We start from the raw sequence: 57,671 nt of genomic DNA, 5'->3' as shown, positions 1-57,671 counted from the left end.
ATCAGCTATATTATTGTAATTATGAAACTAATTGCTCTCTCATTCTGTCTTTCTTAATAATAATTTTTAGTGTAATGGAGGTATGACGATGTGGTTCATATTCGGGCTTATCGCAATAACAGCAACTTGTATAAATCTTTTTATGTATGCCACAGGCAAAGATTATAAATTGGCGATGGCAATAGGCTTATCATTTACAGCTTTAACAATTGTCGCAGATTACAGTATGGTGGCCAATTGGGTAGAAGTGGAAGATTGGTCTGCTTTAATGGATGTAGTTCCTACCATGGCAGCAGCATTATGGGTTTTAACGATCCTATCGATTTTATTGAATATCACTCCTATACTTTTAGAGCTCAAAAACAAAAACTAATTACTGATTGTCGCTTCATTTATTAATGTCCACTAGGTGCTTTCGGCTCTGCCGTTCATTTATTTTTAAAATCAAGCGATATATTTATAAAAAGAAACCAAAAATTTGGCTGATAATGTCATGCTGTAATGGCTTATTGGTTTAAATAATCATTTGATTAGGAAGACTAATCTTTAATAACCGGATCAAATTGTGTAAGAACTGATTGTAGACAAGCAAAAATCAGTAAGAATGGAGAACCTTATGACATAAGAAAAATGGATACTCATCGTTTTGAGAATCATGGACTTAATCCTTGTCATCATGCATTATACAGATTTTGTACTGCTCTTTTTTTAACCAACAGGATACATCATGCCTTTGGTTTTAAACATTGTTATTAGTAGTTTGATCATTTTTAGATCAAAAATTTCTAATGTCTGGACAATCACCATCCTTTTCATTGGAATACCTAAGCTTTTGTTCCATGGTTTAATCGTTTTGTGGCTGGATAATGATTACTCTGAAATCGTTAATCCCGATACCCAGCAATCAATAGTAATCGAATACTGACACGCAACATTAGGAGAAACAACTTATTTCTTTAATTTTTACAAGACTAAATTCGATTTTGTTGGCAAGCACCTTGATGATCAATCAATTTCCATGATGGTTCGGAATTATTCTCCTGGTAACGATCCTGAAGGTATTTTAGGTTTAGGTAAAGAAGAATGGATAACTGCAAATACCGTTCGTTTCCCCACTTGGGAAGGCATGAAGGATGTGTATTTAAACTCATCCACCATCCATTAGAAATCGAATAGAATCTCAACTCCACTGCACTCTAGGTATGTGATAAAAAAGGACAGCGAAAGCTTCTCTTTTTTGTTTGTGCTTTTTGCTTCGATTTGAATTTAAGGAGAAGACAGGTTTCATTGTGCAAATAAAGCACGAGAAAGTGAAAAAGAGCGAATCATCGTCATGTGCGAGAAAGAAATTACAAATAGAGCTTTTGATGTGAAGCTATATTGCCATGTCAGGGTAAAAAATTATGTAATAAAGAATGGTAAATCTTTAAGAAACCGTTCACTTTGTGAAATATCTAAAAAACTTTTAAGCATTAATAAAAGACCAAGTTTAATACATGTTACAATTGGCAAAAAACTAGCTTTATTTTGGAGGCTAATTATGAGCAAAAATGATAATCAAAAAAATTGGCCCATCTGGGCAACAGAATCAATTGAGATAGCTAATCCAGACCCCAGATGGTTAGAAATGGGTAAACAAGAGGAACAACAGCTTTATGATCTTCTTACTGTATTTGGAGTAGGACAAGTAATGCACATAGGCAGTACGTCTGTCCCTACGCTTCCTGCAAAACCAATCATTGATTTAATGGCTAATGTTAATTCGTTTGAACGGGTCACTGATATTTCAGTGTTATTGTCTAGCTACGATTGGCATTATGTACCTCCCCATTTAGATAACAAAGACTGGAGAAGGTTTTTTGTGAAGGTAAAAAACGATAAACGTGTAGCCCATCTTCACGTAATGCTAAAGGGAGAGCAACGATGGGAACAGCAATTACTTTTTCGTGATAAATTAAGGGATGACCCACAACTAGTTTTTGAATATGCTCGTCTCAAAAAGAATCTGGCACAAGAATTTAATCTTGATCGGGAAGCCTATACGGAAGCAAAAACAAAATTTGTTAATCTTGTGCTTGGGTTATGATACACCACAGAATTGTATATTTCTCAGAATTAATGAAGGGCAAAGAAGTTTGTTATTTTATGGCTTACTGGCCTGGTAGTTTAATTATGTAATTAAGAATAGGTTAATCTTCAACAATCGGACTAGATTATTAAACAAAAAAATGTAAATAAAGGAATGAGCCTATGGAAGTGCCTCTAAATTTAGAACAAGCAACTTTTCATGTAGAAAAAACGAAACCACTGAAACTTAAAGAAGTAAATTTTAAGATTAAACCTAGCCTTAAAGAACAAAAAAGATTGTTTAGAACTTCATTATATAAATTGACAATTATCGCAGAAGTAAATAATCAAGTGTATGAATTTGTAGACTATAATCTCAGCCATCAGTTGATTTCACAGCTAGAAAAAGACCCTACAAGATTTTTAGTTGGAGCAGAACCGCCATTTTTATGTGGAACTAACTGGCCGGCTAGTGGAATAGCAGAAGTTGTAGAAGCAAACAATATCCCTTTGGATTCCTTAATCATAATAGATGGAAATAATGCCGTTGCTACAATCTATAATAACGAAATACCTATATTGACTAACTGGCTTAAAAATTTTATCAAGTAAAATGCTCTTACTAATTTTGGATTCATCCAATTTTAATTGCGAAACATGTAATTCTTGCAACGCTGCCTTTCCTTCAATTTCAAAAAACCTTATACCAATACAAAGTTATATCGATATGTGGATTTGCAAGCTGTTTGATCGTATCTGCACCGCCCAGCACAAAACCTTCCTTCTCATAAAAGCGGCAGGCAATGACATTGTCGTTCTGCGCTTCAAGGGATAGGCCGATCAAAGACTTTTCCTGCGCCCAGGTTTCTGCAGCGTCAAGCAGCATACGCCCAATTCCGCTTTTCCGAAAACTTTTGCGGACGGCGATGTTTTCAATATAGGCAAAGTGGTTCCAGTCTTTCACTAACCGAATCTGGCCAACGCATGCCTCTGCGCAAAACGCCAAAAACACCACTTTCTGTTCGCTGTCGATATACGTTTCCCATTCCAGGTGATCATCCGGAAAACAAATTTCTGATTGATGTTCAGTTAATTGTTCTTCGTATGACCATGAACCGCCAGTAAAACGGGGGAGAATTTTTCCGATGACCGGAAAAGGCTCGTTTGCGTTATTCACCATGCCTATGAATTTTTCTTCCAATGGTTTGATGCTTATTTCTTCGCTGTGTTTCATCGATTTCACCCTCCACAATAGAGTTAAAACGCCCGTATTTTTCTGCGAACCAGATTCCAGCCCACTCAAATCCACGATTCTTCACACTTTATTATTTTACCCGATTCGTTTCAAACTTTCAGGTACCTAACCGAGTAACTCCAAAGCCTCGACTTTTCCCGACAGCACAAAAAAGCCGCAATTCCTAAGGGGGATAGGAATTGCGGACAAAGGGCGCCGACAGCGGGTACCAAGCGCTTCGGCTTTATAAATTTGGACTTGTTACCCGATGAGTTGCTTGGCAAGTCCCAATTGGTAATGTACTTGGTCAAATCCTGTGCCGCCGAGCGAATTTCTGCGGGCTACCGCTGTTTTCGGCAAGAGCACACCGTAAATGTCGTCTTCGATCAACGGGCTCGCTTCCTGAAGCTCCGCCAGAGGCAAATCTTTCAGGTAATAGCCGCGCTGGATGCACGTGAAGACCAGTTTGCCGGTCACTTCATGCGCTTCGCGGAACGGCAAGCCTTTGGCGGCTAGGTAATCCGCCAACTCCGTGGCATTCGAGAAATCAGAATGGACGGCTTTTTCCATGGAATCGGTGCGGACCGTCATCGTGCGGACCATGCCTTCGAAAATCGGCAAGGAGCCCATCAGCGTATGCACGGTGTCGAACATGCCTTCTTTGTCTTCCTGCAAATCTTTATTGTAAGCAAGCGGCAAGCCTTTCAGCGTCGTCAGCAATCCAAAAAGATTGCCATAGACGCGACCCGTCTTGCCGCGGATCAATTCAGCCATGTCTGGATTTTTCTTCTGCGGCATGATGCTTGAGCCGGTCGAGAACGTGTCGTCGAGTTCGATAAAACGAAACTCTTCGCTTGACCACAGGATGATTTCCTCGGCGAAACGCGACATATGCATCATCAGCATCGATGCATTGCTAAGGAATTCCAAGATGAAATCACGGTCGCTGACAGCGTCCAGGCTATTTTGGTAAACACCTGAAAAGCCGAGGAGGTCCGCAGACATTTCACGGTCGATCGGGAACGTCGTGCCAGACATCGCCCCTGCGCCCAGCGGCGACAAATCGATGCGTTTCACCGATTCTGAGAGCCGCTCTTTGTCACGCTGAAGCATCCAGAAATACGTCATCAAATGGTGCCCGAACGAAATCGGCTGTGCACGCTGCAGATGAGTATAGCCCGGAACCACCGTCTCAACATGCGCTTCCGCCTGCTCGACGATCGCGCTTTGGAACGCTTGGATTGCTTCGATAATTTCCTTTACCCGGTTTTTCAAATATAAATGCATGTCCGTTGCAACTTGATCGTTTCGGCTTCTGGCGGTATGGAGCTTTCCTCCGACGGGCCCGATCTCGTCAATCAGGAATTTCTCTAAGTTTAGATGAATGTCTTCGTTTGCAGTGCTGAACTCCAGTTCGCCTGCCTGTGCTTTCACTTTCAGCTTTTCCAGGCCGGACAAAATCTGGTCGCCTTCTTCTTGCGATAGGATGTTGCACGCCGCCAGCATTTTGACATGCGCCGTGCTCCCTTCCAAATCTTCCATCACAAGCTTCTGGTCAAATGAAATCGAAGCGCCGAACTCGTCGACCCACTGTTCAGCGGATTTCTGGAAACGTCCGCCCCACAGTTTGGTCATAATTTCACCTTCTCTTTCACCTGTTCTGTAACTGCCACTTCTTTTTTATTGACCATGGCGTTGACAACTGTTGGAAGGCCCCATAATTCGATAAAGCCGACTGCAGAAGCGTGGTTGAACGTGTCGTCTGTTGAATAAGTCGCCAATTGCTCGTTGTACAATGAATTCGGAGACTTACGCCCTTCCGTGATTGCATGGCCTTTGAATAATTTCACACGCACCGTGCCGTTGACGAATTCCTGTGTTTCTTTCAGGAATGCTTCAAGTGCGATACGAAGTGGCGAGAACCATAAGCCTTCATAAATCAATTCCGTCATTTTTTTCTCAATCACTGGTTTGAAATGAGCCATTTCTTTTACCAATGTAATGTCTTCCAATTCTTTATGCGCCGCAATCAACGTCATCGCAGCAGGCGCTTCGTAGATTTCACGTGATTTGATGCCGACCAGTCTGTTTTCAACATGGTCGATTCTGCCGACGCCGTGTTTGCCGGCGATGTGGTTTAATTCCAAAATCAGGTCCGTAAATTTATACGAGACACCGTTCAATTGAGTCGGAACGCCTTTGACGAACTCGATTTCCACGATGTCCGGAACATCCGGCGTGTCTTCAAGCGCGGATGTGATATCATATGCATCCGCTGGCGGCGTAGCCCAAGGGTCTTCAAGGATGCCGCATTCGTTGGCACGTCCCCAAAGGTTCATATCAATCGAGAACGGGCTGTCTAAATTTACTGGAATCGGCACATTGTGCTGTTTCGCATAAGCGATTTCCTCATCACGCGACCAGCCCCATTGGCGAACCGGCGCTACCACTTCAAGTGCCGGATTCAATGATTTGATGGATACTTCAAAACGCACCTGGTCATTGCCTTTTCCTGTACAGCCATGCGCAACTGCAGTAGAGCCGGTTTCTGCGGCAATTTCAACCAGTTTCTTCGAAATCAGCGGACGCGATAACGCGGACACCAACGGGTATTTTCCTTCGTATAATGTATGGGCTTGTAATGAGATAAGTGCATATTCATCCGCAAATTCATCTCTCGCATCGATCATGTAACTTTCAACTGCTCCGACTTGAAGCGCTTTTTGTTTGATGAATTCCAAGTCCTTGCCTTCTCCGATGTCGAGGCACACTGCAACAACGTCGTAGCCTTCCGCTTTCAGCCACGGAATGGCCACCGATGTATCTAATCCCCCTGAATACGCTAAAACGATCTTTTTATTCAATATGAAAACCTCCAATGTATTTTTATACAGTTATGTGTTGTTAATATACATATAGTATCACGGAATATTTATAAGTGCAAGTGTATAACTCTACAAATTTACATAAAAAAAAGCAGCCGCAGCTGCTCTTATTCTCCACCTATTGTATATTCATGTGAATCCAGGTCGATTTTCACTTCAGACATCTTGCCGTTCTCCATATTGGTAAACAGGAAACCGATTTGGTTGTCGCGCACAAGCGGCTGCCCCAGCATCAGCAAACGAGACAATTGCTCGCCTTCGATGAACGCCAGCAAGGCTTCCGATTCTTTTTTCGATTCCGCATCGTTCAAGATCGACACGGTGTCAGCCTGTGCTTCCAACGGAAAGCCGTCAGCTAGTGGTCCAGTATACTCAATGTTGACTTTCATGCCAGTGCGGATATCGCTGATGACGCCGTCTGTCGACTCTTCCCCGTTTTTAAGGTTAATCGCTACGTCTTCAGGAATATCAAAATAAATATTGTTGACGAGAATCTTGTCTGTTGTCACTTGCGTGATAAAGCCTTCTTCCGTCATGTCCTGCTGCTCTGCTGCAACTTCCTGCTCTGCCGGCGGCGCAGTTTCTTCTGCGGCCGGTTCTGCGTTCTTATCATCTGAACATGCTGCCAAAAATAGCATGCTTGCTATCAATAAACCAAATTTCTTCAAAATTATTCATTCCTTTGCTAGTTGATCGTCGTTGTGTCGGCATTATTAGAAAAGTCCAACAGGTTTATTTTAACCGCTTCAGTTGCCTGTTGCAATAGGAAGCAGCTATTCTCTTAAGCCTTACTATAGTAGAGAATGCCATTTTCGCCGAGACGTTCCACAATCTGTCCTTCCTCAAGCAGGTAATCGATTTGGCCGATGGTTTCCGACAGCGTCAGGCCCAATTCCTTTTCGTAAGCATATGGGAAAAGTTTTTGCGTCAGGCTGTAAACTGTATTTTCTTCCTGTTCAATCATCGCCAGCACTTTCATCGCCCGTTGGTGCTGCTTCTCAAGGCGCTGCGTAACCAGTTCATGGACATTGCGCACTTCTTCGCCGTGGCCGCTGTAGATGACGTCAATCGGCATTTTGAGCAGCCTCGCCAATGATGCATTATATTGAAGCAATGATTTCGGACGGCCTTCGTCTGGGTTCAAGGGTGGTTCGATGAGCGGATTGGAACTCACTTTTGCGATCACGTGGTCGCCGCCGATCATTTCGCCCGTTTCTTTATTCCAGAACGACAAATGGCTTTGCGCGTGGCCAAGCGTCTCCATGACGTCCCAGTCCGGATGGCCGGGCAGCGTATCGCCTTCATTAATTGCCATATCAAGCGGCCGGCTGCCGAGCAGATTCAGCGGGCGCTTCATTTTCTTGACCCAGAACATCAAATCATCCGGCACGCCTTCCTCTTTCAAACGCTCCAAATAAAAGGCATCGTGGTAATCAAAAAAAGCCTGGTCCCGTCGCAGCCACAAATCATTATACGGATGCCCATATAATGTAGCGTTTTTGAAGCCATCCACCCAGCCCGCATGGTCAGGATGGTGATGCGTCAACACGACTTGTTCAATGTCGTCGGGTTCAACATTCGCTTGTTTCAGCCCGAATTTCAGGGCTTCCCATGCTTCCGGCGTTTTCGGGCCCGCATCGATCAAGGTCAGCATATCGCCTTTCATTAAATAAGAATTAACGTCCCCGACCGCAAAAGGCGTCGGAATAATAATTTTATGTAAAGCCATATTTCCATCTCCTCTAAACTGAATGACTATTCACCTATCATACCGCGAAACGGCCGCTCCGTCACGTGCCGGGGGCATTTGACAAAACGCGCCAAAACACCCTATAATGCATGTACATATAGAAGCGAAGAAAAAGGCCAGTACGGAAGATGATGGTGCCCAGAGAGTGTGCTCCCGCTGAAACGCACACCCCCGCTCCCTTCCCGAACCTGCTTTTGAGCTGCCGTGCAAAACACGGCCGTACGTCCGCGTTAAGGATCTCGAGAAGTGCCATAATGGCAAACTTAGGTGGTACCGCGGAAACCAAACGTTTTCGTCCTTGCAAAAAGCAGGGATGGATTCGTTTTTTTTATGGAAAAACGGAAAAGCGCAAATGTTGATATTGATTTTATTTATATACTATAGAAGAAAAGGAAGTGCTGAAGATGAATATTGTATGCGTAGGAGCAGGTTCCATGGCGGAATCGATGATCCATGGCTGGATCAATAAACGGATTTTAAAGGCGGAGGATATCGCCGTGATGAACAAGTCCGACCGTGACCGGCTGGAATTGTTGAGCGATGAATACGGCGTGAAAATCGTCCAGAAAGAGCGGCAGGAATTGCGCAACGCTGATTTCATCCTGCTGGCGATGAAACCGAAAGATGTCGAAGCTGCGTTAACGGATATCAAAGACAATTTGACCGGCAACACTGTCATCATCTCTGTGGTTGCCGGCGTCTCCATTGAAACGATCCAGAAACACGTCGGCAACTTCCCTGTCGCCCGCGCTATGCCGAACACTTCGGCGAAAGTCGGCAAGTCCGCAACCGGGGTTGCCTGGAGCAAATATGTCACGCTCGACCAGCAGCACGATTTGCGTGATTTGCTGTCGTCGATCGGCAGTGTCACAGTAGTCGATGAAAAGCAGATCGATGCGGTAACTGCCGTTGCAGGCAGCGGGCCGGCGTATATCTATTATTTCGCGGAAGCGATGACAGAAGCGGCGATTGCCAACGGCTTGTCGCCTGCCGACGCGAAACGGCTCGTCCGGCAGACTTTCTCAGGAGCGGCCGATATGCTGCAGCATGAAGATTTCGCTGTGCTCCGCAAAAAAGTCACCAGCCCGAACGGCACGACAGCTGCTGGCCTCGCTGCACTTGAACGGAACAACTTTAAAGGGATTGTCGGCGAATGCGTGAAAGACGCAGCTGACCGTGCACAAGCCTTAGGACGGGAATTCGAATAATACCTTCTGGTATACTGAAAAACAGTTGGGTAGAATTTGAAGGAGGCGTTTTTATTGGCAAAGTTATTTGAAGCATATACGATCAAAGACACCACATTTAAAAACCGCATCGTCATGGCGCCGATGTGCATGTACCAAAGCGATAAAGAAGACGGCAAAGTTTCAGACTGGCACCGTGTGCATTATCCGACGCGCGCAGTCGGCCAGGTCGGCTTGATCATCGTCGAAGCGACAGCGGTCCAGCCGCAAGGGCGCATCTCTTCCCGCGACCTTGGCATTTGGGACGACAGCCACATCGACGGCTTGGCGGAAATTGTTCGCCTGATGCAGCAAAACGGTGCGAAAACCGGCATTCAACTGGCACACGCTGGCAGAAAGGCGACCGTTGGTGGTGCGATTCAAGCACCAAGCGCCATCGCTTTCAACGATAAATACAAGACGCCGGTCGAAATGACCGTCGAAGACATCCAAGAAACCGTGCAAGCGTTCAAGGACGGAGCAATCCGCGCTAAAAAAGCGGGCTTCGACGTCATCGAATTGCACGGTGCGCACGGTTATTTGATCAATGAATTCCTGTCGCCGCTGTCCAATAAACGGAGCGACGAATACGGCGGCACTGCGGAAAACCGCTACCGCATCCTGCGTGAAACGATTGATGCGGTCAATGAAGTATGGGATGGCCCGTTATTCGTCCGCATCTCCGCACACGATTACACTGAAGGCGGCATGACGCCTGAGCAATACGTGGAAATGACGAAATGGATGAAACAGCAAGGCGTCGATTTGGTCGATGTCAGTTCTGGCGCCTTGGTGCCTGCACAGATACCGGTGTTCCCCGGCTATCAAGTTAAGTTCTCCGAGACCATCAAACACGAGACGCCAATCGATACAGGCGCTGTCGGACTCATCACGAGCGCTCTTCATGCAGAAGAAATTCTGCAAAACGGACGCGCGGATATGATCTTCCTGGCACGTGAGCTGCTTCGCGAACCATACTGGGCTTATGCGGCGGCAAAAGAATTGAAAGCCGACATAGACGTCCCTGTGCCGTATGAGCGCGGCTGGCTATAAGGCAGTTGCAAAAAACGGCTAATTTAGTATACTTAATGTAACGCAAAAAACCGAATGCCTAGGCATTCGGCCAGCTGCATGCCGCGCAAGAGCGGTTGGCTGGAAATCTTGGTTTCAGAAAATAACCGTCTTTCCTCTACCACAAGGGACGGTTATTTTTTTTTGTTAATGACTAAAATCATGGAAACGACCAAAGTCACTGCACTGATCGTCAAACCGATGCTCGTGAAAACGAGACCGAATGATTCTGTAATTGTCATATCACCACCCCCTTTCCGGGAATGGCCAAACCGTCCTCATGCAGCTGTACGTTTATTTTAACATAAAGAGAACACTTGTTCTATTATTTCCAAAAATTTTTTAATATTTTCCCAAATAAAGCCATCGGCATCCGATGGCTTTCCAATTTATTCTTATTTTTTCTTGATTTTCCTTGTTTGCTGCTGCCAATCGAATTCCAATAAATCGCGGGCGATGTGGAAATCAGCATGCACATCCTTCACTTGTCCGATGAGCCGTTTGTCATCTTCCGGCAAAAAACGTGCGCTGATGTGGTTGGCGATAACGGTTTTCGCCCCTGCGAGGCTCCCGGTGCGGGCAGCGTCCAAAAATGTCGAATGGCCGTAATCCGCCGCGAGCTTTTGGGTGTCGCTGTCAAACGTCGCTTCATGGACCAGAACATCGGCGCCTTTGCCAAGCGCAACGGCATTTTCGCAAAAGCGGGTGTCCCCGAGAATCGCAACGACGAACCCGGGCTGCTGCGCATCCGTGACGTCTTCACTGCGAACGGTCCGGCCGTCTTCAAGCAATACGTCTTCGCCGTTTTTCAGCTTCGCCAGCAGCGGCCCTTTTGGGACACCGAGCGCCGCCGCTTTTTCGATCTGCAATTTCGGCGGCAGCGGTTTTTGCGTGATGCGGTAACCCCAAGACGGAATGGCATGGTCAAGCTCTGCCGCTTCCACCACCATCGTCTCGTCTTCGAAAACAGTTTTTCCATCCAGTTCATGGTATGAAATGTCATAGGTCAAATGGGTGCGGCTCAAGCGCAATACTGTTTCCACGAACTCCCGGATGCCGGGCGGGCCATAAATGCCGAGCGGTTCGTCCCCGCCTTGGAACGAACGCGAGCCCAAAAGCCCCGGCAGCCCGAAAATATGGTCGCCATGCATATGGGTGATGAAAATCTTTTCGATTTTCCGCAATTTCACTGTTGTGTGCAAGATCTGATGCTGTGCTGCCTCACCGCAGTCGAAAAGCCAGACTGTGCCGCGCTCTTCCAGCAATTTCAGGGCCAGCGAACTTGTATTGCGCATTTTTGAAGGCATGCCTGCCCCTGTCCCCAGAAATAATAACTGCATAAAGTCCCTACTTTCTATCGTGGTCGTGGTCATCCAAAAAATCCTTGCTGAAACTGGTTTTGGAATCATACGAAGTTTTTTTGTATTTTGCCCCTTTAATAAGAACGCTTTTGCCGAATTTCGCTTCCAATTTCGACATCAGCTCCAAGAGCGGCTCTTCTTTTGCGTGTTCTTGAAAATTAAAGATGGACAATTGTTCCGTCATGTCCCCTTTGTCTGCAACGTTCGACACCGTGACGCCGACCAGCCGCAGCGGCTCGCCGTTCCAATGCTTCGTGAAAAGCTGCCATGCGTTGCGGAAAATGTCATCCGCTTTCCACACGGTATTGTTCAACGTGATGCTGCGTGTGCGGTTTTTCCAATCGGCGCTGCGCGTCTGGATGCTGACAGTCGGTCCGGAAAGCTCTTTGGACTCCAGCCGGTTCGCTACTTTTTGGGAGAGCCGCTTGAATACCGCTTTTAATTCCGCTTCATCGGTTTCATCGATTGGCAGCGTCGTCGAGGTGCCGACACTTTTGGTGTCGTAAATCGAATCAGGGTCGACAATGCGGTCATCGATGCCGTTTGCCCGATTCTGCAGCCGCAATGCATTCTTGCCCATTTTTTCTTTCAATAAGCCATTATTGGCCACAGCCAATTCGCCGATCGTTTCAATCCCAAGCCCCTTGAATTTAGCGGCTGTGCTTTCGCCAACGCCGTGCATGTCGATGACCGGCAACGGCCATAATATTTGCTGGATGTCCCGTTTCCGCAAAATCGTGATGCCCAGCGGCTTTTTCATATCGGAAGCGGTTTTCGCCAGAAACTTATTCGGTGCAATGCCGATGGAACATGGCAAGTCCAATTCAGACAGCATGCGCTGCTGGATTTCCTTTGCAAGCTCAACTGGATGGTGCAACTCTGCCAATTCCGTTACATCAACATAGCCTTCATCGATCGACACCGGCTCGACGCTGTCGGTATATGAGCGCAGAATGTCAAACATCGCTTTTGATGCGGTCCGGTAGCGTTCAAAATTCGGCGCCATCAAAATCAAATCCGGGAATTTGCGCTTCGCTTCATGGACTTGCATCGTCGTGTAAATGCCGTGTGCCCGAGCTTCATAAGAACACGTCACAATGATGCCGCGCCGCTCTTTCGGGTTTCCCGCAATCGCCAGCGCTTTGCCTTTCAGGCTAGGATCGTGGGATTGCTCCACCGATGCGTAAAAACTATTCATATCGATATGAAATATCACTCGACCCGCCATGTTAATCGCTCCACTTTTCATTGACTTCTATTGCTTTATTTTACCACAGCGGCCGGGCGAATGTCCGTACCGCTCCTGCTTTCGATTGAAGGCAAGCAAAAGAGAGGGCAGGACCGCCCTCTCTTTTTGCCGTGCTATTTTTAACGTATTTAAACTTTCGCGGACTCTTTGACGATTTCCACTAAAAGCTCAGCCAGCTTCTCGAGTTCTTCGATCGGCATGCGCTCTTTTTTTGTATGGATTTCTTCGTAGCCCACGCAAAGATTAACAGTCGGAATGCCGAAACCGTTAAAGATATTGGCGTCGCTTCCGCCGCCGCTTGTCAGCACCGGTGAAGGCCGGCCAATGTTCGCCGCCGCTTTTTTCGCGATTTCCACAACCGGCTCCGTTTCTGCGAAATGGAAGCCCGGATACATCAGCTTCACTTCAGTTTCCGAGCTTCCCCCCATGCTTTTCGCCATGTCTTCAAAAACCGATTCCATATGGGCTGTTTGCGCAGCCAATTTGTCTTCTTTGATCGAACGGGCTTCTGACAGGATATGGACTTCATCACAGACGATGTTCGTCGCTTTGCCGCCTTCGAAACGGCCGATGTTCGCCGTCGTTTCCGAGTCGATGCGGCCCAAGGTCATTTTTGAAATTGCTTTAGCTGCAATCGTAATCGCAGAGATGCCTTTTTCAGGCGCAACGCCCGCATGAGCTGTCTTGCCATGGATGGTCGTCCATAATTTCGCTTGGTACGGCGCAGAGGTGACAATGCCGCCGACTTGTCCATCGCTGTCGACTGCGTAGCCGTATTTCGCAAACAACAGCGAGGCATCCATTTCTTTTGCTCCGACAAGACCGCTTTCCTCGCCAGCCGTGATCACCAATTGAATATCGCCATGCTCAATCTCGTCTTCCTGGATCGAGCGGATCATTTCCAAAAGCGCGGCAATGCCGGCTTTGTCATCCGCGCCGAGAATCGTCGTGCCATCGGAATGCACGTACCCATCGCGCACCACCGGCTTGACGCCCTTGCCCGGCACAACCGTGTCCATATGCGCCGTAAAATAGATGGCTGGAACGTCTTGTGCTGCGCCGCGCAATGTGGCAATCAAATTATTGGCGCCGTGGCCATTGTGGAAAGATGAATTATCTTCCGCTACATGAAAGCCGATCGCTTCCAATTTGTGTTTTAAAACATTAGCAATTTCGCCTTCGTTTTTCGTTTCCGAGTCGATCTGCACCAACTCAAGAAATTCTTTCAGCAATCTGTCTTTTTTCAAGATTGGTACCCCTTCTCTTATAACGGCATATTGCCATGTTTTTTCGCTGGCCGTGAATCTTTCTTGTGGCGCATCATTTCAAGCGCCTGTATCAATTTGATGCGCGTTTCACGCGGATCGATGACGTCATCGACCATGCCTGCAGCTGCTGCAACATAAGGATTCGCGAATTTCTCACGGTATTCCTCGATTTTAGCTGCACGTGTTTCTTCCGGATTATCACTCGCTGCGATTTCGCGCGCGAAGATGATGTTCGCTGCGCCATTCGGTCCCATAACCGCGATTTCCGCATTCGGCCATGAATACACCAAATCCGCACCAATCGATTTCGAGTTCAATGCAACATACGCGCCGCCGTAAGCTTTGCGCAAAATGACCGTCATTTTCGGCACAGTTGCCTCTGAATAAGCATACAGGATTTTCGCTCCGTGGCGAATGATGCCCCCGTGTTCTTGCTTGATGCCTGGGAAGAAGCCCGTAACATCTTCGAACGTGATCAACGGAATGTTGAACGAGTCGCAGAAACGGATAAAGCGTGCCGCTTTATCGGAAGAATCGATATCAAGCCCGCCCGCCATGACCTTCGGCTGGTTGCACACAAGGCCGACTGTTTCGCCTTTAATGCGGGCTAGGCCGATGACGATATTGCGCGCGAATTCAGGCTGCACTTCCATGAAGCTGTCGGTATCGACAACGTCTTCAACTACGCGGCGAACATCATACGGGCGAATAGCTTCATACGGGACGATGTCTGCCAGGTTCGGACGGTAATCGTCCTTGTCGTCGACAGCAAGCCGCGGCGGCATTTCCTGGTTGTTCTGCGGCAAATAGCCGATCAAACGGCGCACCATTTGCAGTACGCTTTGTTCAGTATCCGAACGGAAATGCGCATTTCCGCTGATTGCGGTATGTACTTTCGATCCGCCAAGGTCTTCAGACGAAATCTTCTCGCCTGTTACGGTTTCGATGACTTTCGGGCCTGTGATGAACATTTGGCTCGTCTTGTCGACCATGAAGACAAAATCCGTGATGGCTGGCGAATACACCGCGCCGCCGGCAGATGGCCCCATGATGACGGAAATCTGTGGAATCACGCCAGAATAAATCGAGTTGCGGTAGAAAATATGTCCGTAGCCATCAAGCGACAATACGCCTTCCTGGATGCGTGCGCCGCCTGAATCGTTCAAGCCGATAAACGGCGCGCCATTTTTTGCGGCCAAATCCATGACGTTGGCGATTTTCTTCGCGTGCATTTCACCTAACGCGCCGCCGAAAACCGTGAAATCCTGTGAAAACAAATAAATCGGCCGGCCGTTCACTTTGCCGTAGCCGGTGACAACCCCTTCACCTGGCCCTTTCGCCATCCCAAAATCCGTCGTGCGGTGTTCCATGAACGGGCTCAATTCAACGAACGACCCTTCATCCACAAGCAAGTCGATGCGCTCGCGCGCTGTCAGCTTGCCTTTTTCATGCTGCTTGTCGATGCGGTCTTCGCCGCCGCCAAGCTCGATTTCGCGTTTCCGGTCATACAATTCATTGATTCTTTCGTAAATGTCCATTCTCCCACTCCTCAATCATTGCTTTTCACAAAGTTCGTATAATACCCCATTCGATGATTTTGGATGCAAGAAAGCCACTAACGCACCGCCAGCTCCTGGCTTCGGCGATTCGCTCAGCAATTGCACCCCGTCTGCGCGAAGCTCTTCCATGCGCTGTTCAATGTTTTCAACACCGAACGCGATATGGTGAATGCCTTCGCCTCTTTTTTCCATAAATTTAAAAATCGGGCTAGTGTCGTCCATCGGCTCCAATAGCTCCAACTTGATGTTGCCGGCATCGATGAATGCCACACGCACTTTCTGTGATTCCACTTCTTCGATTTTCAATAAAGGGCAGCCGAGAACGTCCGTGTAATAAGGCAGGACTTGTTCCAGATTCCGCACCGCTATTCCAATATGGTCGACTTTCTTCATCTTTTTCATCCCCTTTAGTATGTTCTATTTTATTGTACAGATTTGGCCGGCAAAACTCTAGCTGTTGCGCCACATTTCGCGCCTTAAAAGCTCTCCCTATAAATGTTTTTGGAAATATGCTATCATTTCTTTAAAGACTAAAACGGTATAAAGGAGCAATTTGTTAATGAGAAACCAAGCTTTCCGCAAAATTGTTGTCTACTCCATGATCGCCTTGATGCTTTTGTCATCATTGTTAATGGGCCTAAGCTTTATCGTATAAGCTAGTTCAAACCCCCTGCAGAAAATTCTGCAGGGGGGTTTTTCGAGAAAACTCTTCATTCCGCTTCAGTCGGACGCTTTCCGCGGGCCTGGCTTCAGTCTCCTCGTCGCTATCGCTCCTGCGGGGGCTTCAGCTCAGGCTTTGCCCGCTGGAGTCGCCGCCTTCCGCTTCATTCAGAGGTGTTTCTTAATAACTAGTTATTTCTTTGATCGAAGAACTCTAAAGTTACATAAGTCGCTTCGCTAGCTTTCGGCACTTCAATACTCGTCTCCTGATATGGAGCAAAACAGCGGAGAAAACCCTACTGCTCCTGCAGTGCTACGCACTTCGTCGCAAAGACATGGCCTCGCTAGCTTCGGCCAATGTCTTGCCCGCGGCAAGCGGAGCTGTTTTGTGGAATATCGGATTTATAATTTCCAAAAATTTTTCTGCCAACAATAAAACCAGCGGAAGCTATGCTTCTGCTGGTTTTTTGTTGGTAAACCCTTGATAAGATGACTTGATCTCCAGGTAGCTTTCCATTTCCTCGATAACTTGGTACAGCGCAGCCATTGCCAGAAACTTTTCATGGTTGTCCGGCAGCGGCATTTTGGCGAAGTCTGCTTTCACTGCGTCAAGCTTGCCGAGGTATTGGTCAGCGGTATTGCCTGAATGGACGTGCGCGGCTAAATCCTCCAGAAACTCCGCCACCAAATGGGATTGCCCGACTTCGGCAGGCAGTTCGGTGATTTTCGGCAGGATGAGCTCGATGATGTCGAGCTGCTGCTCACGCATGTCGAAATAACGATAGTATTTGTTCTCGAGCCGGGTGACGTGATTTTCAACATCCTGGTAGGCGAGCGCTTTTGCTTTTTTCACCAGCTTTTCGCTTTCCATCAGCTCAGCGCCGGTCCAGGTGGATTCTCCCTGGCGCAGATAATTGGCGATTTCGTAAAAAATCGTCGAGTACAGCTGCTCGATTTGGCTGCGGTAATCATCCAGTTTTTTCTCGATGCTCGGCATGTAAACGTTGACTGCCAGCGCAGTGCCGAAGCCGACAGCCATCAATACCACTTCGTTCAGCAGAAGGCCGCCGGTCAAATTTCCCGCGTCGTAGATATGCAGCAAGATGACGGCGCTTGAAACAAAGCCGTCCGAAAATCTCAGCGACACCAGAACTGGGATGAACAGCAGAATCATGATACCGAACACGATTGGATGGTACGCGATGCCTTCAAAAAAGACGAATGCGTAGGCAATTCCGATGAGGCTTGCGACAAAACGCGAAAAAGCTGCACGGATGGATTTTTTCTTGGTCGGCTGAATGCACAGAATCGCGAGGATACCGGCCGATACGTAATAATCCAATTGCAAAAGCTGCGCCAGGTATATCGCAATCGCGGCTCCGGCTGCTGTCTTCATTGTACGGTAGCCAATTGAAAAACGCTTCAGTTTCATGTTCCACCCCTCTTTTCAGCCAGATTCTCTTTGTATTCACGAACGCAGAAAACGCTTTCTACAAAAAAATGCCCCTAGAAAAGGGGCATTTTAGCATTAGATTTCGTTGCAATGTTTCTCGAACAATTCCTGGATGTGTGTAATTACAGACATCGGGTCATGCCCTTCGATTTCATGGCGTCCGATTTCGTCCACCATTTTTCCGTCTTTCAGCAAGACGAATGATGGGGATGACGGCAAGTGGTCATCGCCGAAAATGTGGCGCGCTTGCGCAGTCGCTTCTTTGTCTTGGCCAGCGAAAACCGTCAACAGGCGGTCCGGGCGCTTATCATAATGTACGGAATGCAAAGCTGAAGGGCGTGCAATGCCGCCTGCGCAGCCGCATACCGAGTTGATCATAACAAGGCTCGTGCCGGGTTGTGCAAAGGCTTCATTGACCTCTTCTGCTGTTTCCAATTGTGTATAGCCGCCGTCTACCAATTCCTGGCGCGCTTGTTTAACGATATCGTTCATCATGAAGTTAAAATCCATAGCCATTCGTTAACCACTCCTTCTAATTTCCTCTTTCAATCATAGCAGGACTTGAAAAGACTTGCAAAAAAGCTTACTCGAATAAATCCGCAATGGCTTGCGATACGGTGAGCTCTTCGTTAAGGACCTGCTGCTCCAGTTTTTTCACTTTGCCGCTGCGCTCCCGGTCGCCATAGAACCGGCTCAGCAATTCATCGGTGATCATCGACCGGAACCAGTCTTTCGTCTGGTTCTGCCGGCGCACGGTGAAATAGCCGCTCACTTTGACCGTATCTTCGAATTGCTTAACCATATCCCAAATCTCACGTATACCTGTTTGTTCGAGTGAAGACGCAGGCAATGCCTGGGTCTTCCAGCCTTCTGTCGCGCGCTGCAGAAAATGCAGGATTTGCTTGTATTCACGTACCGTCTTTTCGACAAGCTTCATGTTGTCGCTGTCCGCTTTATGGACGATGATGGCGTCAGCGAGTTCCAGAATGCCTTTTTTCATGCCTTGGAGTTCATCGCCTGCACCGGTCAGCACGAGCAGCAAGAACATGTCGACCATGCCGCGCACCAAGGTTTCGCTTTGGCCGACGCCGACGGTTTCCACCAAAATGACATCGTAGCCCGCCGCTTCGCACAACAGCATCGTTTCACGGGTCTTTTTGTGGACCCCGCCCAGCGTACCGGCAGTAGGTGACGGCCGGATAAATGCTTTCGGGTTTCGAGCCAGGTTTTCCATGCGGGTCTTGTCGCCTAGGATCGAACCGCCGGTCACTGAGGAACTTGGGTCGATGGCGAGCACCGCCACTTTATGGCCTAGCCCTGTCAGCATTTCACCGAAGGTTTCGATAAACGTGCTTTTTCCCGCTCCGGGTACACCGGTGATGCCGATGCGGATGCTGTTGCCGGTATGCGGCAGCAGCCGGTTCAGCAAATCCTGCCCCGTCTGCTTGTCTTGCGGATTCGAACTTTCCAGCAGCGTGATCGCTTTGCCCAAGTGGATGCGCGATCCGCCCAATACCCCTTCAGCCAGTTCAGCGGTTTTGGAGCCTTGCGCCTGCGGTTTTTTGAATTTCTTGCGCGGCGCGGACTTCATGCCATCGTGGCTGGCTTTGACGCCTTCCATGACCCGCCGGGAACCTTTTTCGCGGTCCATCAGTCGGCCACTTCCTCATAGCCGAGGCGGCTGTAAATCTCTTCGATGACTTTTTGGGCCGCAACCGGGATGACCGTGCCGGGTCCGAAGATGGCGCTCGCTCCGTTATTGCGCAGGAATTCATAATCCTGCGCCGGGATGACACCGCCGACAACAATCAGGATGTCTTCACGGCCGATTTTCTTCAGTTCAGCCGCCAAATCCGGCACCAAAGTCATGTGTCCGGCTGCCAGCGAGCTTACGCCGATGACGTGGACGTCGTTTTCTGCTGCTTGTTGCGCGGTTTCGGCAGGCGTCTGGAACAACGGCCCGATATCCACATCAAATCCAAGGTCCGCGAATGCTGTCGCGATGACTTTCGCTCCGCGGTCATGGCCGTCCTGCCCCATTTTGGCAATCAGGATACGCGGACGGCGCCCTTCGTTTTCAATAAAGTCTTCCGTCATTTCCTTGACGGTTTCCATTTCCTGCTGGTTCGAGAAGTTTGAACTGTATACCCCGCTCACTGAACGGATCACCGCCTTATGCCGTCCAGATGCCTCTTCAATGGCATCCGAGATTTCACCCAAGGTCGCACGGTTGCGCGCTGCATCCACTGCGCATTCCAGGATGTTCTCTTCCCCAGTTTTAGCAGCAGCTGCAAGGCGGCGCAATGCCACGCCGACTTTTGCGCTGTCGCGCGTCGCTTTCATGTGTTCGATGCGCTCGATCTGCTTTTTGCGCACCATGGTGTTGTCGATGTTCAAAATATCAATCGGGTCTTCCTCATCCAAGCGGTAGCGGTTGACTCCGATGATGATTTCTTCGTTCGAATCGATTTGCGCTTGCTTTTTCGCAGCCGCTTCTTCGATGCGCATTTTTGGCAGGCCGGTTTCAATCGCTTTCGCCATGCCGCCAAGCTCTTCCACTTCTTCGATCAATTGCCACGCTTTCTCCATCAATTCATTGGTCAACGCTTCGACGTAATACGAACCGCCCCACGGATCGATGACTTTCGTCATCAAGGTTTCTTCCTGCAGGAACAATTGCGTATTGCGGGCAATGCGGGCAGAAAAGTCCGTTGGCAACGCAATCGCTTCATCAAGTGCGTTTGTGTGCAGCGACTGGGTATGGCCCATCGCCGCCGCATTTGCTTCGATCAGCGTGCGTGTGACGTTATTGAACGGATCCTGCTCGGTCAAGCTCCAGCCTGAAGTCTGCGAATGTGTCCGGAGCGCAAGTGATTTGTCGTTTTGCGGATCAAACGATTTCATCATTTTCGACCAGATGGCGCGGGCTGCACGCATTTTCGCGATTTCCATGAAATAGTTCATGCCGATGCCCCAGAAGAACGACAGGCGCGGCGCAAAAGCATCGATGCCGATGCCGGCTGCAAGGCCGGTGCGGACGTATTCCAATCCGTCGGCAAGCGTATACGCCAATTCAATATCGGCTGTCGCTCCCGCTTCCTGGATATGGTAGCCGGAAATCGAAATCGAGTTAAATTTCGGCATTTTTTCAGATGTGTATTTAAAGATATCCGCGATGATTTTCATCGACATGGCAGGTGGATAAATATACGTATTGCGCACCATGTATTCTTTTAAAATATCGTTCTGGATCGTCCCTGCCAATTGTTCCGGCGACACGCCTTGTTCTTCTGCCGCAACAATATAAAATGCCATGATCGGCACAACTGCGCCGTTCATTGTCATTGATACCGACATTTGGTCGAGCGGGATGCCGTCAAACAGGATTTTCATGTCTTCTACGCTGTCGATGGCAACGCCGGCTTTGCCGACATCTCCGACAACGCGCGGATGGTCGGAATCATAGCCGCGGTGGGTCGCCAAATCGAATGCAACCGACAGCCCTTTTTGGCCCATTGCCAAATTGCGGCGGTAAAACGCATTGCTTTCTTCAGCCGTTGAAAATCCGGCATATTGGCGTACTGTCCACGGACGCGATACGTACATCGTCGGGTAAGGGCCGCGCAAATTCGGTGCAAAACCAGGCAAACTGTTTTCAGTGCCATCCATGTCCTGCGCTGAATACACAGGTTTGACGGCGATGCCTTCATTCGTTTCAAAAGGTTCTTGCTGGATCGCTTCTTGCGGCTCCAGAGACAATTGCTGTAAATCGACTTTAGAAAAATCCGGTTTAGCCATGTCAGAAGGCCCCCTTTCCGAGACTTAAGATTGCTTCCAATTTCGAATTGATGTGCTTGCCGTTGTAAATCGAATCCGTAATTCCGTGTTCACTCCAGGATTCACTGCGCTCTTTCGGAATTCGCCCTGCCACGTCTACTGAAGCAGACGTTTGCAAGCCCGGCAGAATGCTGTCGATTGCCTCTGCCGGTCCGCATAGCACGGCATAGTCGATTTCATGTTCAGCGAGGAAGCTATTCACTTCTTCCGCCGCCTTCAATTCCGGGCTGATCAATGGTTCGAGCCCTGCGACTGCTAGGAAACCGACCACGAAATCCGACTGGGCTTTTACGGTTTTCAATGGCGCCAGGTGGACAATCGCCGTTTTTAAAATCAGCTCTTTGCTGAGTGCACGCATTTTTTCAAACGGCGCAGCTAAGCGCTTCGCTGTGATGTACTCCAGATGGCTTTCGTCGATCGCACCGTCTTTGACTGCTTCCTGCGGGTCAGCGTAGACATTCGTGCCGATCAGTGAAGCGTTGCGCAAAGCGATCTGCTTTTTGCGCTCCAGCCATTTCGCCTGCATATCGTTCGCCAACCAGCCAGACTGCATGACTTCCGCATAGCCGCCAGCTTCTTCGATTTCGAGGAAATACTGCCAAGCTGCTTCCACGTATTCCTGTGTCAGCGACTCGATGAAATAAGAGCCTGCTGAAACGTCAAGGACATGTGCCGCATGCGCTTCTTCTTTGATGACCAGCTGGACGTTGCGCGCAATCCGGCGGCTTTTGCTATTCGGCCCCGTCAAGAAATCATGCGGATGAACCGTATGCGCGTTTGTGCCGCCAAGGACTGCCGAAAAAGTCGAGTTGCCCGCTCTCAGCAAATTGACGTATGGATCCAGTTTCGAATAAGAACGAACCGATGTTTCGGTAAAGACCGGTACCGCTGGCGCTTTTTCGCCGTATGCTTCACAAAATGCGTTCCACAACACGCGGAATGCGCGGAGCTTCGCGATTTCCTGGAAAAATTGAGTATCGACTGCAAAACGGACCCAGATTTTTTCAGCTTGCGCGCTGAAATTGCCGGTTTCCATTGTTTCCGCCAAAATGCTGAGCGCCACGCCAAGTTCATGGATAATCGTGCCGCCTGCACCGTGCACAGGGATCGTATCGATCAAGACGGTGCGCACATTCGCCGGAGCCGTTACTGAGAACTCTGCTTGAATGGCTCCCTGCACATGCGAAAGCTGCTGCTCATCAATAAAATCAAAAACCCGCAAGATGCCGTTATCGTCGGATCCCAATTTGAAGTACAGCGGATGCGTCACGATGAGGCCAGCGAGCTCTTCTAATTCTGCATCTGCCCATTGCAAATTCTTTTGGCTCGTGTAAACGATCGTTTCATTTCCGCGCGCCAATTCTTCTTTTGCTGCTGCTAAAAAATCCGCAGCCGTTTCGTAAGCGGTTTCTTGAGCAACGAACCAGCCTGGAAGCCGTTTTCCATTTTGTACAGCCGCCGCTTGGCTCTCGGCAGCATGGCCGCGTTTTTCAAACATTTCTTTTGTATATAACGGTTCTAAGGTGATGCCTTCTATCGTCGGTGTTCTTAAAGTTTCATCCAGCGGTTTGCCTTTCAGCGCTTTTTCAGCCGCTTCCCGCCAGTCTTCATATGTACGTTCGGAAAATTGGGTCTTTTTCATCGATTCGATAGTCAAGCTGTTCCCTCCCTAAAGGTCTCTATATTCATTTTACCCGACTATCCGCAGACATAAAAGGAAAAAAAGCCTAAAGTCCGCAGACTTCAGGCTTTCCATCAATAAACGGAAGTGTTTTCCTTGTTCATGTTTTCCAGAATTTCTTTGACGCGTCCGAGGAATTGTCCACAGACAAGTCCGTCAAGCACGCGGTGGTCGAGCGATAAACACAAATTGACCATGTCGCGGGCTGCAATCATGCCGTTGCCCATGATCATAGGGCGTTTGACGATTGACTCGACTTGCAGAATTGCCGCTTGCGGATGGTTGATGATGCCCATTGACTGGATAGAACCGAACGATCCTGTGTTGTTGACAGTAAACGTTCCGCCCTGCATATCAGCAGAACCCAATTTGCCGTTGCGGGCTTTCAATGCCAAGTCGTTGATGTCGCGGCCGAGGCCTTTGACGGACTTTTCATCTGAGTTGCGGATGACAGGCACGAACAACGCGCTGTCTGATGCAACTGCGATCGAGATGTTGATGTCTTTTTTCTGGATGATCTTGTCGCCAGCCCACATCGAGTTCATCATCGGGAATTCTTTCAAAGCCTGTGATACAGCTTTGACGAAAAAGGCGAAATACGTAATGTTGAAGCCTTCTTTTTTCTTGAATTCGCCTTTGATGGAATCGCGGTAAGAGACCAGGTCAGTAACATCCACTTCGATCATCATCCATGCGTGCGGCGCTTCGTGCTTGCTCTTCAGCATATTGGCAGCGATTGCGCGGCGGACGCCTGTTACCGGGATTTCGATATCGCCAGGGGCGCTTTCGATCGGCGCTGACTTCGCTGCAGGAGCTGCAGCCGGTGCTTGCTGTGCAGCTGCTTGAGGCGCAGGAGCTTCCTCGCGAGCAGGAGCTGCAGGTGCATCGCCGGCTTTCGGGATGTTGCCGCTCTCGATCAGTTTCAACAAATCTTTGCGCGTGATGCGCCCTTCATTGCCTGATCCATCGACTTGTGCAAGATCGATGTCGTTGTCTTGCGCGAGGCGCAGGACTGCTGGCGAGTAGCGGGCTTTCGAGCCGGACGGGCGGACCGGTTGTGACTGGCCATTGGCGCCAGCCGGTTGTTTCGATACCGCTGTATCTGCTGCAGGCATCGTGTTTTCTTTGCCGGTGTCCGCTTGTTGAGGTGTCGCGTCTTCAGCTGGAGCCGAGTCGCCGCCTTCTGTTTCGATTGTGCAGACGATTTCGCCAACTGCGAGGGTTTCGCCTTCTGCAGCAATCAATTCCTTGATGATGCCGGTAAACGAAGAAGGGACTTCTGCCGTTACTTTATCTGTATTGACTTCCGCCAGCGAATCGTATTTATTGACGTGGTCGCCAGGAGCGACAAGCCATTTTTCAATGGTGCCTTCTGTGACACTTTCGCCAAGCTGGGGCATTTTGATGTTCTCAATAGCCAAAGGGATTCCTCCTTATTTGCATTTCTGATCGGGCTTCAGCAGCTATTCCTTCAGATCTTCAGCCTTTTAGGACATAACAGGCGCTTCCGCTTTTCTTTTGATCCAGCTGCAGCGCCCAGCTCCTCGAGTCGCTTCAGCCTGGCCAGCAATGGCAAAAGACGCCATTACATGCCAAGCTTCCAGCGCTTGTCGGAGCTAATCGGGCGCTTCCGCTTTTCTTGTTTAGAATTCCGCTAGTTCACGCATTGCTTTCTCAACTTTATCCGGGTTGATCATGAAGAATTTCTCCATAGTTGGCGCGTATGGCATTGCGGGAACGTCTGGGCCAGCCAGGCGCTTGATCGGAGCATCCAGGTCGAATAGGCAGTTTTCAGCGATGATCGCCGCTACTTCGCCGATTATGCTTCCTTCTTTATTGTCTTCTGTGACAAGAAGTACTTTGCCGGTCTTCTTAGCGGCTTCGATGATGCCTTCTTTGTCCAATGGGTAAATTGTGCGCAGGTCCAGGATGTGGGCGGAAATGCCGTCCTCAGCAAGGCGTTCTGCCGCTTGGAGCGCGAAATGCACAGCCAGTCCGTAAGTGATGACTGTGATGTCGTCGCCTTCGCGTTTCACATCGGCTTTGCCGATTTCAATCGTGTAATCTTCTTCAGGCACTTCGCCTTTGATCAGGCGGTAAGCACGTTTGTGTTCGAAAAACATAACCGGATCTTCGTCGCGGATGGCCGCTTTCAATAATCCTTTTGCATCGTATGGAGTCGACGGAATGACGATTTTCAAACCAGGCTGGTTTGCGAAAACGGCTTCCACCGATTGCGAATGGTACAACGCGCCGTGGACGCCGCCGCCGAATGGCGCACGGAACACGATCGGGCATGACCAGTCGTTGTTTGAGCGGTAACGGATGCGCGATGCTTCCGAAATGATTTGGTTGACAGCCGGCATGATAAAATCCGCAAACTGGAATTCCGCTATTGGGCGCATGCCGTACATCGCTGCTCCGATTGCAACTCCGGCAATCGCCGATTCTGCAAGTGGTGCATCGACAACGCGGTCTTCACCGAATTGATCGTAGAGGCCTTGCGTCGCTTTGAACACGCCGCCTTTTTTGCCGACGTCTTCGCCAATAACGAAAACATTTTCGTCACGTTCCATTTCTTCTTTCATGGCAAGCGTGATGGCGTCAATATAATTCATAACTGCCATTATTCGTTACCTCCTTGTTCCGCGTAGACGTATTTCAGCGCGTCTTCCGGTGCAGCGTACGGTGCGTTTTCAGCATAATCCGTCGCTTCGTTGACAAGAACCATGATGCGGGCGTTGATGTCCGCTTCCAGTTTGTCGTCCATGATGCCGTTTTCCTTCAAATAAGCGCCGAATAAGAGAATCGGGTCTTTTTCTTTTTGCGCTGCTAGTTCATCAGCTGAACGGTATTGGCGGTGGTCATCGTCTGATGAGTGGGCCGTCATCCGTTCTGAAACGGTTTCGATCAAGCTTGGGCCTTCGCCGCGGCGTGCGCGGTCTGCAGCTGCTTTGACGTGTTTGTATACTTCGATCGGGTCGTTGCCATCGATTGTGACGCCCGGCATGCCGTATCCAGCTGCTCGGTCCGACACGTTCTTGCTCGCCACTTGGCGGTCATAAGGAACGGAAATCGCGTATTTATTGTTTTCGACCATCGTAATGACCGGCAATTTATGGACGCCTGCAAAGTTCAAGCCTTCGTGGAAATCCCCTTGGTTTGAAGAGCCTTCGCCAAGCGTTGTAAATGTGATGAAATCTTTTTTCTTCATTTTCCCAGCCAATGCAACGCCGACTGCATGCGGCAATTGCGTCGTAACCGGTGAAGAACCTGTCAAGATGCGGTTTTTCTTCTGTCCGAAATGACCAGGCATTTGGCGTCCGCCTGAGTTCGGGTCTTCCGCTTTAGCGAAAGCTGAAAGCATCAAATCTTTCGGCGTCATGCCGAAATGCAAAACGACACCTAGGTCGCGGTAATAAGGTGCGATATAGTCTTTGGTGTTGTCCAGTGCAAATGCTGCACCGACCTGAGCCGCTTCCTGTCCTTGGCAAGAAATAACGAACGGGATTTTGCCCGCGCGGTTTAGCAGCCACATGCGCTCATCGACGCGGCGCGCCGTCAGCATTGTTTCGTACATTTTCAGCAAATCGTCTTGTGACAAACCTGCATCTTCGTGTTTTGAAGCCATTGAAATTCCCCCTTTAGCTATGAATCGCTTTGCCGTCTACAGCCAACGCCGCTTCGCCCATCACTTCTGACAGTGTCGGGTGCGGATGGATGGTTTCGGCGATTTCCCACGGAGTCGCATCCAGAACCATGGCCAGGCCAGCTTCTGAAATCATATCGGTAACGTGCGGCCCGATCATGTGAACCCCTAAGATGTCGTTTGTTTCTTTATCGGCAATGATTTTGACGAAGCCGTCTGATTCCCCGTAAACAAGCGCTTTGCCGATTGCTTTGAATGAGAATTTGCCGACTTTGACATCATGCCCTTTTTCTTTTGCCTGCTCTTCAGTGATGCCGACGCTTGCCGCTTCCGGATTGGAATAAACGCAGCGCGATACCAAATCGTAATTGATGGCATGTGGATTATTGCCCTTGATGTGCTCAACGGCCGTAATGCCTTCGTGGGATGCAACGTGTGCCAATTGCAGGCCGCCAATGACATCGCCGATTGCGTAAATATGAGATTCTTTTGTCTGGAAGGAAGGTTTTACTTGGATAAAGCCTTTTTCCACGATGATGTCCGTGTTTTCCAGGCCGATGTTTTCAACATTTGCCTGTCTGCCCACAGAAACCAGCATTTTTTCTGCATTGAACGTTTCCATTCCGCCTTTTACTTCAGCTTGGATCGTTACGCCGTTGTCGCCAGTTTCGAGCGTATCCGCCATCACTTTTGCACCGATTGCGAATTTCACGCCTTTTTTCGACAGCAATTTCAGCATTTCTTTCGACACATCTTTGTCTTCAGTCGGAATGATGCGGTCTGCGTATTCAATGACCGTCACTTCTACGCCAAAATCATTGAGCATCGATGCCCATTCAATGCCGATAACGCCGCCGCCAACGATTAAAATCGATTTCGGCAACTCCTGCATTTGAAGCGCTTCATCGGAACTCATGACAAATTCGCCGTCAATCGTCAAGCCCGGAAGTGTCCGTGGACGAGAACCGGTCGCGATGATGACGTTATTAGGAATCAGCATTTCGTTTTCTTCGCCGTTTGCCATTTCAACGGAAACCGTGCCGGCATTCGGTGAAAAGATTGACGGCCCAAGGATGCGGCCGATGCCTTCGTAGACGTCGATCTTGCCTTTTTTCATCAAGCCTTGAACGCCTGCATGTAATTGGTCGACAATCGCTTGTTTACGCTGTTGGACGCGTGAAAAATCCAATGACACGTCTCCAGTGACAACGCCGAAATCAGCTGCATGGTTTTTGGTGGTTGCGTAAACTTCCGCGCTGCGGAGCAGCGCCTTGCTTGGAATACAGCCTTTGTGCAGGCATGTTCCGCCAAGATTGCCTTTTTCGACAATCGCTGTTTTTAATCCTAATTGAGCCGAGCGGATGGCGGCTACGTAGCCGCCTGTTCCGCCGCCCATAATGACGACATCGTAATTTTGTGCCATGGTTGAAGACGACCTCCTTCGTTATTTTCCTGCCGGGTAAATCTTCGCTTGTTCTTCTCCGTTCAATACGCGTGCTGCCCCTTCGGCTAGAGCCTGGAGCTCATTTTCACCTGGCATGACAACAACGTCTGCAATCCAGCTGATGCGGTTCGTAATCGACTCCACGAAACTTTTGCCGTAAGCGAGTCCGCCAGTCAGAATAATCGCATCCACTTTACCTTCAAGAACAGCGCTTGCTGAACCGATTTCGCGCGCCACTTGATAAGCCATCGCGTCATAAATCAGTTTTGCTTCCATGTCGCCTTTTTGGATCCGTTTTTCCACTTTTACCGCGTCATTCGTCCCAAGATATCCGACCAAGCCGCCTTGTCCGACGAGCATTTTCATGATTTCCTGGCGGTAATACTGGCCCGAGAAGCATAATTCAACCAAATCACCTGCCGGAACCGTTCCCGCTCTTTCCGGGCTGAACGGCCCGTCACCGTGAAGGCCGTTGTTGACATCCACGACACGGCCGCCGATATGTGCGCCGACTGTTATGCCGCCGCCCATATGAACGACGACCAAGCGCAAGTCGCTGTATGCGCGCCCTGACTCTTTCGCGTAGCGGCGGGCAACCGCTTTTTGGTTTAATGCGTGAAAAATCGATTTCCGTTCAATCAATGCAAATCCTGACACGCGTGCAATCGGATCCAATTCATCCACGACGACCGGATCCACGATGAATGACGGTATGTTCAATGCCTGAGCAATTTCAAAGGCAATGATGCCGCCAAGATTCGAAGCGTGCTGGCCCGATACGCCTTTGCGCAAATCGTTCAGCATCGTTTCATTTACTGCATAGGTCCCGCCTTCGATCGGCCGAAGCAATCCACCGCGTCCGCAGACCGCGGACAAATTGGAGACATTCATGCCTTCTTCGTCGAGCGCTTCTAGAATGGTTTGTTTGCGAAATTCGAATTGGTCGATGATTGACGTGAATTGTGCAAGCGATTCCGTCGAATGGCGGATGGTGTTTTCCATTATCAGGATATCGTTGTCAAAAACACCGATCTTAGTCGAAGTCGAACCTGGGTTTAAGACCAAAATCCGCTGCTGCTGTTTTTGCACAGCGATCCCTCCATTTCTTCTTTTCAGTAAACTACACAAGCAGCAGGCGCCAACCGGGTTGAACCGGCCGTGCCTGCCTGCCATTTAGCGTCTTGAGATGATGTTGTGTTCGTTGCGCAAGAATTGGCTTCTTGATTTGCGCATACGGTCGATGCGTTCTTCCGCCATACGGTCCGCAGCCTGGTAGCTCGGAATTCCGTCGCGTTTCGAGATTTCAAAAATGCGTGTGATGCTGTCGTAAATGGTTTCAACGCGCTTCATCGCACGTTCGTTGTTGTAGCCGTATAATTCATCCGCAACATTGATAACGCCGCCTGAGTTGATAACAAAATCCGGTGCATAAACAATGCCAAGTGCTTCAAGCTCATCGCCGTGGCGCTCTTCTTTCAATTGGTTGTTCGCTGAACCAGCAACAACTTTGACTTTCAATTGCGGAATCGTTTCGTCGTTGATGATGGCGCCCATTGCGCATGGTGCAAAGATGTCCGCTTGCTGTGAGTAGATTTCATTCGGTGCAACGGCAATCGCTCCGAAGTCTTTCACTGCGCGTGCTACTGCTTCCTGGTTGATATCCGTTACGATCAATTTTGCGCCTTCTTGGTGCAAGTGTTCGCAAAGTGTGTAAGCTACGTTGCCGACGCCTTGCACAGAAACCGTTTTGCCTTCTAGTGAATCGTCGCCCCACGCTTCAAGCGCAGCTGCTTTCATACCGATGTAGCAGCCGTAAGCTGTAACTGGTGACGGGTTGCCTGAAGAACCGAATGCTGGAGAGATCCCTGTAACAAAATCCGTTTCTTCGTGGATCAAGTCCATATCCGCAACTGTTGTGCCGACATCTTCAGCTGTGATGTAACGCCCGTTCAAGCCTTGGATAAAGCGGCCGAAAGCACGGAACATTTCTTCGTTTTTGTCTTTCAATGGATCACCGATAATAACGGTTTTGCCGCCGCCCAAGTTCAAGCCAGCTGCTGCGTTTTTATATGTCATTCCGCGTCCAAGGCGGATTGCGTCTTCGATTGCTTCTTCTTCTGTTTCGTAGTTCCACATACGCGTTCCGCCAAGAGCCGGCCCTAAAGTTGTATCGTGGATGCAGATAATCGCTTTCAATCCTGAAGTTTTATCTTGGCAAAACACCAATTGTTCGTAGTCGTGCTGTTCCATTCTTTTGAAAATTTCCATTGTCAAGTCCCCCTAGTATGTTTGTTGACTGCTTGATGAGCGGATAGCCAGCGCGAGCGAATAAAGCTTCGTTTCAGCGCTGTCTGCACGGGAAGTCAAAACGATCGGCGCTTTCGCACCCGCAATGACGCCCCCCACTTTTGCTTTTGCAAAATAGACCAATGATTTGTATAGGATGTTGCCGGATTCGATTGTAGGTACAAGCAAGATGTCGGCTTTGCCGGCGGTTTCGCCTGTGATCCCTTTATGGTGGGCCGCAGCTACAGACACTGCATTATCCAAGGCCAAAGGGCCATCGACGATGCAATTCTTGATTTGGCCCCGCTTGTTCATCGCGGTCAGTGCAGCGGCATCCAATGTCGCCTGCATGGTCGGGTTGATCACCTCAACAGCAGCCAACGGCGCCACTACTGGAAGTTCGACTCCAACAGATCGCGCGATCGAGACAGCGTTTTCAATTAATTGCGCTTTTTGTTTCAGGTCCGGCTCGATGTTCATGCCGGCATCGGTGATAAAAATCAACCGATCGAAGCCTGGGATTTCGAAAGCTGCGACGTGGGACAATACATTGCCTGTCCGCAAGCCATAATCCGGATTCAGCACTGCTTTCAATAAAACGGCTGTCGGGATATGCCCTTTCATCAAAACATTCGAATCGTTCATATATACGGATTTGACAGCTTCTTTCGCCGCTTGGGCACTGCCGCTGACATGGTGGATCTGGATTTTCGGATGGCCGGCCAAGTGCGGAAAATCACGTTTGATCATTTCCTTCACTTTCACTTCATCATCGTACAGCCGGAAACTCGCCAAATTGCGTTCGAGCGCCATGCTGACGGATTCAAGAACTTCGGAATCTGCCGCCGCAGCGACAGCTACCGTATTATCGGCTTCCGCTGAAATTTCATCCATTATTTGCGTTAATGTGGTCATTTTTTCACCCCATTCCCTTTTAATTAAAACAGATTAAAACGCATTATATAAGGCTTGTAAGCGCTTTATTTTACAATAAGCGCCTTTTTCTTTGCAATTTCTTGCAAAACCATGCAAGATGTTGCAAATCACATTAAGCCGTATTTTTCAAGTTTGTAATAAAGCGTGCGCAAGGAGATTTCCAGCTGTTTTGCGGTTTTGGATTTATTGCCTTTGAACTGTGTCAGGGAATGGTGCAAGATGCCCCGCTCCACTGCATCCAATTGTTCCTGCAGCGGTACCGATGATTCGATGACCACTTCATTTTTCGCTTCGGCCGCCCTCAGCATGTTCAGCGGGATGTGTTCTTCGGTCAATACCTTATCGTTCATCTGCATGAAAATCATCGATCGGCTGATGACATTCTCGAGTTCCCGCACATTGCCCGGCCAATCGTAGACACGCAGCAATTGCATGGCCTTCTCCGTTACCGTTTCGATATTGCGGCCGTATTCCTGATTCAACTTCATCAGCAGGCGGTCGACGATGCGCGGAATGTCTTGCTTGCGGTTGCGAAGCGGCGGGATGAGGATCGGCATGCGGTTCAGCCGGTAATACAAGTCTTCCCGGAACGTGCCGCCAAGCAGCGCTTTTTCCATATTGGCGTTTGTTGAGGCGATGACCCGGACATTGACAGGAATCGGCTTGGTGCCGCCGATTCGCAGCGTTTCGTGTTCCTGCAGCACACGCACCAATTTGCTCTGGATCATCGGCGACAATTCCCCGATCTCGTCCAGGAAGATGCTGCCGTTATTGGCTTCCTCGAACAAGCCTCTTTTCTCTCCGCTTTTCCCAGGAATGGCGCCTTCTTCGTAGCCGAACAATTCACTGTCTAGCAGCTCTTCCGACAAAGCAGCACAATTGACGCGCACGAATTTATTGAATTTCCGTTCGCTTGCGCTGTGGATGGCATGGGCGAACAATTCTTTGCCGGTGCCCGATTCGCCGCGCAATAAAACCGTAACGAGCGTTTGTGCGGCCAATTTCGCCTGCTGCAGGCTCAACTGCATTTCAGACGACAAGCCGATGATGTCATCAAATGTGTATTTCGATTCGAGCGTACGGATGATGCTGCGCGCCCGGTCAAGCTCTTTCATGAGCGAGCGGATTTCGGTGGTGTCGTGGATGACCCCGACACTGCCTTTCAACTTGTTGTCGACAATGATCGGTGCAACATTGACGATGACTTCCCGGTTTGCGGGGCCCACTTTCAAATTGACGCCGCGGTATGGCTTGCGCGTCTGCAATGCTTTCAAATGCATGCTTTCCCCTTCGGAAATGTCCGCCGATGCGGGCTGGCCGATGACCTGATCCATCTCAAGGCCGGTGATGCGGGTGTAAGCTGGGTTCACGAGCAAGCCGATCCCTTGTTCGTCCACAACCGAAATCGCGTCGTCGCTGGAAGCGATGATCGCTTGGAGCATCGTCTGGATCTCTTTCAAGTCGGTGATCTGTTCAGCGAGGGATACCACTTCCGTTATGTCTTTGAACACAGCAAAGGCGCCAATCGTCTCTCCGAATTCGTCGACCATCGGAAAACGCGAAGTGACAATTTTCAGGCCGTTCTTCAGCTCTAGCTCCCGGTTCAATTCGGTTCGGCCGGTTTCAAAAATCCGCGGCAATTCACTCATCGTAATCAGTTCGTTGATGGGATGCCCCATCGCTTCTTCGGCACTGACTTCGATCATGCGGGACGCGCTCCTGTTGATGAAATTGATGCGCCCTTTCCGGTCGATGCCGATCATCCCTTCTTCCACTGAATTGAAGATGATGTTCTGTTTGTGGCTGACTTCACTCATCAATGAAATGAACTGTTCTTTTTCGGTGACCAAGCGTACCAAGACATTGGCGATGCCCCCTGGGATAATGACCGTTTTCTGTGGGAATAGGCCAGGCAGCTCGCGCTGGACTTCTTCGCTGCCGGAAACGTTGAATACCATATCAACCTCTTCGTTGGCAAAATCATGGAAATCCGTACTGACGCGGATGCCGTTTTTCTGTGCAGCGAGTATCGCGGGCGCCTGCAAATTAAGGTCAGCGACGCCGTAGACATTCAAATATTCCGATTCCATCAAAATTTGGAGGATGGCTGATCCGCCTGCCCCGCCTCCGATGACAACAACGTTTTGCAAAGGACTTCAACCCTTCCGATTAATCTATGCAATTTCTTGCAATGCTCATTCAAGCGTACAGCAGGATTAGATTCTTGACAAGCACCAGCAAAGTGGAAAACAATAGACGGAGAAGGAGTGGAAACATGGGACGTCTTATCGCTTTTATCATCTTGCTCATACCGGGAATCCTCGCAGCTTACGGCATCAAATTGATGCGCGATACCTTGTTCAATAAATTGCTTGAGCCTTATCCGGCATTGTGGCTTCAGTTTACGCTCGGCACCATTTTCGTCGTTCTCGGCATCGGCTTTTTCGCCGGTTTCCTGTTGAACCGCGACCGCAAAAAAGGAACCGTTTCAAAACGGTTCCAGAAATAACGCCGTCCGGCTAAAAAAAATTGCGTCTACCCTTTCGAGGGCGGACGCAATTTTTTTGTTACCCGGTGCGGGTAGTCTGTAATGATGCCTTTCAATTCCGGCGCTAATTTCTTCATCGCAGCTTCCCTGCCGCGGAAGCCATAGACACGAACAGTCTTTTCCATACCATGAAGAGCTTCTAAAAACCGCTTCGAGTAAATCCGTTTATGGAGATGGATGCTGTCGACCCAGTGCATCCCTTCGAGCATTTCCAACGGTATTCTTTTCTTCAGGATCAACGCCATTTCCGCTTCAGGCAGCAATGCTTTCATATCCCGGAGGAGCTCCGGGTGGAATGAGGACACATGAAAGTCTTCCGCCCCTTCAAGCATTGAAGCGATAATGCGGGGACCATCCGAATGTTTCATAAAGGAGCTCTTCAATTCGATGTTCAACGGCACCTTTTTATCTTTGGCCCACTGGATGACTTCGTAGCCGAGCGGGATGGAGTCGTGCCAAAACCTGCGATGCCACCGCTTGCCGATTTTCAATTCTTTCATCAAGCTGTATTCGGCTTCATCAATTTTCAGGTTCTTTCCGCTGAGCCGCTTGAGATTATCGTCATGAAAGACAATTACGACGCCATCTTTGGTGATCTGGAGATCCAGCTCGATGCCGACGCCGCTTTCGCCTGCTTTGCGGAAAGCATTCCAGGTGTTCTCGAGCGAATAGCCAGATGCCCCGCGATGGGCGTATATTCTCAGTTCAGACACGTTAAACCATCTTCTTTCTTTATCATTCGCATTCGTTTGAATAGCGTATTTTTATCATCATCACAAAATATTATAAAGCTTTCAATGCGATTTGTAACCTTTTATTTCAGCTCATCGCTTGGATTTATTTAAGAAAAAAAGCCGCTTGCAGCACCGGGATGGGCTTGCAAGGCGGCGTGGGCGGCAATGCGGGTTTACTTCCCTTGCCCATTTTTAGTGCTGTTGACAATCATCGCGATAAATTTCGAATTGGTCGGTTTTTCTTTCAACAACTCTTCGCTGTATCCGAATATAGCAGATATGTGCCGCGTATCGTCTCGATTCCATACCAGTTCGATGGCGTGTCGAATGGATCTTTCAACACGCGTCGGTGTTGAATCCATCCGTTCTGCGACATTCGGATAAAGTTCCTTTGTCACTTTATTGAGCAGCGTGGGATTATCCATCACTTGGGAAATCGCTTCTTTCAAATAATGATAACCTTGGATATGGGGCGGAATCCCGATATCTTTCATCAAAGCAATAATTTCTTCGTTCTTCAACGCCGCCGTTTTTTTCGGATTTTCCGGCAGCGGCCGGCTTTGCATAATGTGGTTGATCTGGATTGCCAGCCGTTCGGCTTCGAAAGGCTTCATGATGAAATAGGAAGCCCCGTTTTGGGCTGCCTGCGACATGATCGATTCCTGGCCGAAAGCTGACAACATGATGACTTCAATATTGCGCAAACCTTCATCTTCTTTGATGGCGTCGAGAACCGCGATGCCATCCAAATAGGGCATGATGATGTCCAGCACCAGAACATCGATTTCATGCTGGCCCAGCATTTCAATGCACGTCTTGCCGTTATAGGCGACAGCGACTACTTCCATATTTGGTTGGCTGCTCAAATAATCGCTCATTAGTTTGACTAAGTCGCTATTATCATCCGCGATTGCAATTTTTATCGTTTCCATCAACTAACTCCTCCTGCTAGGTGCTTTTGCACTTCTATCGCAACGAAAGTTTTCTATCTTTTGCAAGGGTCAGCAATTCCTCGGCATGCTGCAGCGTCAAATCAGTGATTTCCGCACCAGACAGCATCCGGCTCATTTCTTCGGTACGTTCCTGGCCGTCCAATTCGTGGACTGCCGTTGTCGTACGCTGCTTCCCGACTTTCTTTTCTATAAAGAGGTGCTGATCCGCCATCGCTGCAACCTGCGGCAAATGGGAAATGCACAGAACTTGCGAATGGACGGAAATCGCCGCAATCTTCTCGGCAATCGCTTGGGCGACACGGCCGCTGACGCCCGTGTCCACTTCATCGAATATGATCGAAGTGATGCCTTGGTGTTTCGAGAAAATCGTCTTCAATGCCAGCATCATCCGCGACAATTCGCCGCCTGAAGCAACTTTCGTCAGCGGCTTCAGCGGCTCGCCAAGATTGGTGGAAATATAGAACGAAATGACATCTCCGCCGTTGCGGTCAAATCGGCCGTTTGGCAATGCACTGAAATTGACTTCAAAAGAAGCTTTGCCCATGTGCAGTTCACGCAATTGCTCCATGATCGCCTTGCCCAATTTGCTTGCGGCTTTTTTCCGCAAAATGGTCAATTCCTCCGCGTCGACGCGCAAGTCTTCGGTCAATTCCTTCAACTTCGCTTGATCGAGCTGATAACGCTGGTCACGGTTGACGAGTTTGTCCAATTCATCCGCTTGCTGTTCGTGATAAATGAGAATATCTTCAACAGAAGCGCCGTATTTGCGCTTCAACGATTGGATCAATGCCAGGCGCTGTTCGATTTCGTTCAATCGGCTCGGGTCGAATTCCATATCGTCAATCAATCGCTTGATTTCAGAAGAGACGTCCTGCAGCTGATAAAACGCACTTGACACCAGTTCGGAATGGCTGCCGAATTGTTCATCGACAGACGCGGCATGTTCGAGTTCCGACATCGCGGAACCAACCCAGTCAAGCCCTTTTGATTCGCCTTGAATGGCTTCATGGGCTGCAGACACCGATTCATAAATCTTGGTGAAATTCTGCAGCTTTTTCCGTTCCTGCAGTAAATCCTCTTCTTCGCCCGCGATCAATTCCGCAGCTTCGATTTCCCGCAATTGGAACGTCAGCAAGTCGATGCGCTGGGCAATTTGCTGTTCGTTTTCATTATAAGACGCAAATTCCCTTTTCAGCTTCATGTATTTATCGTAGGTGTGCGAATAGCTTTCTTTCGCCTTGCCCAAAGAATTCCCGGCGAACTGATCCAAGAGATGCAGATGCTGTTTCTCATCCATCAACTCCTGGGTTTCATGCTGGCCGTGGATGTCGATCAGCGCCCCGCCAATTTCCCGCAGAATCGAAATCGTCACCAATTTCCCGTTGACGCGGCAGACGTTTTTGCCTTTATCGTTCAGTTCGCGGCGCAGCAAAATCTCGCCATCTGTCGGCTCCATGCCGAAATCCGCTAATTTAGCGAATACCGGATGCTTGGCATCTTCTATCGAGAAAAGGCCTTCAATTTCAGCTTTCTTCGCGCCATGGCGGATAAATTCCTGGCTTCCGCGGCCACCTGCAAGCAAATGCACGGCATCTATGATAATCGACTTTCCGGCGCCGGTTTCCCCAGTCAACACGGTCAGTCCTTCTGTAAAACTGACTGTCAGCGCTTCGATGATTGCAAAATTGCGTATATCCAATTCACGCAGCATATGTCCACCTCTTTTTTAAAGCATCTCAATCAAACGTTGTCTCAATACTTCACGCTGGTCTGTATCGCGGCAGATGATGAGACAAGTATCATCTCCACAGATTGTGCCAAGAATTTCCTCCCAGTCCAAATGGTCGATCAATGAACCGATTGCATGGGCGTTGCCCGGCAAGGTCTTCATGATCAAGAAATGGCTGGCGCCGTCAATGCTGACGAACGCATCCGTTAAAGCACGGTGCAATTTCTGCATAGGATTGAAGCGCTGGTCAGCCGGCAAGCTATATTTATAACGGCCGTCCTGAAGCGGCACTTTTACTAAATGCAATTCCTTGATGTCTCTTGAAACAGTCGCTTGCGTTACTTCGTAGCCCGCTGACTTCAACAGGTCCACCAGTTCATCCTGTGTTTCGATTTCACGGTTTGAAATGAGATCACGGATTTTAATATGTCTTTGCCCTTTGTTCAATTGAAGTCCTCCTAAGGATGAATAATTATTCCATATACCTTATATCGTACCTTTATTCAGCCTGAAAAACAAGTGAACAAGAAAACAAGGGTTTTCAGGTCATTTCCGGTAGTTGAGAAAGTTAAAAAGAATAATTATGAGAGCCGATATTCCGCGGGAGCCGCTCTTTTTTGCTCCATATCGGGGATTTATATAACAGAAGATATTGCATTCTTTATTTCTTTAACAAAGGAACTGAAGAGAAGTAAAAAAGGGCTGCCGAGAATTTCTCGACAGCCCTTTTGGAATGTGCTTACAGTGTTTCGTGGGCCAATTTGACAAGGTTCGCTATTGCGTCATCGGACATCGGAGCGATTTCACTGCCTTCTGCCGCCGATTGCAGGTGGAACAGGAATTCAATATTCCCTTCGCCTCCGGTAATCGGTGAGAAAGACATATTTTTCACATGGAATCCCGATTGGATCGCGAAATTGCCGACTTTCGCCAGCACGTCACGATGCGTTTTCGGCTCCCGCACGATGCCTTTTTTGCCGACAGCTTCGCGCCCTGCCTCAAATTGCGGCTTGACGAGAGCAATCACATCACCGCCTGGCACAATTATTTGTTTCAGTACCGGCAAAATGATGCGCAATGAGATGAAGCTGACGTCGATTGTCGCAAACTCCGGCAAACCTTCTGTAAAATCTTCCGGCTTTGAATGCCGGAAATTGGTTTTTTCCATCACCGTGACCCGCTCATCCTGCCTGATTTTCCAGGCCAGCTGATTCGAGCCGACGTCCAAGGCGTAGCAATGCTTCGCGCCGTTTTGAAGGGCGCAATCCGTAAATCCGCCGGTCGATGAACCGATGTCGAGCATCAATTTGCCTTCGACCGATAAATCGAATTCGGCGAGCGCTTTTTCAAGCTTCAGCCCGCCGCGGCTGACGTATTTCAAGTCATTGCCTTTCATGCGCAATGGTGCGTCTTCAGCGATTTTCTCACCCGGTTTTTCCATGCGTTCTTCATTGGAAAATATAATGCCGGCCATAATGGCTCTTTTCGCTTTTTCACGCGTTTCACAGATGCCCCGCTCAACGAGCAGGACGTCTACACGCTCTTTTTTCGGTTTATTCATAGGACGTTCGATTCCGCCTTTTGCACAGCTGTCAATTTTTTCGCAATGCGCACCACTTCGTCGCTGTTTAAATGGATTTCGTCCATCAACTCGGCGACATCGCCGTGCTCGATAAATTGATCCGGAATGCCGAGGCGGTGGATGACCGCGCCGTAATATTCGTTTTCTTCCGCAAATTCAAGGACCCCACTGCCGAAGCCGCCTTGCAACACTGCTTCTTCCAGTGTGATGATTGGAATCTTGCGCCCGAAAATCGAATGCAGCATCGCTTCGTCCATCGGTTTGATGAAGCGTGCATTGACGACTTCCAGCTGGATTCCTTGCTCGCGCAATTGTTCAGCCGCATGAAGCGCCATGGGTATTGTTGTACCGAATGTCAGGATGACCGCATCGGCGCCCTTTTCCAATACTTCCCATGAGCCGATTGGCAAGCTTTTCAGTTCGCTGTCCATCGGTACGCCCAGTCCATTGCCGCGCGGATAGCGCAAAGCAATAGGTCCGCCGTTGTATTCAATCGCGGTTTGGACCATGTGCTGCCCTTCGTTTTCGTCTTTCGGCATCATGACGACCATGTTCGGCAGATTCCGCAGGAATGCGACATCGAATACGCCTTGATGTGTTTCACCGTCTGCTCCGACAAGGCCTGCCCGGTCAATGCCGATAAAAACGTTCAAGTTCTGGCGGCAAACATCGTGCACCACTTGGTCGTAAGCGCGCTGCAGGAAGGTCGAATAAATCGCCAAGAACGGTTTCATGTCTACTGCAGCCAGACCAGCCGCCATCGTCATCGCATGCTGTTCAGCAATGCCGACGTCATAGAAGCGGTCTGGAAATTCAGAAGCAAAACCGACAAGCTTCGAGCCAACCGGCATTGCCGGCGTAATGGCGACGATGCGCTCATCTTCACGCGCCAGTTTGCGCACAGTTTCCGCAATCAAGCCGCTCCATGAAGGCGCTTTGGATGAAGATGCAACCAAGTCGCCAGTTTCCATTTTATAAGGGCCAGTTCCATGCCACGTCCCGACAACATCGTTTTCAGCGGGCAGGAAGCCTTTGCCTTTTTTCGTGATGACATGAAGCAAGACAGGTCCCTTGGTTTTCTTGGCGTATTTCAGGTTTTCTTCAAGTTCTTCAAGGTCATGCCCGTCGATAGGCCCCAGGTACGTAAAGCCTAGCTCTTCAAAGAACATGCCGGAAACAACCAAATATTTCAAGCTGTCTTTGACGCGCTCTGCTGTAGAAGCGAGTTTTCCGCCAACCGCAGGAATTTTTTTCATCAAGTATTCCAAATCATCTTTGACTTTATTGTATTTGCCCGCTGTCCGCATTCTGCCAAGCACGCTGTGCATGGCGCCGACGTTTGGTGCAATCGACATTTCGTTGTCATTGAGGATGACGATCATATCGGTTTTTTCGTGCCCGATGTGGTTCAATGCCTCAAACGCCATTCCGCCGGTCAATGCGCCGTCTCCGATGATCGGGATTACGTGGTTGCCGGTTTTCTGGATATCGCGTGCTGCCGCCATGCCCATTGCCGCAGACAATGAAGTCGAGCTATGGCCCGTTTCCCAGACATCGTGTTCGCTTTCGATGCGTTTCGGGAATCCGCATAAGCCTTTGAATTGGCGCAGCGTATCAAACTGGCTGGCGCGCCCGGTCAGGATTTTATGGACGTATGACTGATGCCCAACGTCCCAAATCAATTTATCGGACGGGCTGTCAAACACTTTATGCAGCGCGAGCGTCAATTCGACGACGCCCAAATTGGGGCCGATATGGCCTCCGGTTCTTGATAAGTTTTCAATTAGGAATTTCCGGATATCTTCACTTAATTCAACGAGCTGATCATTGTTCAGCCCTTTTAAGAAAGATGGACTGGTAATCGTATGCAGATCCATTGCCATCACACACCTTCTATATAATTTTACCTTAGAGTAATCTGTCTTTATTATAACAATGTGAAGCCATAGTACAAATCAGAGTGTATGAGTTCAGCTTTTTCTTTTTACGATCAATGCTGTGAGTTCTTCGAGAAGCGACGTTTTTCCACCCAAAACCGAGACGGCTTGCAAAGCTTCGTTGGCGTGAAAATCCAGTTTTTCTTTCGCTTTTGGCAGCGTTAACAAGCCTGGATACGTGCTTTTTGCACTCGATTCATCCTTGCCTGCTGTCTTGCCAAGCTCTTGTGACGTTCCTGTGACATCCAAAATATCATCTTGGATTTGGAACGCCAGGCCGATGTGTTCGCCGAATTTGCCAAGCGCCACCATTTCTTCCGGCTGGGCATTGCCGAGTATCGCACCGGCAAGAATGCTGTAGGTTAGCAAAGCGCCTGTTTTCAAACGATGCACTTGTTCGAGTTCTTCAAGCGATAGTTTTTTCTCTTCGCCTTCAATGTCGAGTACTTGGCCGCCAACCATGCCTTCTGCGCCAGCCGCGACACTCAGCAAATCGATGAGGCGCACTTTGTCATCGCTTGATACGTGGTTCAAGCGGGCCAACACACCGAAGCTATAAGTGAGCAACGCGTCGCCGGCAAGAATCGCCACAGCTTCACCGAACACTTTATGGTTCGTCGGCATGCCGCGGCGCAAATCATCGTTGTCCATGCTTGGCAGATCGTCATGGATCAACGAATAGGTATGGATCATTTCAATCGATGCCGCAACTTTCAATGCGTCCGGATGGTCTTGACCCAATTCATGCAATACGGCCAGCAGCAGGATTGGGCGAATGCGTTTGCCTCCCGCCTGCAGCGAATAATGCATTGATTCCTTCAATGACGCCGGAATGGACAGCATCTGGATTTGGTCGGCAAGTTCCTGTTGGATCAACGGTTCATAATGGGCTCTGAATTCGCTTAAGTTCATTTGGCAGAACCGTCCTCAAGATTTACTGGCACTTCTTTGCCTTCTTGCATCATCGTCACCAATTGCTTCTCGGCATTCTGCAGTTTGTCGTGGCAGACTTTTGATAACTCCATGCCTTTTTGGTATAAAGTGAGCGCTTCCTCGAGCGGCACATCACCTTGCTCTAATTGACGAACAATTTCTTCCAATTGTTCCATTGCCTGATTGAACATGATTTCTTTTTCAGCCATCTTGTCGCTCTCCTTCACTTGTTAAGATTCGTTCGCTTACAGTCGTTTTCAAAACGCCGTCTTTCATGGAAATGCTTAAGCGATCGCCGGCTTCTACTTGCTCGACGCTTTTTATGACTTTGTCGTCTTTATAGGTGATGGAATAGCCGCGGTCCATGATTTTCAATGGGCTGAGCGCATCCAATGTCCGCATGGCTGAAGTTAATTGCTGGGTATTGTCCCGCACAGCCAGCGCGGCCAGCTGGTCAATCCTCTTTTTCAGTGCATCCAGCTCCAATGCAGATTGGCGGATTCGGCTCTCCGGGGTTCGAGTTGCCAGTTGTTTGTCCAAATTCTTGTAGCGTTCACGCGCATAATTGAATTGCTGGAACGTTTCCCGGCGCAGCGACTCGGTCGCCCGTTCCACCCGTTCAATAAACGGACGGTACAAACGGTCCGGATAAGCGAGTGGAAACGATGTCGTGAGACGCTCTAAAGATGCCTTTTCACGCGCTATGGCGTTTGCGGTCGTCCGGTACATGCCGCTGCGGTAATTAAGCAGACGGTCCAGAAGCTCTGCCTTGCTCGGCACTGCGAGCTCAGCTGCGGCCGTCGGTGTAGGTGCACGCAAGTCCGATACGAAATCGGCAATTGTCGTGTCCGTTTCATGGCCGATGGCACTGATAATCGGAATGCGCGATTGATAAATGGCACGCGCAACGGCTTCTTCATTGAACGACCATAAGTCTTCGATTGACCCGCCGCCGCGACCGACGATTAGTACGTCATAGTCCTTTTGATTCGCCGCCTGGATGGATTGCACAATCGACTGGGTCGCCTGTGCGCCTTGTACCAACGTGGGATAAATGACAACGTGTGCGAGGGGATAGCGCCGGTTCAGCGTGATGCAAATATCGCGGACAGCTGCCCCGGTCGGCGCGGTGACCACTGCGATGCGTTTTGGAAAACGTGGAAATGCCTTTTTATGTGCAGCATTGAACAGCCCTTCTTTGGCAAGCTTTTCTTTAAGCTGTTCAAATGCCAGGTAATAATCGCCGATGCCGTCAGACTGCATCGATTGTGCATACAGCTGGTACTGGCCGGATGCCTCGTATACATTGACGTCACCTCGGATCAGCACGGTCATGCCGCTTTCCGGCTTGAACTTCACCGCTTTGGCGTTTGCGGAGAACATGACTGCCGGCAGCCGCGACGCATCATCTTTCAACGTAAAGTAGATGTGGCCGCTCGTATGGATTTTAACGTTGGATAATTCCCCTTTTACGTAGACATCACGCAAATGAGGATCCACATCAAATTTCTTTTTTATGTATTTGGTTAATGCTTTTACGGATAAATACGGGTCGGCCGCCAAAATTTCAACCCCAATCTTAGAAATTAAAAAGCTGTCTTTCTTTCGAAAAACAGCTCATTTTTATTCATTTTACATGGTTTAGGCGTTTTTGTCTTTCTGCAGCCCATTTTCAGCAGAGTGGAGCGTATTTTCCATCAGCATCGCGATGGTCATCGGCCCGACGCCGCCTGGCACGGGCGTAAGATAGCCCGCAGTTTCCTGCACTGCAGCAAAATCGACATCACCGCAAAGTTTGCCGTTTTCATCGCGGTTCATGCCGACATCGATAACGGCAGCACCCGGTTTGACATGGTCGGCGCCGATGAATTTGGCGCGTCCGATTGCGGCGATCAAAATGTCCGCTTGTCTCGTATATGACGCTAAATCTTGGGTTTTTGAATGGCAAAACGTTACGGTCGCATCTTTTTGCAGCAGCAGCTGGCCCACCGGTTTCCCGACGATATTGCTGCGGCCGACGACGACGGCGTGCTTGCCGGCAGGATCGATGCCGTAATGTTCAAGAAGTTTCATGATGCCGTGCGGCGTGCACGGCAGGAACGCTTCTTTGCCGATCACCATATTGCCGACAGATATCGGATGAAAGCCATCGACATCTTTTGACGGATCGATCGCCAAAATCACTTTGAATTCGTCGATATGTTCCGGCAGCGGCAATTGCACGAGGATACCGTGAATTTCAGGGTCATTGTTCAATTCCTCGATTTTCGCCAGCAACTCTTCTTCGCTCAAATCCTCCGGGTATTGATGGAGATCCGAACGCATACCGAGCGCTTCACACGTTTTTTTCTTGTTTTTAACATATGTAAGCGAAGCGGAGTTTTCCCCGACCAGCACAACGGCCAGTCCAGGCGCAACCCCTTGTTCCTTCAAAGATTTCACACGCTCTTCCACTTGCTCTTTAATTTTCTGGCTTACTGCTTTTCCGTCGATAGTAATCGCCGTCACAAAAACCCCTCCAATTTAGTTTGCTAGTTCGTCAGTAAATTTCGACAGCACACCATTTACAAAGCGGCTGGATTTATCGTCTCCGAAAGTTTTGCTCAGCTCGATTGCTTCGTTCATCACGACGCTTGCCGGTGCATCTTCCATGAAAGCAAGCTCGAACACTGCCATGCGCAGAATCGTCCGCTCCACTTTCGGCAGGCGTTCAAGCGACCAGTTTTCAAGATGGCCTTTCAGCTTTTCATCGATCGCTGCCATATTCGCATGCGTACCTTCGACCAATAGCTCGTAAAAATTATCTTTCTCCACGGCCTCACCCATCACATGCTCACTAGCTTCACTGATTGTCAGCTCCGTGCCATCGATTTGGAATAAAGTCTGGAGCGCCTTTTCTCGTGCCTCATGTCGTTTCATATAATTTCCGGTCCCCTTTTCACACTAATTACCCCTCATTATACAGCTAATCCAATAGAAGTTCCAAGTTTGAAATGTTCAGACAAAACCATGCCCCGCCCTGCGGCGGGGCATGGTTTTTGCTTCGAAGCTAGTGAAGCGGAGCGTAACGATGCAGAAGCAATAGTTATACTCTTCACGAAGTTATAGAAATAAAATTCTATTACCTATACTGAATGTAAACAATACCGCCCTGCGGCGGCGGCTGGTTTTTGCTTCGAAGCTAGTGCAGCGATGCAGAAGCAATAGTTATACTCGTCGCGAAGTAAAAGAAATTAAAGCCTATTACGATTACCTAATAGCCCTCTGAATAATTAAAGCTCTGCTCCTGCATCGCTTCGCTTCTTCGTCGCAAAGACATTGTCCTCGCAGGCTTCGGCCATTGTCTTGCCCGCGGCAAGCGAGGCAGTTTTGCGAAGTATTACCCCTATATTGATTTTCAAAAATAAAAGCCGCCCAATAAGCCCGGGTTCCGGACTTATCGGGCAGCTTCTTAATGCTGCTCGTCTGTATGCGTCGTTTCAAATTGCACGCCGGTAATGTGGACGTTGACTTCCTGCGTCTGCAAGCTGGTCATATTCTCAAGCGTCGAACGCACATGTTCCTGTACTTTCTGCGCCGTTTTCGGAATAGACACGCCATAATTCACGACGCAATACACGTCAATCATCAATCCGCCTTCTGACAACTCGGATTTGACGCCTTTGCCGTGGACTTTTTTGCCCAAGCGCTCGACGACGCCTGAAGCAAAATTGCCGCGCATGCTGGCGATTCCTTCGATATCGGATACCGCAATGCTGGCGATGATCTCCAATACTTCAGGTGCCACTTCGATGCTGCCTAAATCTTGTGCGCCATGTGATTTCATGCGCAAATACGGTGCTGCTTTTTCAGCCATATGGCAACTCTCCTTTTAGGACTCTAAAACATCATATTTTTCGAGGAATTTCGTGTTGAAATCCCCGGATTTGAATACTTCGTGATCCATCAATTTCAAATGGAACGGGATCGTCGTGTGGACGCCTTCGATCGCAAACTCGCTCAATGCGCGTTTCATCTTGGCGATTGCTTCTTCGCGCGTATCAGCGAATGTGATCAGCTTCGCAACCATCGAATCGTAATACGGCGGTATCGTATAGCCAGGGTACATTGCCGAATCGACGCGTACGCCAAGGCCGCCCGGAGCTAAGTACATCGATACTTTTCCTGCAGACGGCATAAAATTCTTCGCCGGGTTTTCTGCGTTGATGCGGCATTCGATCGCCCATCCTTTAAACGTTACATCTTCTTGCGTATACGCCAAAGTTTCGCCTGAAGCGACTTTCAGCTGCTGCTGGATCAAGTCGATGCCGGTAATCATTTCTGTGACCGGATGCTCCACCTGGATGCGCGTATTCATTTCCATGAAATAGAATTTCTGGTTGACGGCATCGAAAATGAATTCGACCGTACCGGCACCGCGGTAATTGACGGCAAGAGCCGCTTTCACCGCGGCTTCGCCCATTTCAGCACGCAATTCCGGGCTGAGTGCAGGAGACGGCGCTTCCTCGACCAATTTTTGCATGCGGCGTTGGATGGAACAATCGCGTTCACCCAAATGGATGGCGTTGCCGTGCGAATCCGCCATCACCTGGATTTCCACGTGGCGGAAATCTTCGATGAATTTCTCGATGTATACACCTGGATTGCCGAACGCAGCGGCTGCTTCTTTTTGGGTCATGCGAAGGCCTGTGATAAAATCTTCACGGTTGCGGGCAACGCGTATCCCTTTGCCCCCGCCTCCTGCCGTCGCTTTGATGATGACCGGAAATCCGAGTTCTTCCGCGATTTCCAAGCCTTCTTTTTCGCTGCCGACAATGCCTGTGGAACCCGGGACGACAGGGACGCCTGCCAGCCTCATTGTTTCACGCGCGACATCTTTCGTGCCCATTTTCGAAATGGCTTCTGAAGTCGGTCCGATGAACATGATATCGCATGCTTCGCAAAGTTCTGCGAAACTGGCATTTTCCGCCAGGAAACCATATCCTGGGTGGATGCCGTCGCAATTCGTCAGTTTCGCTACGGAAATGATATTAGAAAAGTTCAAGTAACTGTCTTTCGACGCTTTAGGTCCGATGCAATACGCTTCGTCCGCAAGCTCGACGTGAAGCGCTTCCTTATCGGCTTCCGAATAGACTGCAACTGTCGCAATATCCATTTCTTTGCAGGCACGGATAATGCGGACAGCAATTTCACCGCGGTTGGCAATTAATACTTTTTTCATAGGGTTCCCCTCCTCAGTTCGCTTTTACGAGGAATAGAGGTTGGCCGTATTCAACCAACTGGCCGTCTTGAACCAGGATTTCCATAATTTCCCCATCCACTTCCGCTTCGATTTCATTGAACAGCTTCATCGCTTCTACGATGCAGACCACTTGGTCAGCGGATACTTTCGAGCCGACTTGTACATAAGCCTCATCTTCCGGCGATGGAGACTTATAGAATGTCCCAACCATCGGAGACAGGATTTTATGGAAGTCGCCGTTGTTTTCTGCCGCTAATTCAGGTGTTTCTTCAGAAATCAATTCTTCCGCTTTTGCAGCTGGTGCAGGTGCACTCGCTTCTGCTTTAGGTGCTGCAGGTGCAGATTGTGTTGCTGGGGCTTGTACAGCTCCGCCATTTTTCTTCAATTTCACTTTGACGCCTTCAGATTCATATGTGAATTCGTCGATTGACGATCCATCCACCAACTTGATAATTTCGCGAATTTCTTGGATTTTCAAATGATCCTACTCCCCTTTTATGTATATTTGTTGCCACTATCCCATTTTAGACTTTTTCAATCTATTTTGAAATAGCCAGCTGAATATTTAAAAAAAGGCCCCTATCAGATAGAGGCCGATTGCATGGATTACTGAGCGCGTGAAACGTACGAAGCATCCGTTGTATTGATGATCAGCTTATCGCCTTCGTTGATGAAAAATGGCACTTGAACGACAAGGCCAGTTGTCAATTTAGCAGGTTTCGTACCGCCGCTTGCTGTATCCCCTTTGATGCCTGGGTCTGTTTCAGCTACTTCAAGTATTACTGTGTTCGGCAATTCTACGCCAAGCACTTCGCCTTGGAATTGAATCACTTGAACTTCCATGTTTTCTTGCAGGAATTTCAATTCGTATTCAATGTTCTTTTCCGGCAATTCGATTTGATCGTAAGTTTCTGTATCCATGAATGCATGAACGTCGCCGTTTGCGTAAAGGTATTGCATTTTGTTGTTGTCGATTTGCGCTTTAGCGACTTTCTCGCCAGCACGGAATGTTTTCTCTGTCACACTGCCTGTACGCAAGTTGCGCAATTTCGTGCGCACGAATGCGGCACCTTTACCTGGTTTTACGTGTTGGAATTCCATCACGCGCCAAATAGCATTATCCACTTCTATTGTGACGCCTGTTTTAAAATCGTTTACTGAGATCATTTAATTTCCTCCGTTACTTGTAAAATACGCAATTCTTTTGTGGAGTGGGTCAATCGTTCATTGCCGGACTCGGTTATAAGTATATCATCTTCTATGCGGACTCCGCCAATACCCGGCAGATAAATTCCAGGTTCGACTGTCACAGCCATTCCTGGCTCAAGGACAGTCTGCGACTTGAACGACAAGCCTGGCGCTTCATGGACTTCCAGCCCGATGCCGTGGCCGGTCGAATGGCCAAATGCTTCCCCGTAGCCTTTCGACTTGATGTGGTCGCGGGCAATCGCGTCCGCTTCGATGCCGGTCATGCCGGGTTTGATGTTTTCGAGCGCGAGCACCTGGGAATCCAGAACGATCTGGTAAACTTCTTTCATCTTGTCAGACGGCTCACCGACAGCGACTGTGCGCGTGATGTCGGAGATGTAGCCATTGTAAAGTGCGCCGAAATCCAATGTGACCATATCGCCTTCTTCGATTTTCTTATCCGTTGCGACGCCGTGCGGCAAGGCGGAACGGCTGCCGGATGCGACGATGATATCGAAAGATGATGACGTCGCCCCTTGCTTGCGCATGAAGAATTCCAGCTCGTTCGACACTTCAATTTCAGCCATCCCTGGCTTGATGAACGTGCAGATGTGTTCAAATGCATCATCGGCGATTTTCGCAGCCGCTCTCAACACTTCCACTTCTTCCGGAGTTTTGATCATGCGAATTTTCTCGATCAATCCGCTGGCTGGCTTCAACTCGGCTTCAAGCTTTTCTGCGTATTGCGTATAAGAAGCGAACGTCACGTAATCCTGTTCGAATGATATCGATTCAAGGCCAAGTGATTTCGAAATTTCGGCAACCTCTTCCAATAAATTCGTCTTCGCTTGCACGACTTCGAACTCTTTCACTTGAGCTGTCGCTTGTTCCGTATAGCGGAAATCCGTGACGAAATAGGCTTTCTCCTGTGTGACAAGCGCAAGGCCGGCGGAACCCGTAAATTCCGTTATGTAGCGTAAATTAAATTGGCTCGTGATCAATAAAGCCTCGATGTTCTGCTCTTTCATTTCGTTGCGCAATTTTTGAAGTTTCACTTTTTTCATCCTTTCGATTGGGTTAATAGCAGCGCATGCAGCGCAAGCTTATAGACATCCTTGCCGAATCCGGTAATCTGTCCGGCGGCAACCGGCGCGATATGGGAATGGCGGCGGAATTCCTCCCGCTTGTAGACATTTGAGATATGTACTTCGATAACAGGAATCTGGATGGACGCAATCGCGTCGCGTATCGCAACACTTGTATGGGTATATGCCCCTGCATTCAGTACAATGGCGTCCGTGCCATCGTCCGCTGCCTGATGGATCCAGTCGATCAGTTCGCCTTCATGGTTCGACTGCAGGCAAGAAAGTTCAATCCCGTTGCCCGCTGAAAAATCCATCAGCTCGGTTTCCAGCTCCTCCAGCGTAAACGTGCCGTAGGCTTCCTTCTCACGCTTGCCGAGGCGATTCAGGTTCGGCCCGTTCAAACACAATACTTTCATTGACCCCACTCCTATCCTGTCACATTCTTCATTATTTTATCACAGCAGCCTAAGAGAGCAAATCTTTCCGCTATTTGCTAAGGCAGTGCCAATGCCTGCTGAATTTCTAACTGCCCGTGCCAAGCGCTCTTCAGTTCAAGCAGCCTATACTCTTCGTTTAAGGGTCTTCTGCTGTTACAGGAACTCGTTTTTGCGCAGCTCTTGTTACGTTCTTGATTTTTTAGCAATAAAACCTTATGTAATAATATACATTTATTTCCTTGAAAGGCATATGCCGCGATTTTCAGGCATTAAAAAAAACGCAGCGGCCGGAGCCGTCGCGTTTTCGGAATTTCAATTCGATTAAAGTCCGCATTTCAATTGGGCGTTGCAGTTGGTGCAGGTATTGCAGCCGCCCATTTCTTCAACAGTCCCTTTGCGGCAGACCGGGCACGTATCGCCGATCTCAGAGCCGATGGTGACGTTGGTTGAACGCAAATCTTGGATGGTATCAATAAGGACGATCGGGCGCTTGCCTTTCACTTCTTCTTGATGCGGTTCTTCGAACGTGTTGTCTTCCGCTTTCAGCGTCAACACTTGCGAGTCGCGGCTGCCGTCGACGTAAACCGTTCCGCCTTTCGCGCCGCCTTTGTAAAGACGCTCGTAAACGCCTTCCACTTGCTCGACTGTATAGCCGCGTGGTGCGTTGACTGTCTTGGAGATGGATGAATCAATCCAGCGCTGGATGATGCATTGAACATCCGCGTGAGCTTCAGGAGCCAAGTCCATGGATGTAACAAACGCTTTCGGAAGATTTTCCTCGTCCGCTTCCGGATTGTTTTTCAAGTATTCACTTACGATATCAGCCTTGACCTCGATGAATTTGCCGAGGCGGCCGCTGCGGTAGTAAGTGAACGAATAATATGGCTCCAGGCCAGTCGAAACGCCGACCATCGTGCCCGTTGAACCCGTAGGTGCCACTGTCAGCAAATGCGAGTTGCGGATGCCGTTTTCCAGGATGCCGGCACGAATCTCTTCCGGCATGCCCTGCATAAAGCCGGTTTCCGTAAACGCTTTGCGCAGCGCTGCCGTCTCTTCATCGGTGTTGCCGATCAAGAATGGGAAGCTTCCGCGTTCTGACGCCAATTCAACCGATTCTTCGTACGCCGCTGCTGCAATGGTCTTGAAGATTTCATCGACCAATTCGTTGCCTTCAGGCGAGCCGTACTCTTTATCGCAATAAATCAATAGATCCGCAAGCCCCATGACGCCAAGGCCGACACGGCGTTCGCCGAGCGCCTGCACACGGTTTTCTTCAAGGAAGTAAGGCGTAGCGTCGATGACATTGTCCTGCATGCGGACGCCGACTTTGACCGTTTCTTTCAACGCTTCAAAATCGACTTGCTTTGTTTTCGCATCTGCGAATTGTGCCAAATTGACTGCGGCTAAGTTGCACACTGAATAAGGTGCCAGCGGCTGTTCACCGCATGGATTCGTTGCCACGACTTTTTGGCCGTAAGCTGTCGCGTTCGTTTTCGCGTTGGCGTTATCGATGAAGAAAATGCCTGGCTCTGCAGAATACGTCGCACAGACGTTGATCAGGTTCCAAAGTTCGCGCGCTTTCATCGTGCGGTAGACGCGCACTTTATGGCCTAAACGCTCCCATTCGCGAACATCTCCGACTTCCTGCCATTTTTCATTGTAAACGGCCATTTCTTCTTTCGAATAAGATTCAACCGCTGGGAAGCGCAAATCGAAATCTGCGTCTTCTTCGACCGCTTTCATGAAATCGTCCGTCAACGTGACCGAAATGTTGGCGCCTGTCAGGAATTCTTCGTTGTGAACCGTGTAGGTGCCGCCGTCACGAAGTTTCGTTTCTGCGTCGCGCATGATTTTTTCGTTGAAGCCGCCCATTCCAGGAATCGCACGGTAATTCAAGATCCCTTGGTACATCGCTTCTTCCTGTTCAGTCAACGGTTTGAATTTCAATTTTTCATGGGCCAGTTTTTTGATAGTTTCGTCTTCCGTGTTTTCGATCAAATAACGGAGGATGCGCGGGTTCTGCATTTTTGAAATGATGAATTCCGCGATATCCGGATGCCAGTCGGCAAGCATGATCATCTGCGCACCGCGGCGCGAACCGCCTTGTTCGACCAGATGCGTCAATTTCGCGATATCGTCCAGCCAAGAAACCGAACCGGAAGATTTGCCGTTTACGCCTCTTGCCAATGTATTGCGCGGGCGGAGCGTCGAGCCATTCGTGCCGACGCCTCCTCCGCGGCTCATGATTTCCATCACTTGCTTGCGGTGATCGGAAATCCCTTCGCGCGAATCAGCGACGAAAGGCATGACGTAGCAATTGAAATACGTCACATCTGTGCCGGCGCCCGCTCCGTAAAGAACGCGCCCTGCAGGAATGAATTTCAGCTCGACAAGCTGCTCGTAGAATTTATTGAACCAATGCTCGCGCTTTTCAGGAGTCGTTTCAACAGACGCCAGTCCAAAAGCATTGCGTTTCGCGATTTGTTCGTAATAGACTTCCAACGGCTTTTCGATAACATCAAGGCTGCGGTTGACGATGCCGGCTTCCATTTCTTCCGGTTTGTCGATCGCGCTGCGGTAATCTTCCTCGATCCAAACTTGCGCTGTGTTTGCCGCTTTGTCGACGGAAACGATGAAACCGAGGCCGCGTGCCGGGAATTTCGGATCTTGCTTGACGGTCAACACGACAAAGTCGCCTGCTTTGAGCGTCTTTTTCTCCGTATCCTTAAACGAATAGCGGTCGATCATCACGAGGCGTGATACCCCTTTATGCGTCGTTTTCATGTCCGGCGTGATTGCGTGGACTTGAGGGAACGACTGGATATCGCTGTTCAACGACACCGGATTTAACGAATATTTTTTTTGAGTGGCAGAAACCATTTGACATTTCCTCCTTCATATTATATGGAGTAAACACTATATATAGTATTAATACAATTCCCATCGTACTATATATTGAAACATCCCTGCAATAACAAAATTTTGCTGGTTTTTCCGTGAGACGTCTCAAAGCTGAATGTGCAACGGTTTCTGCCAAAACCTACACTATAAAATGAGTCTTTAGACTCCTTATGTGCGAAAATTCCAATCATCATTGCCGTAGCGTTCTTCTTCGATTTTTTTCACTTCGGCGAGCTGGCTTTCCGATAATTCGTATGGCGTCAATCGGATCGCTAAAGCCTTTTCGAATCCGGTTCTGAATGCGGGAACACATTGCTCCACGGTGACGCCTTCCTCGAGCAGCGAATTGATCGAGACGGCTTTTTCCGGAATTTTTTTGCGCATCCGATCTTTCGAAGCCTCGTCTTTGAATTTGAACACCGATAATAATTTTTCAGCGTCCAAGTCGATCAAGATGGCCCCATGCTGCAGAATCACCCCTTTTTGGCGCGTCTGGGCACTGCCCGCCACCTTTTTGCCAGCAACGACCATTTCATACCAGCTCGGTGCGTCAAAGCACACCGCACTTTTCGGTTTTTTCAAATCCGCTTTTTCAGTTTCACTTTCGGGAATCGAAAAATATGCGTCAAGCCCCAAATTCCGAAAGCCTTCCAACAAACCTTCACTCAGCACCCGGTACGCCTCCGTAACCGTCTCTGGCATATCTGGATACCTTTCGCTGACAATAATGCTGTACGTCAGCTCATGCTCGTGCAGCACGCCTCTGCCGCCGGTCGGACGGCGAACAAAGCCAAGGCCGAGTTTTTTAACGGCCTCCATATCGATTTCCTGTTTGACTTTCTGGAAATAGCCGATCGACAGCGCCGCCGGCTCCCAGCCGTAAAAACGGATAACCGGCGGAATCAGCCCTTCGCTATGCCAATTCAGCAGCGCTTCATCGAGCGCCATATTAAAAGATGCCGGCGCTTTGCCGGTATCGATGAACAACCATTCTTGAAAATTCACAAGATCGCCCCCTAAATTCTTTAATTAGTGTAACATTGCCATTGAATAAGAGTCACTCCATCTTTTATAATAAAGAGAGAATAGAAAGGGGCAAGATCATTGGATTTTCTTTTCATCACTTTAGGCGTTGTAGTTGCAGTGCTCATCTTTGCTGCAATTTCATACTTCCGCATCAAAAAATCCGTAACCACATTGACACAGGAACAATTTATTGAAGGCTACCGCAAAGCGCAGCTGATCGATGTGCGTGAAGCGAAAGATTTTGCAAACGGCCATATCCTGGGTGCGCGCAATATTCCGCAAACACAATTGAACCAGCGCTACAAAGAAATCCGCGCCGACAAACCCGTTTACATTTACGACCAGAACGGTGTTCGCAGCGGCCGCGTTGCGTTATTTCTGAAGAAAAAAGGCTACGACCAATTATACCAATTGCAAGGCGGCTTCAAACAATGGAGCGGCAAGGTCAAAATCAAATAATGAGCTAAAGCCTTTCCCGATTGCGGAAAGGCTTTTTTTATTGGAATAAAATCGGGTGAGAAGCGTATTTTGCCTGTAACGGGGCGTATTTCAAGGTTTATAGAGCGTATTTCGCCGGTTGCAGAGCGTATTTGATTCGCAATGGAGCGTATTTCGAGATTGCAGAAAACTTCCTGCCCATAACACGGCGCCAGAGCTTGAGAAGTGGATAAATATGCAATGCCCTCTGACAGCCATCCGATAAACCCAAAAATGCCCCTCTGAAATTTCAGAGGGGCTAAAATATATTATTCAGCTTTCGTGTAGCGCAGAACCGGTTTGCGGGCAGCCTGTGTTTCGTCCAGGCGCTTGATCACCGTCGTATGCGGTGCATTCTGCACGATTTCCGGATTGTCTTCGACTTCCTTGGCAATCTGGATCATCGCATCGATGAACGCGTCCAAGGTCTCTTTCGACTCGGTCTCAGTCGGCTCGATCATCATGCCTTCCTCAACGTTCAGTGGGAAATAGATCGTCGGCGGATGGTAGCCGAAATCAAGCAGACGTTTCGCCATATCCAATGTACGTACGCCCAATTTTTTCTGGCGGCGGCCGCTCAAGACAAATTCATGCTTGCAATGGCGGTCGTACGGCAGATCAAAGAATGGCTGCAGTTTGCGCATCATGTAGTTGGCATTCAATACCGCGTACTCCGTCACGGCTTTCAAGCCATCCGGCCCCATCGAGCGGATGTACGTGTATGCACGGACGTTGATGCCGAAGTTGCCGTAGAACGGTTTGACGCGTCCGATGGTTTCCGGGCGGTTGTAGTCGAACGTGTAAGCATCATCTGTTTTCACCAGCACAGGGCTTGGCAAATAAGGAATCAAATCTTTATGGACGCCGACTGGCCCAGAACCTGGTCCACCGCCGCCATGCGGTCCTGTGAATGTTTTATGCAAATTCAAATGGACCACATCAAAGCCCATGTCGCCAGGGCGAGCTTTTGACATAACGGCGTTCAAGTTCGCGCCGTCATAATACAGTTTCCCGCCGACTTCATGGATGATTGCCGCCATTTCAAGAATCTGTTCTTCGAAAAGGCCCAATGTATTCGGGTTCGTCAGCATCAATGCCGCTGTATCGTCTCCGACTACGCGTTTCAAATCATCAAGATCCACAAGCCCGTGTTCATTCGACTTGACCGTCACCGTTTCAAAACCGGCAACCGTAGCCGAAGCAGGGTTTGTACCGTGTGCCGAATCGGGCACGATGACTTTCGTGCGGTTCATGTCGCCGCGTGATTCGTGGTATGCACGGATCATCATCAATCCTGTCCATTCACCGTGTGCACCCGCTGCAGGCTGAAGCGTCACTTCGTCCATACCCGTGATTTCCTTCAAATGCTCTTGCAGGTCGAACATCAATTCCATCGCGCCTTGGACAGTAGACTCGTCCTGCAACGGATGGATATTCGCGAATCCAGGGTAGCGCGCGACGGATTCGTTGATTTTCGGGTTGTATTTCATTGTGCAGGAACCTAAAGGATAAAAGCCTGAATCGACGCCGTGGTTGCGTTTCGACAACGCCGTGTAATGGCGCATGATGTCCAGTTCGGATACTTCCGGCAAGTCGGCTGCTTCTTCGCGAATCAACCCCGCAGGCAAGATATCGTTCAAGTCGATTTCCGGCACATCCAATTCTGGCAGGCTGTAGCCTACGCGGCCTTCTTTCGTCATTTCAAAGATGAGTGGTTGGTTATCTTTATGCATGAGTAGCCCCCATTTCCTGCACTGCTGCAGCAAGTTCCTGCACGAATGCATCAATCTCTTCTTTTGTTCGCTGTTCGGTTACCGCGATCAGCGTATGGCCTTCAAGTTCCGGATAGCTGCGTCCGAGATCGTAGCCGCCGATCATGCCTTTTTCGAGCAAACGCGCATTCAATTTTTTCGAAGGCGTTTTCGTTTTCACAGTCAACTCGTTGAAATGAGCCCCGTCAAAAATCACGTCAAAGCCTGCTTCTTTTAATTGCTGCTTCATATAATGCGTTTTGGTAATGTTCTGTACAGCGATTTCTCGCGCGCCTGCCTTGCCAAGTGCGGTCATCGCCACAGAAGCAGCCAACGCATTCAATGCCTGATTCGAACAGATATTTGAAGTCGCTTTATCGCGTCGGATGTGCTGCTCGCGAGCTTGCAGCGTCAAAACGAATCCGCGGCGGCCGTCTTCATCGACCGTTTCCCCGACTAAACGCCCTGGAACTTTGCGCATCAATTGTTTCGTTACTGCGAAATAGCCGCAATGCGGTCCGCCGAACGCTTCTGAGATGCCGAACGGCTGTGCATCGCCGACCGTGATGTCAGCGCCCAATTTGCCTGGAGGTGTCAATGCGCCAAGGGCCAATGGGTTTGCCGAAACTGCGAACAATGCGCCCGCTTCATGGATGATCGGCTCTAGCGCCTTCAAGTCTTCCACTTGGCCGAAGAAGTTCGGGTATTGCACCATGACCGCAGCTGTATCGCCGTCGATCATTTCTTTCAACGCTTCAAGATCGGTATGTCCGTCTTTCAACGGGATTTCTTCAACAGCAATTGATTGCCCCAAAGCATACGTGCGAACGACATCGCGTGTTTCCGGATGGACAGCGCGCGATACGAGGATTTTTTTGCGGCGCGTGTGTCCAGCAGCAAGCATTCCCGCTTCCGCTAAAGCTGTACCTCCGTCATACATCGAAGAGTTCGCCAGGTCCATCCCCGTCAATTCGCTGATCATCGTTTGGAATTCGAAAATCGCCTGCAGCTCGCCTTGTGAGATTTCCGGCTGGTAAGGTGTATAAGCCGTATAAAATTCAGAACGTGAAATGACGTGGTCGACGATGATTGGTTTGTAATGATCGTAGACACCCGCTCCAAGGAATGAAGCGTAGCGGTTGGTATCCGCATTTTTCGCTGCCAATTGTGCCAGTTCTTTCGTCAATGAAGATTCCGATTTTGCGGCTTTGATCTTGTATTCGCCTTTAAAGCGAACTTTCTCCGGAATGTCTGCAAAAAGCTCATCAATCGACTGGATGCCGATTACGTCCAGCATTTCTTTTTCATCTTGAGCTGTCATGGGTAAATAGCGATGTTTCATAGAGTGCAGTCCCCTTTTCAAATGAGATTATTTTGATCGTTTATAAAATGGCGTTTCAACAGTTTTCGCTTTCAGGCGTTTATTGCGGATTTCCACTTCAAGTTCTGTGCCAAGTTCAGCAAATTCACGGGCGACCAGCGCGAGGCCGATGTTCTTTTTCAAGGTAGGAGATTGCGTGCCAGTCGTCACT

Annotated in this window: 53 protein-coding genes and 1 other annotated feature (1 of these 54 running past the window's edge); of the genes, 8 read left to right on the top strand and 45 right to left on the bottom strand. The window is 49.1% G+C overall.

Annotated elements, in window-relative coordinates:
- The first annotated feature begins 88 nt into the window (after positions 1–88).
- The 3 genes from QMA09_RS07075 (at position 89) to QMA09_RS07065 (ending at position 2,679) form a co-directional block, all read left to right on the top strand.
- Positions 89–373, top strand: a complete 285-nt coding sequence (locus tag QMA09_RS07075; protein WP_290212560.1) for a hypothetical protein — start codon at positions 89–91, stop codon at positions 371–373.
- Positions 374–1,540: 1,167 nt separating this feature from the next.
- The gene (locus QMA09_RS07070) at positions 1,541–2,086 is read left to right on the top strand and encodes a GrpB family protein (RefSeq protein WP_290212565.1); all 546 of its coding nucleotides are present in this window, start codon (positions 1,541–1,543) and stop codon (positions 2,084–2,086) included.
- A 164-nt stretch (positions 2,087–2,250) separates the two neighbouring features.
- Positions 2,251–2,679: a hypothetical protein gene (locus QMA09_RS07065; protein ID WP_290212559.1), complete on the top strand. Its 429-nt coding sequence runs from the start codon at positions 2,251–2,253 to the stop codon at positions 2,677–2,679.
- 79 nt (positions 2,680–2,758) lie between these two features.
- Here the strand turns inward: QMA09_RS07065 and QMA09_RS07060 are convergent, their stop codons facing one another.
- The 5 genes from QMA09_RS07060 to QMA09_RS07040 all read right to left on the bottom strand — a co-directional run bounded on the left by QMA09_RS07060 (position 2,759) and on the right by QMA09_RS07040 (position 7,915).
- Complete coding sequence (locus QMA09_RS07060) at positions 2,759–3,301, bottom strand: GNAT family N-acetyltransferase (RefSeq protein ID WP_290212558.1); 543 nt, start codon at positions 3,299–3,301, stop codon at positions 2,759–2,761.
- Positions 3,302–3,562: 261 nt separating this feature from the next.
- Positions 3,563–4,936 carry an argininosuccinate lyase gene (argH, locus tag QMA09_RS07055; protein ID WP_290212557.1) on the bottom strand — a complete coding sequence of 458 codons (1,374 nt, stop codon included), beginning with the start codon at positions 4,934–4,936 and terminating at the stop codon, positions 3,563–3,565.
- The gene (locus tag QMA09_RS07050; protein WP_175580324.1) at positions 4,933–6,168 is read right to left on the bottom strand and encodes an argininosuccinate synthase; all 1,236 of its coding nucleotides are present in this window, start codon (positions 6,166–6,168) and stop codon (positions 4,933–4,935) included. The genes argH and QMA09_RS07050 overlap by 4 nt, the downstream gene beginning before the upstream one ends.
- A gap of 125 nt (positions 6,169–6,293) precedes the next feature.
- Entirely contained in the window at positions 6,294–6,854 is a 561-nt protein-coding gene (locus QMA09_RS07045; RefSeq protein WP_290212556.1) for a hypothetical protein, read from the bottom strand.
- A gap of 113 nt (positions 6,855–6,967) precedes the next feature.
- Entirely contained in the window at positions 6,968–7,915 is a 948-nt protein-coding gene (locus tag QMA09_RS07040) for an MBL fold metallo-hydrolase (protein WP_290212555.1), read from the bottom strand.
- Between the two features lie 118 nt (positions 7,916–8,033).
- Positions 8,034–8,239 (top strand) — a binding site (T-box leader).
- Positions 8,240–8,340: 101 nt separating this feature from the next.
- Here QMA09_RS07040 and proC point away from each other — a divergent pair.
- Positions 8,341–9,144: a pyrroline-5-carboxylate reductase gene (proC, locus tag QMA09_RS07035; RefSeq protein WP_290212554.1), complete on the top strand. Its 804-nt coding sequence runs from the start codon at positions 8,341–8,343 to the stop codon at positions 9,142–9,144.
- Between the two features lie 54 nt (positions 9,145–9,198).
- Positions 9,199–10,215 (top strand): NADPH dehydrogenase NamA, encoded by a 1,017-nt coding sequence (namA, locus tag QMA09_RS07030; protein WP_290212553.1) that lies wholly within the window; start codon positions 9,199–9,201, stop codon positions 10,213–10,215.
- Positions 10,216–10,628: 413 nt separating this feature from the next.
- Here namA and rnz read toward each other — a convergent pair whose 3' ends face one another.
- The 5 genes from rnz to mce form a co-directional block, all read right to left on the bottom strand.
- Entirely contained in the window at positions 10,629–11,573 is a 945-nt protein-coding gene (gene rnz / locus QMA09_RS07025) for a ribonuclease Z (RefSeq protein WP_290212552.1), read from the bottom strand.
- 7 nt (positions 11,574–11,580) lie between these two features.
- Complete coding sequence (locus QMA09_RS07020) at positions 11,581–12,822, bottom strand: DNA polymerase IV (RefSeq protein ID WP_290212551.1); 1,242 nt, start codon at positions 12,820–12,822, stop codon at positions 11,581–11,583.
- Between the two features lie 149 nt (positions 12,823–12,971).
- Positions 12,972–14,093, bottom strand: a complete 1,122-nt coding sequence (locus QMA09_RS07015; protein WP_483313546.1) for a M20/M25/M40 family metallo-hydrolase — start codon at positions 14,091–14,093, stop codon at positions 12,972–12,974.
- A gap of 14 nt (positions 14,094–14,107) precedes the next feature.
- Positions 14,108–15,649: an acyl-CoA carboxylase subunit beta gene (locus QMA09_RS07010; RefSeq protein WP_290212549.1), complete on the bottom strand. Its 1,542-nt coding sequence runs from the start codon at positions 15,647–15,649 to the stop codon at positions 14,108–14,110.
- Between the two features lie 15 nt (positions 15,650–15,664).
- The gene (gene mce, locus QMA09_RS07005; RefSeq protein ID WP_135504762.1) at positions 15,665–16,063 is read right to left on the bottom strand and encodes a methylmalonyl-CoA epimerase; all 399 of its coding nucleotides are present in this window, start codon (positions 16,061–16,063) and stop codon (positions 15,665–15,667) included.
- A gap of 166 nt (positions 16,064–16,229) precedes the next feature.
- On the opposite strand from mce, the gene prli42 reads away from it, so the two are divergent.
- Positions 16,230–16,325, top strand: a complete 96-nt coding sequence (gene prli42, locus QMA09_RS07000; RefSeq protein WP_158290622.1) for a stressosome-associated protein Prli42 — start codon at positions 16,230–16,232, stop codon at positions 16,323–16,325.
- 453 nt (positions 16,326–16,778) lie between these two features.
- Here prli42 and QMA09_RS06995 read toward each other — a convergent pair whose 3' ends face one another.
- From QMA09_RS06995 to QMA09_RS06935, 13 genes are all read right to left on the bottom strand, one after another.
- Positions 16,779–17,762, bottom strand: a complete 984-nt coding sequence (locus tag QMA09_RS06995) for an aromatic acid exporter family protein (RefSeq protein ID WP_290212548.1) — start codon at positions 17,760–17,762, stop codon at positions 16,779–16,781.
- Between the two features lie 96 nt (positions 17,763–17,858).
- On the bottom strand, positions 17,859–18,299 hold the full coding sequence (locus QMA09_RS06990) for a BrxA/BrxB family bacilliredoxin (RefSeq protein ID WP_135504760.1): 441 nt from the start codon (positions 18,297–18,299) through the stop codon (positions 17,859–17,861).
- Positions 18,300–18,366: 67 nt separating this feature from the next.
- Positions 18,367–19,434: a methylmalonyl Co-A mutase-associated GTPase MeaB gene (meaB, locus tag QMA09_RS06985; RefSeq protein ID WP_290212547.1), complete on the bottom strand. Its 1,068-nt coding sequence runs from the start codon at positions 19,432–19,434 to the stop codon at positions 18,367–18,369.
- On the bottom strand, positions 19,434–21,581 hold the full coding sequence (scpA, locus tag QMA09_RS06980; protein WP_290212546.1) for a methylmalonyl-CoA mutase: 2,148 nt from the start codon (positions 21,579–21,581) through the stop codon (positions 19,434–19,436). The genes meaB and scpA overlap by 1 nt, the downstream gene beginning before the upstream one ends.
- Position 21,582: 1 nt before the next feature.
- Positions 21,583–23,277 (bottom strand): methylmalonyl-CoA mutase family protein, encoded by a 1,695-nt coding sequence (locus tag QMA09_RS06975; protein WP_290212545.1) that lies wholly within the window; start codon positions 23,275–23,277, stop codon positions 21,583–21,585.
- A 98-nt stretch (positions 23,278–23,375) separates the two neighbouring features.
- On the bottom strand, positions 23,376–24,722 hold the full coding sequence (locus QMA09_RS06970; RefSeq protein ID WP_290212544.1) for a dihydrolipoamide acetyltransferase family protein: 1,347 nt from the start codon (positions 24,720–24,722) through the stop codon (positions 23,376–23,378).
- A 222-nt stretch (positions 24,723–24,944) separates the two neighbouring features.
- Entirely contained in the window at positions 24,945–25,928 is a 984-nt protein-coding gene (locus tag QMA09_RS06965; RefSeq protein ID WP_135504750.1) for an alpha-ketoacid dehydrogenase subunit beta, read from the bottom strand.
- Positions 25,928–26,932 (bottom strand): thiamine pyrophosphate-dependent dehydrogenase E1 component subunit alpha, encoded by a 1,005-nt coding sequence (locus tag QMA09_RS06960; RefSeq protein WP_290212543.1) that lies wholly within the window; start codon positions 26,930–26,932, stop codon positions 25,928–25,930. Before QMA09_RS06960 ends, QMA09_RS06965 begins: the two co-directional genes overlap by 1 nt.
- A 13-nt stretch (positions 26,933–26,945) precedes the next feature.
- Complete coding sequence (gene lpdA, locus QMA09_RS06955) at positions 26,946–28,373, bottom strand: dihydrolipoyl dehydrogenase (RefSeq protein WP_290212542.1); 1,428 nt, start codon at positions 28,371–28,373, stop codon at positions 26,946–26,948.
- Between the two features lie 21 nt (positions 28,374–28,394).
- Entirely contained in the window at positions 28,395–29,483 is a 1,089-nt protein-coding gene (buk, locus tag QMA09_RS06950; RefSeq protein ID WP_290212541.1) for a butyrate kinase, read from the bottom strand.
- Positions 29,484–29,567: 84 nt separating this feature from the next.
- Complete coding sequence (locus QMA09_RS06945; RefSeq protein WP_290212540.1) at positions 29,568–30,662, bottom strand: Leu/Phe/Val dehydrogenase; 1,095 nt, start codon at positions 30,660–30,662, stop codon at positions 29,568–29,570.
- A 12-nt stretch (positions 30,663–30,674) separates the two neighbouring features.
- Complete coding sequence (gene yqiS / locus QMA09_RS06940) at positions 30,675–31,595, bottom strand: phosphate butyryltransferase (protein ID WP_290212539.1); 921 nt, start codon at positions 31,593–31,595, stop codon at positions 30,675–30,677.
- Between the two features lie 128 nt (positions 31,596–31,723).
- Complete coding sequence (locus QMA09_RS06935; protein ID WP_290212538.1) at positions 31,724–33,766, bottom strand: sigma-54 interaction domain-containing protein; 2,043 nt, start codon at positions 33,764–33,766, stop codon at positions 31,724–31,726.
- Between the two features lie 125 nt (positions 33,767–33,891).
- Here QMA09_RS06935 and QMA09_RS06930 point away from each other — a divergent pair, with 125 nt between their 5' ends.
- A complete protein-coding gene (locus QMA09_RS06930) occupies positions 33,892–34,125 on the top strand; it encodes a DUF2627 domain-containing protein (protein ID WP_135504737.1) in 234 nt (77 codons plus the stop codon).
- A gap of 26 nt (positions 34,126–34,151) precedes the next feature.
- Here the strand turns inward: QMA09_RS06930 and QMA09_RS06925 are convergent, their stop codons facing one another.
- From QMA09_RS06925 to QMA09_RS06835, 19 genes are all read right to left on the bottom strand, one after another.
- On the bottom strand, positions 34,152–34,877 hold the full coding sequence (locus QMA09_RS06925; protein WP_290212537.1) for a glycerophosphodiester phosphodiesterase: 726 nt from the start codon (positions 34,875–34,877) through the stop codon (positions 34,152–34,154).
- A gap of 194 nt (positions 34,878–35,071) precedes the next feature.
- Positions 35,072–35,830: a sporulation transcription factor Spo0A gene (gene spo0A, locus QMA09_RS06920; RefSeq protein WP_290212536.1), complete on the bottom strand. Its 759-nt coding sequence runs from the start codon at positions 35,828–35,830 to the stop codon at positions 35,072–35,074.
- A 34-nt stretch (positions 35,831–35,864) separates the two neighbouring features.
- Positions 35,865–37,562, bottom strand: coding sequence for a DNA repair protein RecN (recN, locus tag QMA09_RS06915; RefSeq protein ID WP_183736495.1), 1,698 nt, complete (start codon positions 37,560–37,562; stop codon positions 35,865–35,867).
- Positions 37,563–37,577: 15 nt separating this feature from the next.
- Positions 37,578–38,027 carry a transcriptional regulator AhrC/ArgR gene (gene ahrC / locus QMA09_RS06910; protein WP_135501202.1) on the bottom strand — a complete coding sequence of 150 codons (450 nt, stop codon included), beginning with the start codon at positions 38,025–38,027 and terminating at the stop codon, positions 37,578–37,580.
- A 292-nt stretch (positions 38,028–38,319) separates the two neighbouring features.
- Complete coding sequence (locus QMA09_RS06905; protein WP_290212535.1) at positions 38,320–39,141, bottom strand: TlyA family RNA methyltransferase; 822 nt, start codon at positions 39,139–39,141, stop codon at positions 38,320–38,322.
- Positions 39,138–41,039: a 1-deoxy-D-xylulose-5-phosphate synthase gene (gene dxs / locus QMA09_RS06900; protein WP_290212564.1), complete on the bottom strand. Its 1,902-nt coding sequence runs from the start codon at positions 41,037–41,039 to the stop codon at positions 39,138–39,140. The genes QMA09_RS06905 and dxs overlap by 4 nt, the downstream gene beginning before the upstream one ends.
- A gap of 93 nt (positions 41,040–41,132) precedes the next feature.
- The gene (locus QMA09_RS06895; RefSeq protein WP_290212534.1) at positions 41,133–42,011 is read right to left on the bottom strand and encodes a polyprenyl synthetase family protein; all 879 of its coding nucleotides are present in this window, start codon (positions 42,009–42,011) and stop codon (positions 41,133–41,135) included.
- Positions 42,008–42,241 carry an exodeoxyribonuclease VII small subunit gene (gene xseB / locus QMA09_RS06890; protein WP_135501209.1) on the bottom strand — a complete coding sequence of 78 codons (234 nt, stop codon included), beginning with the start codon at positions 42,239–42,241 and terminating at the stop codon, positions 42,008–42,010. Before xseB ends, QMA09_RS06895 begins: the two co-directional genes overlap by 4 nt.
- Entirely contained in the window at positions 42,234–43,595 is a 1,362-nt protein-coding gene (gene xseA / locus QMA09_RS06885) for an exodeoxyribonuclease VII large subunit (protein ID WP_290212533.1), read from the bottom strand. Before xseA ends, xseB begins: the two co-directional genes overlap by 8 nt.
- A 78-nt stretch (positions 43,596–43,673) precedes the next feature.
- Entirely contained in the window at positions 43,674–44,540 is an 867-nt protein-coding gene (gene folD, locus QMA09_RS06880; RefSeq protein WP_135501213.1) for a bifunctional methylenetetrahydrofolate dehydrogenase/methenyltetrahydrofolate cyclohydrolase FolD, read from the bottom strand.
- Between the two features lie 15 nt (positions 44,541–44,555).
- Entirely contained in the window at positions 44,556–44,951 is a 396-nt protein-coding gene (gene nusB / locus QMA09_RS06875; RefSeq protein WP_135501215.1) for a transcription antitermination factor NusB, read from the bottom strand.
- 532 nt (positions 44,952–45,483) lie between these two features.
- Positions 45,484–45,888 (bottom strand): Asp23/Gls24 family envelope stress response protein, encoded by a 405-nt coding sequence (locus QMA09_RS06870; RefSeq protein WP_290212532.1) that lies wholly within the window; start codon positions 45,886–45,888, stop codon positions 45,484–45,486.
- A gap of 15 nt (positions 45,889–45,903) precedes the next feature.
- Positions 45,904–47,253 (bottom strand): acetyl-CoA carboxylase biotin carboxylase subunit, encoded by a 1,350-nt coding sequence (gene accC / locus QMA09_RS06865; RefSeq protein WP_135501219.1) that lies wholly within the window; start codon positions 47,251–47,253, stop codon positions 45,904–45,906.
- Between the two features lie 13 nt (positions 47,254–47,266).
- Positions 47,267–47,752, bottom strand: a complete 486-nt coding sequence (accB, locus tag QMA09_RS06860; RefSeq protein WP_290212531.1) for an acetyl-CoA carboxylase biotin carboxyl carrier protein — start codon at positions 47,750–47,752, stop codon at positions 47,267–47,269.
- Positions 47,753–47,880: 128 nt separating this feature from the next.
- Positions 47,881–48,441, bottom strand: coding sequence for an elongation factor P (gene efp, locus QMA09_RS06855; RefSeq protein ID WP_135501223.1), 561 nt, complete (start codon positions 48,439–48,441; stop codon positions 47,881–47,883).
- Complete coding sequence (locus QMA09_RS06850; protein WP_290212530.1) at positions 48,438–49,526, bottom strand: M24 family metallopeptidase; 1,089 nt, start codon at positions 49,524–49,526, stop codon at positions 48,438–48,440. Before QMA09_RS06850 ends, efp begins: the two co-directional genes overlap by 4 nt.
- Positions 49,523–49,963 (bottom strand): type II 3-dehydroquinate dehydratase, encoded by a 441-nt coding sequence (gene aroQ / locus QMA09_RS06845; RefSeq protein ID WP_135501227.1) that lies wholly within the window; start codon positions 49,961–49,963, stop codon positions 49,523–49,525. The genes QMA09_RS06850 and aroQ overlap by 4 nt, the downstream gene beginning before the upstream one ends.
- Positions 49,964–50,305: 342 nt before the next feature.
- Complete coding sequence (locus QMA09_RS06840; RefSeq protein WP_290212529.1) at positions 50,306–52,864, bottom strand: vitamin B12-dependent ribonucleotide reductase; 2,559 nt, start codon at positions 52,862–52,864, stop codon at positions 50,306–50,308.
- Positions 52,865–53,053: 189 nt separating this feature from the next.
- A complete protein-coding gene (locus QMA09_RS06835) occupies positions 53,054–53,833 on the bottom strand; it encodes a lipoate--protein ligase family protein (protein WP_416145529.1) in 780 nt (259 codons plus the stop codon).
- Between the two features lie 156 nt (positions 53,834–53,989).
- Between QMA09_RS06835 and QMA09_RS06830 the strand changes: the two genes are divergently transcribed.
- On the top strand, positions 53,990–54,370 hold the full coding sequence (locus QMA09_RS06830; protein WP_290212527.1) for a rhodanese-like domain-containing protein: 381 nt from the start codon (positions 53,990–53,992) through the stop codon (positions 54,368–54,370).
- A gap of 287 nt (positions 54,371–54,657) precedes the next feature.
- On the opposite strand, the gene gcvPB is transcribed toward QMA09_RS06830, so the two are convergent.
- The 3 genes in view from gcvPB to gcvT are tightly spaced (at most 27 nt apart) and all read right to left on the bottom strand, a layout consistent with a single transcriptional unit that may run on beyond the window.
- On the bottom strand, positions 54,658–56,121 hold the full coding sequence (gene gcvPB, locus QMA09_RS06825) for an aminomethyl-transferring glycine dehydrogenase subunit GcvPB (protein ID WP_290212526.1): 1,464 nt from the start codon (positions 56,119–56,121) through the stop codon (positions 54,658–54,660).
- Positions 56,114–57,481, bottom strand: coding sequence for an aminomethyl-transferring glycine dehydrogenase subunit GcvPA (gcvPA, locus tag QMA09_RS06820; RefSeq protein WP_290212525.1), 1,368 nt, complete (start codon positions 57,479–57,481; stop codon positions 56,114–56,116). Before gcvPA ends, gcvPB begins: the two co-directional genes overlap by 8 nt.
- Before the next feature lie 27 nt (positions 57,482–57,508).
- Positions 57,509–57,671, bottom strand: the end of a protein-coding gene (gene gcvT / locus QMA09_RS06815; protein WP_290212524.1) for a glycine cleavage system aminomethyltransferase GcvT. It continues 938 nt past the right edge of the window; the window shows 163 of its 1,101 coding nt (coding positions 939–1,101); its start codon lies off the right edge, out of view; the stop codon is at positions 57,509–57,511.

This window comes from Planococcus sp. APC 3906, from assembly GCF_030407685.1.
GTDB classification, from domain to species: domain Bacteria; phylum Bacillota; class Bacilli; order Bacillales_A; family Planococcaceae; genus Planococcus; species Planococcus koreensis.
Note: the sequence above shows the minus strand (reverse complement) of the source record. Positions and strands in the feature narration are given on the sequence as shown.

What these genes read in the sequence shown, in the direction of transcription:
- QMA09_RS07075 (WP_290212560.1), top strand. Translation starts at nt 89, where the DNA reads ATGTGGTTCATATTCGGGCTTATCGCAATAACAGCAACTTGTATAAAT.
- QMA09_RS07070 (WP_290212565.1), top strand. Translation starts at nt 1,541, where the DNA reads ATGAGCAAAAATGATAATCAAAAAAATTGGCCCATCTGGGCAACAGAA.
- QMA09_RS07065 (WP_290212559.1), top strand. Translation starts at nt 2,251, where the DNA reads ATGGAAGTGCCTCTAAATTTAGAACAAGCAACTTTTCATGTAGAAAAA.
- QMA09_RS07060 (WP_290212558.1), bottom strand. Translation starts at nt 3,301, where the DNA reads ATGAAACACAGCGAAGAAATAAGCATCAAACCATTGGAAGAAAAATTC.
- argH (WP_290212557.1), bottom strand. Translation starts at nt 4,936, where the DNA reads ATGACCAAACTGTGGGGCGGACGTTTCCAGAAATCCGCTGAACAGTGG.
- QMA09_RS07040 (WP_290212555.1), bottom strand. Translation starts at nt 7,915, where the DNA reads ATGGCTTTACATAAAATTATTATTCCGACGCCTTTTGCGGTCGGGGAC.
- proC (WP_290212554.1), top strand. Translation starts at nt 8,341, where the DNA reads ATGAATATTGTATGCGTAGGAGCAGGTTCCATGGCGGAATCGATGATC.
- rnz (WP_290212552.1), bottom strand. Translation starts at nt 11,573, where the DNA reads ATGCAGTTATTATTTCTGGGGACAGGGGCAGGCATGCCTTCAAAAATG.
- QMA09_RS07020 (WP_290212551.1), bottom strand. Translation starts at nt 12,822, where the DNA reads ATGGCGGGTCGAGTGATATTTCATATCGATATGAATAGTTTTTACGCA.
- QMA09_RS07010 (WP_290212549.1), bottom strand. Translation starts at nt 15,649, where the DNA reads ATGGACATTTACGAAAGAATCAATGAATTGTATGACCGGAAACGCGAA.
- mce (WP_135504762.1), bottom strand. Translation starts at nt 16,063, where the DNA reads ATGAAGAAAGTCGACCATATTGGAATAGCGGTGCGGAATCTGGAACAA.
- prli42 (WP_158290622.1), top strand. Translation starts at nt 16,230, where the DNA reads ATGAGAAACCAAGCTTTCCGCAAAATTGTTGTCTACTCCATGATCGCC.
- QMA09_RS06995 (WP_290212548.1), bottom strand. Translation starts at nt 17,762, where the DNA reads ATGAAACTGAAGCGTTTTTCAATTGGCTACCGTACAATGAAGACAGCA.
- QMA09_RS06990 (WP_135504760.1), bottom strand. Translation starts at nt 18,299, where the DNA reads ATGGCTATGGATTTTAACTTCATGATGAACGATATCGTTAAACAAGCG.
- meaB (WP_290212547.1), bottom strand. Translation starts at nt 19,434, where the DNA reads ATGGACCGCGAAAAAGGTTCCCGGCGGGTCATGGAAGGCGTCAAAGCC.
- scpA (WP_290212546.1), bottom strand. Translation starts at nt 21,581, where the DNA reads ATGGCTAAACCGGATTTTTCTAAAGTCGATTTACAGCAATTGTCTCTG.
- QMA09_RS06965 (WP_135504750.1), bottom strand. Translation starts at nt 25,928, where the DNA reads ATGGCAGTTATGAATTATATTGACGCCATCACGCTTGCCATGAAAGAA.
- QMA09_RS06960 (WP_290212543.1), bottom strand. Translation starts at nt 26,932, where the DNA reads ATGGCTTCAAAACACGAAGATGCAGGTTTGTCACAAGACGATTTGCTG.
- lpdA (WP_290212542.1), bottom strand. Translation starts at nt 28,373, where the DNA reads ATGGCACAAAATTACGATGTCGTCATTATGGGCGGCGGAACAGGCGGC.
- QMA09_RS06945 (WP_290212540.1), bottom strand. Translation starts at nt 30,662, where the DNA reads ATGGAAATTTTCAAAAGAATGGAACAGCACGACTACGAACAATTGGTG.
- yqiS (WP_290212539.1), bottom strand. Translation starts at nt 31,595, where the DNA reads ATGACCACATTAACGCAAATAATGGATGAAATTTCAGCGGAAGCCGAT.
- QMA09_RS06930 (WP_135504737.1), top strand. Translation starts at nt 33,892, where the DNA reads ATGGGACGTCTTATCGCTTTTATCATCTTGCTCATACCGGGAATCCTC.
- spo0A (WP_290212536.1), bottom strand. Translation starts at nt 35,830, where the DNA reads ATGGAAACGATAAAAATTGCAATCGCGGATGATAATAGCGACTTAGTC.
- recN (WP_183736495.1), bottom strand. Translation starts at nt 37,562, where the DNA reads ATGCTGCGTGAATTGGATATACGCAATTTTGCAATCATCGAAGCGCTG.
- QMA09_RS06905 (WP_290212535.1), bottom strand. Translation starts at nt 39,141, where the DNA reads ATGAATAAACCGAAAAAAGAGCGTGTAGACGTCCTGCTCGTTGAGCGG.
- dxs (WP_290212564.1), bottom strand. Translation starts at nt 41,039, where the DNA reads ATGGATCTGCATACGATTACCAGTCCATCTTTCTTAAAAGGGCTGAAC.
- QMA09_RS06895 (WP_290212534.1), bottom strand. Translation starts at nt 42,011, where the DNA reads ATGAACTTAAGCGAATTCAGAGCCCATTATGAACCGTTGATCCAACAG.
- xseB (WP_135501209.1), bottom strand. Translation starts at nt 42,241, where the DNA reads ATGGCTGAAAAAGAAATCATGTTCAATCAGGCAATGGAACAATTGGAA.
- nusB (WP_135501215.1), bottom strand. Translation starts at nt 44,951, where the DNA reads ATGAAACGACATGAGGCACGAGAAAAGGCGCTCCAGACTTTATTCCAA.
- QMA09_RS06870 (WP_290212532.1), bottom strand. Translation starts at nt 45,888, where the DNA reads ATGGCTGAAAAAGCAGCACCGTATTTGCGCATGAAATCACATGGCGCA.
- accC (WP_135501219.1), bottom strand. Translation starts at nt 47,253, where the DNA reads ATGAAAAAAGTATTAATTGCCAACCGCGGTGAAATTGCTGTCCGCATT.
- efp (WP_135501223.1), bottom strand. Translation starts at nt 48,441, where the DNA reads ATGATCTCAGTAAACGATTTTAAAACAGGCGTCACAATAGAAGTGGAT.
- QMA09_RS06850 (WP_290212530.1), bottom strand. Translation starts at nt 49,526, where the DNA reads ATGAAAAAAGTGAAACTTCAAAAATTGCGCAACGAAATGAAAGAGCAG.
- aroQ (WP_135501227.1), bottom strand. Translation starts at nt 49,963, where the DNA reads ATGAAAGTATTGTGTTTGAACGGGCCGAACCTGAATCGCCTCGGCAAG.
- QMA09_RS06840 (WP_290212529.1), bottom strand. Translation starts at nt 52,864, where the DNA reads ATGGTTTCTGCCACTCAAAAAAAATATTCGTTAAATCCGGTGTCGTTG.
- QMA09_RS06835 (WP_416145529.1), bottom strand. Translation starts at nt 53,833, where the DNA reads ATGGCGCTCGATGAAGCGCTGCTGAATTGGCATAGCGAAGGGCTGATT.
- gcvPB (WP_290212526.1), bottom strand. Translation starts at nt 56,121, where the DNA reads ATGCATAAAGATAACCAACCACTCATCTTTGAAATGACGAAAGAAGGC.
- gcvPA (WP_290212525.1), bottom strand. Translation starts at nt 57,481, where the DNA reads ATGAAACATCGCTATTTACCCATGACAGCTCAAGATGAAAAAGAAATG.